General features: G+C 36.8%; 61 protein-coding genes, 1 tRNA gene and 1 other RNA gene. 28 read left to right on the forward strand and 35 right to left on the reverse strand.

Going from position 1 to position 55,522, the window contains the following annotated elements:
- Positions 1-259 precede the first annotated feature (259 nt).
- The 3 genes from IGQ45_01615 to IGQ45_01625 all read right to left on the reverse strand — a co-directional run bounded on the left by IGQ45_01615 (position 260) and on the right by IGQ45_01625 (position 3,248).
- Positions 260-1,381 carry a 5-(carboxyamino)imidazole ribonucleotide synthase gene (locus IGQ45_01615; protein ID MBF2055923.1) on the reverse strand — a complete coding sequence of 374 codons (1,122 nt, stop codon included), beginning with the start codon at positions 1,379-1,381 and terminating at the stop codon, positions 260-262.
- A 117-nt stretch (positions 1,382-1,498) separates the two neighbouring features.
- Positions 1,499-2,248 (reverse strand): ABC transporter ATP-binding protein, encoded by a 750-nt coding sequence (locus tag IGQ45_01620; protein ID MBF2055924.1) that lies wholly within the window; start codon positions 2,246-2,248, stop codon positions 1,499-1,501.
- A 175-nt stretch (positions 2,249-2,423) separates the two neighbouring features.
- Complete coding sequence (locus tag IGQ45_01625; protein ID MBF2055925.1) at positions 2,424-3,248, reverse strand: inositol monophosphatase; 825 nt, start codon at positions 3,246-3,248, stop codon at positions 2,424-2,426.
- A 111-nt stretch (positions 3,249-3,359) separates the two neighbouring features.
- On the opposite strand from IGQ45_01625, the gene IGQ45_01630 reads away from it, so the two are divergent.
- The 6 genes from IGQ45_01630 (at position 3,360) to IGQ45_01655 (ending at position 8,243) form a co-directional block, all read left to right on the forward strand.
- Entirely contained in the window at positions 3,360-3,497 is a 138-nt protein-coding gene (locus IGQ45_01630) for a hypothetical protein (protein MBF2055926.1), read from the forward strand.
- A gap of 70 nt (positions 3,498-3,567) precedes the next feature.
- Positions 3,568-3,959: a transfer-messenger RNA gene (ssrA, locus tag IGQ45_01635) on the forward strand.
- A gap of 661 nt (positions 3,960-4,620) precedes the next feature.
- Complete coding sequence (locus IGQ45_01640; protein MBF2055927.1) at positions 4,621-5,511, forward strand: phosphatidate cytidylyltransferase; 891 nt, start codon at positions 4,621-4,623, stop codon at positions 5,509-5,511.
- A 133-nt stretch (positions 5,512-5,644) separates the two neighbouring features.
- Positions 5,645-6,577 (forward strand): cysteine synthase A, encoded by a 933-nt coding sequence (gene cysK / locus IGQ45_01645; GenBank protein MBF2055928.1) that lies wholly within the window; start codon positions 5,645-5,647, stop codon positions 6,575-6,577.
- A 189-nt stretch (positions 6,578-6,766) separates the two neighbouring features.
- Positions 6,767-7,540, forward strand: coding sequence for an MBL fold metallo-hydrolase (locus tag IGQ45_01650; protein ID MBF2055929.1), 774 nt, complete (start codon positions 6,767-6,769; stop codon positions 7,538-7,540).
- A gap of 10 nt (positions 7,541-7,550) precedes the next feature.
- On the forward strand, positions 7,551-8,243 hold the full coding sequence (locus tag IGQ45_01655; protein MBF2055930.1) for a hypothetical protein: 693 nt from the start codon (positions 7,551-7,553) through the stop codon (positions 8,241-8,243).
- Between the two features lie 69 nt (positions 8,244-8,312).
- Here IGQ45_01655 and IGQ45_01660 read toward each other — a convergent pair whose 3' ends face one another.
- The 4 genes from IGQ45_01660 to IGQ45_01675 all read right to left on the reverse strand — a co-directional run bounded on the left by IGQ45_01660 (position 8,313) and on the right by IGQ45_01675 (position 11,690).
- Positions 8,313-9,014: a hypothetical protein gene (locus tag IGQ45_01660; protein ID MBF2055931.1), complete on the reverse strand. Its 702-nt coding sequence runs from the start codon at positions 9,012-9,014 to the stop codon at positions 8,313-8,315.
- 193 nt (positions 9,015-9,207) lie between these two features.
- On the reverse strand, positions 9,208-10,434 hold the full coding sequence (locus IGQ45_01665; GenBank protein MBF2055932.1) for a bifunctional sterol desaturase/short chain dehydrogenase: 1,227 nt from the start codon (positions 10,432-10,434) through the stop codon (positions 9,208-9,210).
- Between the two features lie 114 nt (positions 10,435-10,548).
- Positions 10,549-11,268 (reverse strand): uroporphyrinogen-III C-methyltransferase, encoded by a 720-nt coding sequence (cobA, locus tag IGQ45_01670; GenBank protein ID MBF2055933.1) that lies wholly within the window; start codon positions 11,266-11,268, stop codon positions 10,549-10,551.
- An 89-nt stretch (positions 11,269-11,357) separates the two neighbouring features.
- Complete coding sequence (locus tag IGQ45_01675; GenBank protein MBF2055934.1) at positions 11,358-11,690, reverse strand: hypothetical protein; 333 nt, start codon at positions 11,688-11,690, stop codon at positions 11,358-11,360.
- Between the two features lie 58 nt (positions 11,691-11,748).
- Here IGQ45_01675 and IGQ45_01680 point away from each other — a divergent pair, with 58 nt between their 5' ends.
- The gene (locus tag IGQ45_01680) at positions 11,749-12,321 is read left to right on the forward strand and encodes a leucyl/phenylalanyl-tRNA--protein transferase (GenBank protein ID MBF2055935.1); all 573 of its coding nucleotides are present in this window, start codon (positions 11,749-11,751) and stop codon (positions 12,319-12,321) included.
- A gap of 307 nt (positions 12,322-12,628) precedes the next feature.
- Here the strand turns inward: IGQ45_01680 and IGQ45_01685 are convergent, their stop codons facing one another.
- Positions 12,629-13,012, reverse strand: a complete 384-nt coding sequence (locus IGQ45_01685; GenBank protein ID MBF2055936.1) for a DUF2358 domain-containing protein — start codon at positions 13,010-13,012, stop codon at positions 12,629-12,631.
- A 1-nt stretch (position 13,013) separates the two neighbouring features.
- Positions 13,014-14,525, reverse strand: coding sequence for a serine/threonine protein kinase (locus IGQ45_01690; GenBank protein ID MBF2055937.1), 1,512 nt, complete (start codon positions 14,523-14,525; stop codon positions 13,014-13,016).
- 412 nt (positions 14,526-14,937) lie between these two features.
- On the opposite strand from IGQ45_01690, the gene gcvH reads away from it, so the two are divergent.
- Together gcvH and amt are read left to right on the forward strand one after the other, a co-directional pair.
- Positions 14,938-15,336: a glycine cleavage system protein GcvH gene (gene gcvH / locus IGQ45_01695; protein MBF2055938.1), complete on the forward strand. Its 399-nt coding sequence runs from the start codon at positions 14,938-14,940 to the stop codon at positions 15,334-15,336.
- Positions 15,337-15,586: 250 nt separating this feature from the next.
- Entirely contained in the window at positions 15,587-17,113 is a 1,527-nt protein-coding gene (gene amt / locus IGQ45_01700) for an ammonium transporter (GenBank protein MBF2055939.1), read from the forward strand.
- 61 nt (positions 17,114-17,174) lie between these two features.
- Here the strand turns inward: amt and recR are convergent, their stop codons facing one another.
- Positions 17,175-17,771 (reverse strand): recombination protein RecR, encoded by a 597-nt coding sequence (recR, locus tag IGQ45_01705; GenBank protein ID MBF2055940.1) that lies wholly within the window; start codon positions 17,769-17,771, stop codon positions 17,175-17,177.
- Positions 17,772-18,008: 237 nt separating this feature from the next.
- Here recR and IGQ45_01710 point away from each other — a divergent pair, with 237 nt between their 5' ends.
- Positions 18,009-18,353 (forward strand): YbaB/EbfC family nucleoid-associated protein, encoded by a 345-nt coding sequence (locus IGQ45_01710; GenBank protein ID MBF2055941.1) that lies wholly within the window; start codon positions 18,009-18,011, stop codon positions 18,351-18,353.
- 149 nt (positions 18,354-18,502) lie between these two features.
- On the opposite strand, the gene mazG is transcribed toward IGQ45_01710, so the two are convergent.
- Entirely contained in the window at positions 18,503-19,309 is an 807-nt protein-coding gene (mazG, locus tag IGQ45_01715) for a nucleoside triphosphate pyrophosphohydrolase (GenBank protein ID MBF2055942.1), read from the reverse strand.
- A gap of 382 nt (positions 19,310-19,691) precedes the next feature.
- Between mazG and IGQ45_01720 the strand changes: the two genes are divergently transcribed.
- Positions 19,692-21,083, forward strand: coding sequence for a phosphoglucosamine mutase (locus IGQ45_01720; GenBank protein ID MBF2055943.1), 1,392 nt, complete (start codon positions 19,692-19,694; stop codon positions 21,081-21,083).
- Between the two features lie 187 nt (positions 21,084-21,270).
- On the forward strand, positions 21,271-22,986 hold the full coding sequence (locus IGQ45_01725; protein ID MBF2055944.1) for a hypothetical protein: 1,716 nt from the start codon (positions 21,271-21,273) through the stop codon (positions 22,984-22,986).
- A 111-nt stretch (positions 22,987-23,097) separates the two neighbouring features.
- Here the strand turns inward: IGQ45_01725 and patD are convergent, their stop codons facing one another.
- Positions 23,098-23,475, reverse strand: a complete 378-nt coding sequence (patD, locus tag IGQ45_01730) for a heterocyst frequency control protein PatD (GenBank protein MBF2055945.1) — start codon at positions 23,473-23,475, stop codon at positions 23,098-23,100.
- Positions 23,476-23,811: 336 nt separating this feature from the next.
- Here patD and IGQ45_01735 point away from each other — a divergent pair, with 336 nt between their 5' ends.
- The 5 genes from IGQ45_01735 to IGQ45_01755 all read left to right on the forward strand — a co-directional run bounded on the left by IGQ45_01735 (position 23,812) and on the right by IGQ45_01755 (position 27,688).
- Positions 23,812-26,052 carry a bifunctional (p)ppGpp synthetase/guanosine-3',5'-bis(diphosphate) 3'-pyrophosphohydrolase gene (locus IGQ45_01735; GenBank protein MBF2055946.1) on the forward strand — a complete coding sequence of 747 codons (2,241 nt, stop codon included), beginning with the start codon at positions 23,812-23,814 and terminating at the stop codon, positions 26,050-26,052.
- A gap of 340 nt (positions 26,053-26,392) precedes the next feature.
- Complete coding sequence (locus tag IGQ45_01740) at positions 26,393-26,731, forward strand: nucleotidyltransferase domain-containing protein (protein MBF2055947.1); 339 nt, start codon at positions 26,393-26,395, stop codon at positions 26,729-26,731.
- The gene (locus IGQ45_01745; GenBank protein ID MBF2055948.1) at positions 26,728-27,114 is read left to right on the forward strand and encodes a HEPN domain-containing protein; all 387 of its coding nucleotides are present in this window, start codon (positions 26,728-26,730) and stop codon (positions 27,112-27,114) included. The genes IGQ45_01740 and IGQ45_01745 overlap by 4 nt, the downstream gene beginning before the upstream one ends.
- A gap of 110 nt (positions 27,115-27,224) precedes the next feature.
- Positions 27,225-27,467, forward strand: coding sequence for a DUF1902 domain-containing protein (locus IGQ45_01750; GenBank protein ID MBF2055949.1), 243 nt, complete (start codon positions 27,225-27,227; stop codon positions 27,465-27,467).
- Entirely contained in the window at positions 27,467-27,688 is a 222-nt protein-coding gene (locus IGQ45_01755; GenBank protein MBF2055950.1) for a type II toxin-antitoxin system HicA family toxin, read from the forward strand. The genes IGQ45_01750 and IGQ45_01755 overlap by 1 nt, the downstream gene beginning before the upstream one ends.
- Before the next feature lie 77 nt (positions 27,689-27,765).
- On the opposite strand, the gene IGQ45_01760 is transcribed toward IGQ45_01755, so the two are convergent.
- The 8 genes from IGQ45_01760 to IGQ45_01795 form a co-directional block, all read right to left on the reverse strand.
- Positions 27,766-28,191 (reverse strand): PIN domain-containing protein, encoded by a 426-nt coding sequence (locus IGQ45_01760; protein ID MBF2055951.1) that lies wholly within the window; start codon positions 28,189-28,191, stop codon positions 27,766-27,768.
- On the reverse strand, positions 28,178-28,375 hold the full coding sequence (locus IGQ45_01765) for a hypothetical protein (protein ID MBF2055952.1): 198 nt from the start codon (positions 28,373-28,375) through the stop codon (positions 28,178-28,180). Before IGQ45_01765 ends, IGQ45_01760 begins: the two co-directional genes overlap by 14 nt.
- A gap of 224 nt (positions 28,376-28,599) precedes the next feature.
- Entirely contained in the window at positions 28,600-28,881 is a 282-nt protein-coding gene (locus IGQ45_01770) for a nucleotidyltransferase family protein (protein ID MBF2055953.1), read from the reverse strand.
- Positions 28,882-28,981: 100 nt separating this feature from the next.
- Positions 28,982-30,523: a hypothetical protein gene (locus tag IGQ45_01775; protein ID MBF2055954.1), complete on the reverse strand. Its 1,542-nt coding sequence runs from the start codon at positions 30,521-30,523 to the stop codon at positions 28,982-28,984.
- Between the two features lie 155 nt (positions 30,524-30,678).
- Positions 30,679-31,455, reverse strand: coding sequence for a protein phosphatase 2C domain-containing protein (locus tag IGQ45_01780; GenBank protein ID MBF2055955.1), 777 nt, complete (start codon positions 31,453-31,455; stop codon positions 30,679-30,681).
- A 226-nt stretch (positions 31,456-31,681) separates the two neighbouring features.
- Complete coding sequence (locus IGQ45_01785) at positions 31,682-32,344, reverse strand: VWA domain-containing protein (protein ID MBF2055956.1); 663 nt, start codon at positions 32,342-32,344, stop codon at positions 31,682-31,684.
- A gap of 84 nt (positions 32,345-32,428) precedes the next feature.
- The gene (locus IGQ45_01790; GenBank protein ID MBF2055957.1) at positions 32,429-32,974 is read right to left on the reverse strand and encodes a hypothetical protein; all 546 of its coding nucleotides are present in this window, start codon (positions 32,972-32,974) and stop codon (positions 32,429-32,431) included.
- A 61-nt stretch (positions 32,975-33,035) separates the two neighbouring features.
- A complete protein-coding gene (locus tag IGQ45_01795; GenBank protein MBF2055958.1) occupies positions 33,036-33,299 on the reverse strand; it encodes a hypothetical protein in 264 nt (87 codons plus the stop codon).
- A gap of 334 nt (positions 33,300-33,633) precedes the next feature.
- Here IGQ45_01795 and rnc point away from each other — a divergent pair, with 334 nt between their 5' ends.
- Entirely contained in the window at positions 33,634-34,365 is a 732-nt protein-coding gene (gene rnc, locus IGQ45_01800; GenBank protein MBF2055959.1) for a ribonuclease III, read from the forward strand.
- Positions 34,366-34,400: 35 nt separating this feature from the next.
- On the opposite strand, the gene hemJ is transcribed toward rnc, so the two are convergent.
- Entirely contained in the window at positions 34,401-34,961 is a 561-nt protein-coding gene (hemJ, locus tag IGQ45_01805; protein ID MBF2055960.1) for a protoporphyrinogen oxidase HemJ, read from the reverse strand.
- Positions 34,962-35,109: 148 nt separating this feature from the next.
- On the opposite strand from hemJ, the gene IGQ45_01810 reads away from it, so the two are divergent.
- Complete coding sequence (locus IGQ45_01810) at positions 35,110-35,958, forward strand: hypothetical protein (protein MBF2055961.1); 849 nt, start codon at positions 35,110-35,112, stop codon at positions 35,956-35,958.
- On the opposite strand, the gene IGQ45_01815 is transcribed toward IGQ45_01810, so the two are convergent.
- Positions 35,942-36,355, reverse strand: coding sequence for a hypothetical protein (locus IGQ45_01815; GenBank protein MBF2055962.1), 414 nt, complete (start codon positions 36,353-36,355; stop codon positions 35,942-35,944). The two genes, IGQ45_01810 and IGQ45_01815, sit on opposite strands and share 17 nt — an antisense overlap.
- Positions 36,356-36,446: 91 nt before the next feature.
- Here IGQ45_01815 and IGQ45_01820 point away from each other — a divergent pair, with 91 nt between their 5' ends.
- Positions 36,447-37,142, forward strand: coding sequence for a DUF3318 domain-containing protein (locus tag IGQ45_01820; protein ID MBF2055963.1), 696 nt, complete (start codon positions 36,447-36,449; stop codon positions 37,140-37,142).
- A gap of 292 nt (positions 37,143-37,434) precedes the next feature.
- On the opposite strand, the gene coaBC is transcribed toward IGQ45_01820, so the two are convergent.
- From coaBC to IGQ45_01835, 3 genes are all read right to left on the reverse strand, one after another.
- Positions 37,435-38,652 carry a bifunctional phosphopantothenoylcysteine decarboxylase/phosphopantothenate--cysteine ligase CoaBC gene (coaBC, locus tag IGQ45_01825; protein MBF2055964.1) on the reverse strand — a complete coding sequence of 406 codons (1,218 nt, stop codon included), beginning with the start codon at positions 38,650-38,652 and terminating at the stop codon, positions 37,435-37,437.
- Positions 38,639-38,863: a DUF2555 domain-containing protein gene (locus IGQ45_01830; GenBank protein MBF2055965.1), complete on the reverse strand. Its 225-nt coding sequence runs from the start codon at positions 38,861-38,863 to the stop codon at positions 38,639-38,641. Before IGQ45_01830 ends, coaBC begins: the two co-directional genes overlap by 14 nt.
- A 167-nt stretch (positions 38,864-39,030) precedes the next feature.
- A complete protein-coding gene (locus IGQ45_01835; protein ID MBF2055966.1) occupies positions 39,031-39,897 on the reverse strand; it encodes a hypothetical protein in 867 nt (288 codons plus the stop codon).
- Positions 39,898-40,259: 362 nt separating this feature from the next.
- Here IGQ45_01835 and IGQ45_01840 point away from each other — a divergent pair, with 362 nt between their 5' ends.
- Entirely contained in the window at positions 40,260-41,753 is a 1,494-nt protein-coding gene (locus tag IGQ45_01840) for a serine/threonine protein kinase (GenBank protein ID MBF2055967.1), read from the forward strand.
- Between the two features lie 291 nt (positions 41,754-42,044).
- On the opposite strand, the gene accC is transcribed toward IGQ45_01840, so the two are convergent.
- From accC to IGQ45_01860, 4 genes are all read right to left on the reverse strand, one after another.
- On the reverse strand, positions 42,045-43,391 hold the full coding sequence (accC, locus tag IGQ45_01845) for an acetyl-CoA carboxylase biotin carboxylase subunit (GenBank protein MBF2055968.1): 1,347 nt from the start codon (positions 43,389-43,391) through the stop codon (positions 42,045-42,047).
- A gap of 181 nt (positions 43,392-43,572) precedes the next feature.
- Positions 43,573-44,169 (reverse strand): colanic acid biosynthesis acetyltransferase WcaF, encoded by a 597-nt coding sequence (gene wcaF, locus IGQ45_01850; protein ID MBF2055969.1) that lies wholly within the window; start codon positions 44,167-44,169, stop codon positions 43,573-43,575.
- Between the two features lie 319 nt (positions 44,170-44,488).
- Positions 44,489-44,605 (reverse strand): cytochrome b6-f complex subunit PetG, encoded by a 117-nt coding sequence (petG, locus tag IGQ45_01855; protein MBF2055970.1) that lies wholly within the window; start codon positions 44,603-44,605, stop codon positions 44,489-44,491.
- A gap of 336 nt (positions 44,606-44,941) precedes the next feature.
- Complete coding sequence (locus IGQ45_01860; GenBank protein MBF2055971.1) at positions 44,942-45,844, reverse strand: ParA family protein; 903 nt, start codon at positions 45,842-45,844, stop codon at positions 44,942-44,944.
- Positions 45,845-46,457: 613 nt separating this feature from the next.
- On the opposite strand from IGQ45_01860, the gene IGQ45_01865 reads away from it, so the two are divergent.
- Entirely contained in the window at positions 46,458-47,444 is a 987-nt protein-coding gene (locus IGQ45_01865) for an RNA polymerase sigma factor, RpoD/SigA family (GenBank protein MBF2055972.1), read from the forward strand.
- 183 nt (positions 47,445-47,627) lie between these two features.
- Here the strand turns inward: IGQ45_01865 and nrtS are convergent, their stop codons facing one another.
- The 3 genes from nrtS to IGQ45_01880 all read right to left on the reverse strand — a co-directional run bounded on the left by nrtS (position 47,628) and on the right by IGQ45_01880 (position 49,643).
- Positions 47,628-47,897 (reverse strand): nitrate/nitrite transporter NrtS, encoded by a 270-nt coding sequence (nrtS, locus tag IGQ45_01870; protein ID MBF2055973.1) that lies wholly within the window; start codon positions 47,895-47,897, stop codon positions 47,628-47,630.
- A gap of 98 nt (positions 47,898-47,995) precedes the next feature.
- Positions 47,996-48,709: a DUF2993 domain-containing protein gene (locus IGQ45_01875; protein MBF2055974.1), complete on the reverse strand. Its 714-nt coding sequence runs from the start codon at positions 48,707-48,709 to the stop codon at positions 47,996-47,998.
- 82 nt (positions 48,710-48,791) lie between these two features.
- The gene (locus tag IGQ45_01880; GenBank protein MBF2055975.1) at positions 48,792-49,643 is read right to left on the reverse strand and encodes a fructosamine kinase family protein; all 852 of its coding nucleotides are present in this window, start codon (positions 49,641-49,643) and stop codon (positions 48,792-48,794) included.
- Positions 49,644-49,769: 126 nt separating this feature from the next.
- Between IGQ45_01880 and IGQ45_01885 the strand changes: the two genes are divergently transcribed.
- From IGQ45_01885 to IGQ45_01895, 3 genes are all read left to right on the forward strand, one after another.
- On the forward strand, positions 49,770-50,207 hold the full coding sequence (locus tag IGQ45_01885; GenBank protein MBF2055976.1) for a DUF3038 domain-containing protein: 438 nt from the start codon (positions 49,770-49,772) through the stop codon (positions 50,205-50,207).
- Between the two features lie 99 nt (positions 50,208-50,306).
- The gene (locus IGQ45_01890) at positions 50,307-51,122 is read left to right on the forward strand and encodes a transporter substrate-binding domain-containing protein (GenBank protein ID MBF2055977.1); all 816 of its coding nucleotides are present in this window, start codon (positions 50,307-50,309) and stop codon (positions 51,120-51,122) included.
- Between the two features lie 236 nt (positions 51,123-51,358).
- Positions 51,359-52,252, forward strand: a complete 894-nt coding sequence (locus tag IGQ45_01895) for an NAD(P)-dependent oxidoreductase (GenBank protein MBF2055978.1) — start codon at positions 51,359-51,361, stop codon at positions 52,250-52,252.
- Positions 52,253-52,430: 178 nt separating this feature from the next.
- Here IGQ45_01895 and IGQ45_01900 read toward each other — a convergent pair whose 3' ends face one another.
- Positions 52,431-52,682, reverse strand: a complete 252-nt coding sequence (locus IGQ45_01900; protein MBF2055979.1) for a DUF3134 domain-containing protein — start codon at positions 52,680-52,682, stop codon at positions 52,431-52,433.
- 369 nt (positions 52,683-53,051) lie between these two features.
- Here IGQ45_01900 and IGQ45_01905 point away from each other — a divergent pair, with 369 nt between their 5' ends.
- The 3 genes from IGQ45_01905 (at position 53,052) to IGQ45_01915 (ending at position 53,992) form a co-directional block, all read left to right on the forward strand.
- Positions 53,052-53,492 (forward strand): 30S ribosomal protein S6, encoded by a 441-nt coding sequence (locus tag IGQ45_01905; GenBank protein MBF2055980.1) that lies wholly within the window; start codon positions 53,052-53,054, stop codon positions 53,490-53,492.
- A gap of 17 nt (positions 53,493-53,509) precedes the next feature.
- Complete coding sequence (locus IGQ45_01910; protein MBF2055981.1) at positions 53,510-53,866, forward strand: DUF1818 family protein; 357 nt, start codon at positions 53,510-53,512, stop codon at positions 53,864-53,866.
- A 52-nt stretch (positions 53,867-53,918) separates the two neighbouring features.
- Positions 53,919-53,992, forward strand: a tRNA-Pro gene (locus tag IGQ45_01915).
- Between the two features lie 137 nt (positions 53,993-54,129).
- Here the strand turns inward: IGQ45_01915 and IGQ45_01920 are convergent.
- Positions 54,130-54,531 carry a hypothetical protein gene (locus IGQ45_01920; GenBank protein ID MBF2055982.1) on the reverse strand — a complete coding sequence of 134 codons (402 nt, stop codon included), beginning with the start codon at positions 54,529-54,531 and terminating at the stop codon, positions 54,130-54,132.
- 225 nt (positions 54,532-54,756) lie between these two features.
- Positions 54,757-55,356, reverse strand: a complete 600-nt coding sequence (locus IGQ45_01925; GenBank protein MBF2055983.1) for a hypothetical protein — start codon at positions 55,354-55,356, stop codon at positions 54,757-54,759.
- Positions 55,357-55,522: the final 166 nt, after the last annotated feature.

Here is a 55,522-nt window from a genome sequence, read left to right on the forward strand (position 1 = left end):
AAGTTTATGAGAGATTGTCACTTATTTTAAAAAGGTCATCGCCTTTAATATTACAGTTGTTTCAACCTATCAGAAAATTGCACATCATCCCGCAATGATGCAACGCCGTTTTTTTTATAATACCACCTGATAATTAGCCTTTGATCAAAAAGTGTTGTTGTGAGGGCAAATTGACAATGGATAATTGATAATTTAGGATTTACGCACTGATTATTAAATATTAAAACTTCATAATTCATAATTCATAATTCATAATTCATTAATTCCAGATTGCTTCAATCTGTTTAATAATATCTTTTGCTTCATCTTCAATATTTTCACTATGTAAAATAATAGTAATATGACCTAATTTTCTTCCTAACCTAGTTCCTTTTTTATTATACCAATGAATAAAACTATGGGGAATTTTTGACAGTTGATTTAACTTTAATTCATAATCAGTATCAGGGTTATTATGACCTAATAAATTAACCATCAGCGCCCCTCGCCCCAGTAAATTTAACTTGGTAAAAGGCTTCCCCGTAACCGCTTGTAACTGTAAAGCAAATTGAGAAGTAATACAACCATCAAGGGTATAATGTCCAGAATTATGGGTGCGGGGTGCTGTTTCATTAACTAAAATATTACCTTCTTTAGTTAAAAATAATTCAATACCCATTACGCCAACATAATCCAGCGCCCTCAACAAAGTTTGAGCAATATTTTCTACGGTTTTTTGTTGAGATAAACTAAGTTTAGTAGGGGCGATTACCCAATGACAAATTTGATTTTTTTGGTAAGTTTCCACCACAGGATAAATCACAATTTCCCCCGTCACACTACGCGCGGCTATCACCGCCAATTCCCTCTCGAAAGGGATAAATTCTTCAATTAATACATCTGTATGGTGTAACTGAGCCAAAGCAGAATTTAACTCAGTGTTATTTCTAACAACTATTGTACCTTGCCCATCGTAACCATGACGACGAGCCTTCAGCACCACAGGAAAACCAAACTCTTGACAGTCACCAGCGCCCTTCAAAGCCTTAAATTTTGGCACGGGTAAGCCCAAATCAGCTAAAAAAGTACGTTGATCATATTTATCCAACAAAGGCGCTAAACTCTGTAAAGAAGGACGAAAACAAACCCCCTCATCTGCTAATTTCTGCAATCCCTCCAAATCCACAAATTCATTTTCAAAGGTAATGACATCACAATATTGAGCTAATTCTTTTGTACCAGAAAGAGAGGTGACGGGCGCTGGGATTATTTTATCAGCAAGACTTACGGCAGAATCATGCTCATCTGGAGTTTGTACCATTAATTTTACACCGATGGTGGGCGCTTCTTTTGCCATCATCCAAGCCAGTTGCCCACCGCCAATTACACCTACTGTCGTCATTTTCACTGTGCCACTATAAATACGCCTAACTATTGTAAAACCTTGTTAACAAAAAAGAGCAAAAGGTGAGAAGATATGCTCTCTTTGTATATACACAATTAAATTTATCTTTGCCCTTTAACCGTTTGAAACTCCTACAGCCTTGAGATAAAGTTCGATGGCTTCATTGGTTTCTCCAAGAAAATTAACCGTACCATTTTCGAGCCAAATAGTCTTAGTACATAATGCCTGTACATATTCTAAACTATGGGATACAAATAAAATTGTACTGTTATCCTGCCATAATCCATCAATGCGCTGACGAGATTTTTGGGTAAATCGAGCATCTCCTACGGATAATACCTCATCTAAGATTAAAATATCTGGTTGTACATCAGTGGCAATGGCAAAACCGAGGCGCGCTTTCATTCCTGATGACAAACCTTTGACCGGAATATGAGCGTATTCATTTAATTCAGCAAATTCTAAGATAGCAGAAGTGCGCTGTTTCATCTCCTGACGACCATAACCCAATAATACCCCGTATAAAATAATGTTATCCTCTACGGTCATATCTTGATTAAAACCCGCTCCCAACTCGATGAGGGGCGCTATATTACCATCAACTCTAACTTTTCCTTGAGTGGGGTTAAGAATACCACAGATTACTTTTAAAAGTGTCGATTTTCCAGCACCATTAGCACCAATAATGCCAACTTTTTCACCTTTTTCAATGGTTAAGTTAATGTTATTAAGAACTTTTTTTTTATTTGGTTTAACGTATTTTCCTTCTAAAAAAGCAAAGATGGTTTTTTTAAGATCATAATTAAATTCTTCTTGAGTGCGTCGCCATAAGGAAACCTGATCTAAAGTAATAATTTCAGACATAGTGACGGTAACAGGTTATTGTGAGTTTTAATCACTCATTATCTTATAAGGGCGAAGGGCAAAGGGCAAGGGGCAAAAGGGAGAAAAAATGCAGGAAACAATTACTTCTGCCTTCCACATTTTGTATTCTTACCACTATCCATTACCTTCACCCAAAATATCTTTTCAGTAATCCCTAAACGGAAAAAGAAAATGCTGGAGAATGAGGTGTTTTGGCTAAAGCATCTTGTAATTGCTGATGAATTTTACCATTAGTTGCTAGGATACGACCACTGTTAAGATCAAAAATACTACCATCATAAGCAGTGATATTTCCTCCAGCTTCTCGCAGAATAACCACCCCGGCGAGTAAATCCCAAGGGCTTAAACCTCTTTCCCAATAACCATCCAAGCGCCCTCCAGCCAAGTCACAGAGATCGAGGGAAGCACTACCAGCGCGCCTCACCCCTTGCGTCAAATGGGTAAGATAACAAAATTCAGCATAATTATTATCAGTAGTTTCGCGCCTATCATAAGCGAAACCCGTTACTAAAAGGCTGTTTTTTAACTCCGTAGTATCAGAAACTTGGATGGGGATATTATTCAAAGTAGCGCCCATACCCACACCGGCGCACCACAACTCATCACGCATGGGATTATAAACCGCCCCTACCGAAGGAATACCATCAATGATCAAACCTACTGAAACCCCTGCTTGGGGATAGCCATGGGCGTAGTTAGTCGTACCATCTAAAGGATCAATTACCCACTGAAAACCGTTATTAGAGGCACTCAGCCCCGACTCTTCTGCTAGGATACCATGGTCTGGACAATGACGTTTAATCGTGGCAATTACTTCTTTTTCCGAATTGCGATCAACTTCCGTGACTAAATCCCCAGCGTGCCCCTTCTCGGTAATAGATAACTGTTTACCCCAATAATGTTGTAAAACAGCACCCCCGGCGCGCGCCGCCATTTGAGCAATATCCAGATAAACAGGGATGAAGGAATTAGATGACATTTTTTTTGGTGAATTAGTTATCACTTTTAAAAATAACAGTTATGGTTAAGAATAGATCAAGAAACTTTAAATTTTCGCTAACATTAATATTTAGCCATAGATGATGAAGAAATGAGCATTTTAAAGCATGGATGCTATCATCATTATGAATCCATAGCGCCCACCAACGTTTATGATAACGGTTTGATTTGGGGCGATTATTTTTTCATTGATGCTTTACAGACTTACCAGAGATTAAGTCAAAAATAGTGTTTTACCAATTTTGTCTGAAAATTAATTGTCATTTTTAAAAATAACAGTTACGATAAGAATATATCAAGGGGCTGTAACGGTTTCGACAGGTTAGTGAAAGCTGACCCGTGATACAGGTCGAGAGTGAATCTCCTCTCGTAAATAAAAGATTCAAAAAAAATAGTAAATGCGAACAACATCGTTCCTTTTGCTCGTAAAGCCGCTCCTGTAGCTGCCTAAGACCAAAAAACTTGGTTCGAGCGCTTATAGTGTGACTCCGTTAAACATTATAGGCAACCCTTAACGGATGCCCTCTCATACTGTTTTCAGTCAGTTAAAGAGTTAAGATAATACTGGAAAATCCTGCTATCAGGGATAATTGATAGTTCCCGCCTGATGGACTAGAAAGGCTAAACCTGTGAATGAGCGATAGGTAAATAACTAATTTGGACAGCAGTTCGACTCTGCTCAGTTCCATATAAGAAGGGGGGCGCTAGATATGGCGCCTTTTTTCTTGTGTAAAATATAGCAAAAGTATTTTAGCTTGTATTGGATTGAGCTTGTAGAAGAATACAAGATTACATCTGATACGTTTATGCAGAATAAAACGGCATATACCGTAATAAACTGCAATAGCATTTGAGTAAAATACTCAAAAGGAGGTATCCCTCAAAGCCTTAAAAAATATTTTTAAGACACTTATGTTATCTGATTTAACAGACTGCTTCACCCACGGAAGCGTTAATAGTATTACTATCCTATTTTTGTAAGGTACTTCCCCAAAAGGGGCAACCAAAATCTCCCTTTATCGTACATCAAATATTACTTTTCTGAAACCGAAATCGAATACTTTCACAAACTTTTTATTTATTTGTCCTTTTATGTCATTTTAGATCCGTTTATATAGAAAATCTAAGATTTAGTAAATCTCTTACACGAAGATACTAAAACCTACCTCGTAATTGTCAATTATCCATTATCAATTTGCCATCTCAGGTTAATTAGCATAAGTCTTTTTCTTGATAAGTTACTAATTATCTTAATTTTTTTTACTTCAAATTTGCTCTTGAATTTATGTGGTTAAGCTAGAATAAAAGATTGAGACTTCAACACATTAATATTTAAGTATTCACCACCCATAATGCCCTATACCAGAACCATTAGTACCATTGTTGCCATTGCCCTTGCCCTGATTATGATTGTGGTAGGAGGATGGTACTTTGCCATCGCTTTTGGTGTTTTAGTTTTTTTGGCTCAATCAGAGTATTTTCGCTTGGTAAAAGCCAAAGGTATTGAACCGGCTATCAAAACTACCATGATAGTATCGCAGTTGTTGTTAATTTGTGCCACGTTAACTCCTCGTTTTACCGATGCCATGTTTGCTTTAGGAGGGGCGCTGATTTGTTTTTATTTACTTTTTCAGCCTAAGTTAGCCACTATTGCTGATATTTCTACCTCTATTTTGGGCTTATTTTATGCTGGTTATTTACCTAGTTATTGGATTCGTTTACGGGTGAGTTTGGATAAGGAAAATTATTCTCATATTATTCCCAATATCCATAATCTACCTTTAGATGGTTATTTTCCTCTTCATCCGTTGGATTTTAATACTTTTCCTGATGCTTTAAAAATAACTTTTGTGGCCATGGCTTGTATTTGGGCGGCGGATATTGGTGCTTATTTGATTGGTAAAAATTTTGGGAAAACTAAGTTATCGGAAATTAGCCCGAAAAAAACTGTTGAAGGTTCTTTATCTGGTGTTGCTGGTAGTATTATCATTGGTTTACTTGGTGCTTGGTTGTTACAGTGGCATTGGTGGGGAGTGACAGGCGCCCTCCTCGGCTTTCTAATCGGTGTCGTGAGTTTATTAGGTGATTTGATGGAATCGATGATGAAACGAGATGCTGGAGTTAAGGATTCCGGCGCCCTCATCCCCGGTCATGGTGGTATCTTAGATCGTACTGATAGTTATATTTTTACAGCGCCCGTCGTCTATTATTTTATTACTCTGTTTTTGCCTTTATTTACTTAGAGAAGGGGAGAAGGGGAGAAGGGGCAGAAAGGGAGAAAGGGAGGCAAAAAATGATAATTTATAGTTCATAATTCATAATTCATAATTCATAATTCATAATTCATAATTCATAATTCATAATTCATAATTCATAATGAAAGTCGCACAAAATATCACCGAATTAATCGGTAAAACTCCCCTCGTCAAGTTAAATCGCATTCCTCAAAGTGAAGGTTGTCAGGCAGAAATTTTAATTAAATTAGAAGGCATGAATCCTTCTGCTTCGGTGAAAGATAGAATCGGTGTCAACATGATTAACTCTGCTGAAAAAGCCGGATTAATTAGCCCCGATAAAACTATTTTAGTTGAACCGACTTCTGGTAATACAGGCATCGCTTTAGCTATGGCAGCAGCAGCTAAAGGTTACAAGTTAATTTTAACCATGCCTGAGACTATGAGCTCGGAGAGGCGCGCTATGTTAAGAGCTTTTGGGGCAAAATTAGAGTTAACGCCGGGTAGCGAAGGGATGCGCGGTTGCATCGAAAGGGCGCAGGAAATCGTGGAAACCATCCCCCATGCTTATATGTTACAACAATTTAACAATCCTGCTAATCCAGAAATTCACCGCTTAACCACGGCTGAGGAAATTTGGGCGGATACTGATGGCAAAATAGATTTTTTGGTGGCGGGTGTTGGCACGGGTGGCACAATTACGGGCATAAGTGAAGTAATTAAGAGTAAAAAGACGAATTTTAAAGCTATTGCGGTTGAGCCTGTCAATAGTGCGGTATTATCAGGAAATAAGCCCGGTTCTCATAAAATACAGGGTATCGGAGCTGGTTTCATTCCTGAAGTGTTACGGGTTGATTTAATCGATGAAATTATTACTGTTACTGACGATGAGGCTATCGGTTACGGGCGCCGTTTAGCACGGGAAGAAGGGATTTTAGCGGGAATTTCTACGGGAGCAGCTTTGGCGGGGGCGCTGAAATTAGGCAAAAGACTAGAAAATAAGGGTAAATTAATTGTTATGATACAACCTAGCTTTGGTGAGCGCTATTTAAGCACTCCATTATTTCAAGATTAATAAAAAGGGCAAAGGTAGTTTTTTTACTATCTTGGCTAAAGTCTTTAATTTATAATCATTTCACCTGAAACCTGACACCCGAAGCCTGACACCTCTTTGCTTTTGTCGGGTATAATCCCAAAAGGGAACATTTACCTTTAATTCAACGACCACAACTCTAAATTTTCTTTTTATCATATATTTACTGTCATGATTAATCGCCGTCATTGGATTCGCTTAACGGGATATGGAGTTTTAACCAGTCTTCTTGCTACTCGATATACTCCCGTTGTTGCTCAAAATAATACAGGAGTAATGATAAAATGGTTAGGTCATAGTTGTTTTCTGTTTACGGGAGATAACTTGAAGGTTTTGAGTAATCCTTTTCAACCTCTCGGTTGCACGGCAAGTTATCCAGCGCCCCTCGCCGTAGCTGATGCAGTGATGATTAGTAGTCGATTACTGGATGAGGGCGCTGTGACGGATTTACCTAATAACCCTCAGTTAATGATCGAATCTGGTACTTATGAAGTAAAAAATACTCGCTTTCAAGGCATTAAAACTTTTCATGATCGAGAAAGAGGCAGAAGATTTGGGGAAAATTTAGTGTGGCGTTGGAATCAAGGTGGGGTAAATATTGTACATCTTGGCGGTATTGCTTCCCCTATTGATATTGAACAAAGAATCTTGATTGGCACTCCTGATCTTGTTTTTATCCCTGTGGGGGGGGGCGCTAAAAATTATAATCCCCAAGAAGCTATGGATGCCATTCGGGTATTAAATCCTAAAATGATTATCCCCACTCAATATTTAACACCCCAAGCTGATCCTAGTAGTTGTGAACTAGCACCTGTAACCGATTTTGTTAAACTAGCTCAAGCACAGGGCATGAATATTCGCATCTTGTCCACAAATCAAATTACTGTTAAGCCCCAAGATTTGCAACAACAAGGTACATTAGTAAGAGTGTTCTCTTTTAAGTAATTTTACTTCTATGTCCATAAATAATTCTCTAGTTTTAGTTAGTAAATTAGTATTATTTGAGCAAGGAAAATATGTCGTCAAAGTGACGGCAAAGCAAAATCAACAGATTTTGGGTACAGCTATGGGGGCTGGTGATACGGTGGAGGGCGCTGAAGACAAGGCACGAGAAAGGGTGTTAAAATTTATTAATGCTTCCTCTATTACCCTTCATCAAGCATCCTCTGCTACTATTACAACAAATCCAGCGCCCATCACCCCGACCATACAACCTGTAAAAAAAGTCGAATCGAAATCAGTTAATTTACCCCTCACCAAAGTAGAAAATACAACTAATTTTCCCTTAGAAAATTATTTAAAAAAAGAAAATCAAAGTATTGAAGAAGAAAATAATTATGTGCCAGAAATAATCGAAAATAAAGAAGAAGAAATTACCATTAGCCCAGAAGAAGATCAAATCAACTTAGAATTACCCCTAAATTTAGAAAAATCAGCACCCGACAACTATCAAAACCCTTCTTTTGACTTAAACGAAACCGTTGATTTTACCCAAGTTATTGATCAAACTACCATAGAATTAAAGCGCTTAGGGTGGACTCAAGAACAGGGAAAAAAATATCTATTGGAAACCTATGGCAAAAAATCCCGCCATCTCCTTGATGATAATGAGTTGATCGAGTTTTTAAATTATTTACAAAGTATATGAGTAGGTAATCAAAATTAATTATATTTTTATAGTCGTAAAATTTATTAAATGGCGGTGAAGGGCGCTGGATTATTGCACTCCCACAGCGCGCCCCCCCGAACCAAAAACCAGTAGACTATTCTGTCCAAAAGGCTCCCAACCCACCTGAAAACCTCGTTTAATCGCTTCTTCTCTAGCTGCGCGAAAAGTCGAAAAACTATCAGGACGCACGATGAAAGCAATATAATCAGTATGGGGGTCTAACGCTTCTAAAAAACCAATAAAACGAGAATTTTCCTCCTGTAATTGCTTATTACCTTCTCCCACCGCTTGGCTATTTGGTTCATACCGAATCGAACCATCATTGATAAAAGTAACCACATATTCACCATTATCAAAATAAAAATTACCCAATTCTCGACTAATTGTATTGGTACAATTTCTATATCTCGTTACCTGAGCCAAATAATAATCATATAAATATTGACTCATGCGTTCTGGTATTTCAGGTAACTCACAGTCGGGTAAACGGTCAAATAATTCACTAATTTTACGCTCAATTTCAGGATTACTGACATAAAAAACCTGTTGCCCTCTTAATTCAAAAAATTTTCCCTCTTTTTCCGTTTCCGCACGCAGAGGAGTTTTGATAATTCTCTCCACATCAACACTTAAAAGACTAACAAATAAGCTAATAAACATTAAAACGCCAACCGTATTAGTTAAAACATCTAAAAAAGAATCTAAATTTTGGCTAGGTTGATTTACTTTTCTCTTTCTTCTATGGCGCATAATACGGCTCTATTACTTTGAGTATGATAAATTATCGATGGGTATAGGGCAAAGGTTTTAAAAGGGCAAAGTTAAAGGGGCAAAGGGCAAAGGTTAAAAAAGGGCAAAGGTTTAAAGGCTTAACTCTTTAATTTATAAGCATTTCTCCTGACACCTGACACCTCCCCTCACTAAAATACTTTTTCAGCACCACCTATTTAGTAAATAATTTAAAATAAATTGTATTACTAATTTCCTTGATAGGAAAAGCAAAATAAGTTAAAGGATTTATGGTAACAATAATATTCCTAAAATCCCTTTGAGCAAGGTTAACAATTTGTTGTGCTACCCAATCTGCTGACATCACGCCAATAGGGTTAAGATTACTTTTGAAAGGTCCTAAAATTAACTTACGAATTACACAAGGCGCATTAATGCGTTTGAGAGTAACAATTTCTCCCATGGTGCGCTTACTAAGCTCATATAATGGACTAAATGCTGGATTTACCTCCGCTTCAGAGGTATTCACCCAAATTTCTTTAATGGCTTTATCACGGTTGGTTTTAACGGTTTGCAAAAACAATTCCATCAAACGCCATCCCGAAAAAGCATTTATTTCATAGGATGATTGCACCGCAATAGCGCCCTTCGCCCCATGCACATTAATACCGTGATTAATAATCAAAATATCGATGTTAGCCAGTAAATCGCCCAACTTGTCTTCTTCTCCCACTTGCCAAGCAACGGTTTTAATGGGAATTTCTTCACCATTAACCTGAATACTTAAATCTTGATTTTTAGAAGTTAGGGCAGTTATTTTAGCTCCTTTTTGATGTAATTTAGCCATCAGCGCCCTTCCCAATGTACCACTAGCGCCCGTCACCGCAATTTTTTTCCCTTTCAAAGATAAAGCAGTACCCATGATCTTATCAACTAAAGTTAAAGCGCCACAAAAATAAGCATCTTGATTTTCAAAATGATGGCGCCAATGATAAGTACGATTAACGAATAAACTAGCCGGTAAACTGGTAAAATCCCCTTGACGGTGGGTTAAATCGGTAATTTCATCAGCATAAGGCAAACCAAAACCCCTCGCCACTGCTGCGAAAACATAACCTAATGTATAAATTGAGCTAATCCAAGCCAACCATTGATAACCAGAAGGCAAAAAATTATTGATGATGACAATTTGAGCAAAAACAATGCTAAAAACCAACATTACCAAGGATTCAGGTAAATCATTGTACCAATTTGCCTGACGGTAAATTGTCTCACTTTTTACGGACAAATCAGGTCGAAAAATGCGATGATGCCAACCATGGAGACGATATAAAGGTTGCCAAACATGGGAAAGCGCATGGTATAAATCCCGTACTATTTCCACCCCAATTAATGATAACAGGACGACAAATCCTCCCGTTAACAAAAAATGATTAATCATGAAGAGTTATTACATTGGACTTAAAATCGGTGAACTCTTTTAGTTTAACTGATTTTGTGCTTCACTGAACAGCAAAGGGAAGAAAAAATTTAGAATTTAGAATTTAGAAAACAATTAATTCTGCATTCTACATTCTTCATTCTGCATTCTTGCCATATCACCAATGACAATTACGGAAGGGGAAAGCTGAATATTAGCGGTTTCATTGATTACATTGCCCAGATTACTATACCAAATTTGCTGATTACTTCTTCCAGCATTTTTAATGATTGTAATGGGTTGAGTTGAAGGGCGCTGGTTTTCGAGCAATTTCTCAATAATTATCGGTAAGTTTTTTCCCCCCATTAAAATAATTAGGGTATCCAGTTTACTAAGTATATGCCAATCTAAATTGTCGGCATCATGACCACTGATAACGGTAAAATTTTTACTAAGATTTTTTTCCGTTAGGGTTATCCCCGCCAAAAGTGGCGCCCCCAAAACTGACGAGATACCCGGTATTAATTCCACAGAAGCATTAATACGGTGAAGGGCGCTGATTTCTGGATTAATACGCCCAAATATGGCAGGATCACCGCTTTTAAGACGAATTACAATATCATATTTAAGGGCGTATTCTGTCAAAATTTTGTTAATACGGCTTTGGGGTGTGCTAAATTTCCCCCCTCTTTTTCCCACAGGGATTTTGATAGCGGTGGAGGGCGCTAGACTCAAGATACTTTCATCTACTAAGGCATCATAGATAATTACTTCCGCTTTTTGAATCAAACGGTAGGCTTTAACCGTTAGGTAATCAATGCCACCAATTCCAGCGCCCGTCAAATATACAGTCATAATTAGGTTTTAGTAATTTAACATACAGGGAGGAAAGGGAGAAAGGGAGAAGGGGAGATTATAATTCATAATTCATAATTCATAATTCATTATCGGTTTCCGCAACAAGTGTCAATGCCGAAACTTTTGAGAATTAAATCACTAACAGCATTAGCGATGGCAAATTCACTATAAAAACTTTTTTGAAAATCAAACGACTGCATTTCCGTGACAATGGCAATCACTAAACTACCCAAATCATTTTCTCCCTCAAGACGCTGACGATTAAAAATTTCTGAGGCACGAATAGCAATAATTTCGTTAATGGCTTCAGGTAAAAATTCCTCATTTAACCAATGATGCAAATTCTGTTTAAGCCATGTTTTTTCTGCGTCAGCGTCTTCTACGGGGGGTAAAACAATAGGAAGAATGGGTTGAGACATGATTAAATATTATATGTAAACTATTGCCTATTGAAAATTATAAGGATTTTCCGCCATTATGATAGATATTCCCGCCATTATTCAGGGATACGCCCACGGTAATTTTTTGATGGCTGATGACTATAATAATTTGGGGTGGTACTCTAGTAATGAACGCACTCTAATCCCCCTAGATGAGCGTTTCCGCTATCCAAAGTCTCTACAACGAGTTTTGAATCAAAATCTCTTTTCTATAGCCATTAGTCGTGATTTTCTGGGAGTATGTTATGGTTGCGCTAATCGAGAACAAACTTGGATTTCCCCAGAGTTAATCGAAATTTACTGGCAGTTGCATCAGGCGGGATGGGCGCATAGTTTCGAGACTTGGCAAGGGGATAAGTTAGCTGGTGGTATTCTCGGTATCGTCATTCGTGGTGCTTTTATTGGGGAATCGATGTTTTTTAATATCCCTAATGCTTCTAAGGTGGCAATGGTAAGACTGGTACAACACTTACGGGAGCGTCAATTCGTGGTTTTTGATGCCCAAATGCAAAACCCTCATCTGGAGCGATTTGGTTCTTATATTGTTGATAATCGTAACTATATGAAGCTATTGGCAAGGGCGCTGGATACCCCCTCTCAGTTTCTTTGATTACGGCGGAGGGCGCACTCCACCCTACAATTAAATTAATGTCAGTGCCAATGATTTATGTTTGATAATATTTGTAAATTTTTAGCGGAAAATGACGATTAATTAAGGTAGTTATTTTTTGCAAGACGAGCAAAACTATAAAAAATTATAGTCTAGTATTGCTTCATTTTCTTATGGAGTAAATGCCCTACATTATCGATCAATATCTGAGTTTTGGTATAAAGATAATTCCTAAAAAATCTAAGAATGAACAGTCTATTAAATTAACTAAAAATTAATGCAAACGTCATATTTATAAATAGAAAGATTATTTGTGAAATTTAAAATGTTGTAAAATCATATCCAAAAATGATTTATCCCAATAATCATAATGAGCAATAATTAAATTATTTTCTACTTTTAAAACACTTCTACCCGATACAGAAATAAAGGGTTGCCAAGGTAATGGACTATTCCAAGACATGGTCCAAAGAGTATTAATTTCCTGTTCATTTTCATTGATTTCGTGTAATTCAAGGTGAAGATTAGCAAACCATTTCCTCAAAAAACCAATCATTTCTTGATATTTTTTTAAGCCTGTAAAATCATAAACTGGGTCTTTGAAATGGACATTTTCAGCATAGATATTATAAGTTTGATTCTCAGGAAAATTCTGATAATCTTTTTTGATTATTTCCATTAAGTTATTCATTTTATCCATAAATTTCCATAGTTTGAGATTTTTCTAATTGTAATAAAATTTTGGGCTTCATCATTTCAAAATCCTGTTGTAATTTTCTTTTACTGATTTGAGATTGACGACTATCTTGAACATTTAACATTTTTCCTACCGATAACCACTGTTTGATATTCGTGCGCTGTTTGAGCATTACTTTACAGGGGATGAAGTGATGACATTTACCATTTTGCTCAAGAGGGAAAAATAAAATATAATATCTTTTAACTTCACTTAATAAACTGGCAATTTGTTCTCCCATGTTGGTTTTCAAATCAAGGTAGCAAGGCAACCAGCGCGCGCCACACTCAGCATTATATAACACTGTAATCCATAAAATCATGGGATGAGGATAACTTTGAAAAATAAACTGATTGTAACGAATATCATTTTTTCTTTTTTCAATATCTTCTCTTTCTAGCATCGTGCAAAGAGTAGCAATTTTTTCATCTTCATAGCTACTGAGGCGAGGAAAAACAATTTTTTTTTCTGGTTTATCTTTAGGCCATCTCATATTTAATAAGAAAGTATCTAAATCAATTTTTAGGTCTTCATTGGCAAAATAATAATTATTACTACTACTAATAGTCTGTACTAAATTAATTTTTAAAATATTTCTAGCAATATTATCTAATTTTTGAGCAATTTCTCCAGTATTTCTCGGTCTTTTTGAGGGAGATTTTTCTAAACACTGCATGATTAAATCATTTAATTCATCAGGAAGATTTAACTCATAAGGTAAAGGTTGAGGAGGTATTTCTACATGAGCTTTAAACCATTCTCCAACGGAATTATGTTCTGTTGTCCAAGGTAATTTTTGCGTTAACATTTCATATAAAATAACTCCTAAGCTGTATATATCAGATCGGTTATCAAGTTCATGTCCTTGTAGTTGTTCTGGAGAACAATAACGAGGTGTGCCAACAAATTCTTCGGAATAATCATTTTCACTTTGTGCTATTTTTGCAATACCAAAATCAAGCACTTTAATCTGCTCTTTTCCGTCTTGATTTTCAATCACAAATATATTAGTAGGCTTTAAATCACGATGAATAATAGGACAGATTTCTCCTCGAAAAAAGATACCATTATGAGCAGTTTCCATGGCGCTGCAAATTTGTCGGGCAAATTCAAAAAATGTTGGTAAACTAACAGTGTGAATGTCAATAACTTCGCTTAAATTTTCCCCTTGTAATAGTTCCATCACATAAAAAGGAACTTTATTTTCGTCCACCCCATAATCCATAACTTTGACAATATTTTCGCATCTTTCCGCAAGAAGGGCGCTGACGGTAGCTTCTCTTTGGAAACGCTCGATCATTTTCATATCGTCAAGAGATCGAGTTAAAATTTTCACAGCTACTTGATTTTTAGGGGAGGCTTTATCCAGCGCCCGATAAACTTTACCCATCGCCCCAGTGCCGACTACTTCTAATAATTGGTAGCGTTGCACCAACAATTTTTCGGCGGATAAGTCGCTACTACTCATATTTTTACCCTTTGGTTATCTATTTCCGATGTTCTTTATTATACAAGGTGCTTTCTAGCATAAACCATTGAGGATTGCCATAGACTAAAATAAGGTAATAAAGAGTAGCGGTGAACTACTGTTCAAATTATCTTTTTACGAAGGTTGTCTTTTTCCCTAATTTCTAAAATTAGTCTGTGCCAATTTAGAAAGTGTCACAGGTAAATAGTGAAGGGCGCTGGATTTAGTATTAAATGTTATTTGAGTGAGGAGTGAAATAAGAAAGCCTTCGGAGTCGAAACAAGGAAAGACGCCCGAAGGTTTTTTTTTGGATTTGTAAGAATAATACTTTTTTAGCAATCCCTAATTAATTGAAGATCGACAAAGAATGATGAATAATAAATAATGATTCTTTGAATATGAGTAATAGATAATGACCTTAGAATATCCTGACGATTTACAATATCTCGATACCCATGAATATGTGCGCCTCGAAGAAGACGACATGGCAACCATCGGTTTAAGTGCCTTTGCCCTTGAAGAATTAGGAGATGTGGTATTTTTAGAACTGGCGGAAGCCGGTGATACCATCAGTGCTGGAGATCAAATTGGTACGATTGAATCAGTAAAAGCCGTTTCGGAAATCTATTCTCCCGTTACTGGTACAGTAATTGATCGTAATGAAATGTTGATCGAGCAACCAGAAGCTATCGTAGATGATCCTTATGGAGAAGGTTGGTTATTAAAAGTGCGTCTTGATGATCCTAACGAAGAATTAGAAGATACTCTTAGCGCCCTCCAATATCGCTCTTTAGTTGAACCAGAAAGCTAATAATTAATCACCATCACCAAAAATTATTGTTAATTATTTCTTAACTAATTACTCAAATTGTATTTACTTATACAGAAAAGACATGGTGAAAAGTATGAATATTTATCAGTCATAAACATGACCTGTAAAATTCAAAAATCACATCATCGACTTGTATTAATTTCATCAGTAATTGATGTAAAAAAAATAGTATGAGGAACGTGGTGAGGAGTGATCCTTCTTAGTCAAAGGAATTAACAATCTAAAAACGATGGTGATAATGTCAAAAAAAATACAATCAAAAACGTCTCGGTCCAAAAATCAGGACAGTGTTATATTAAATGCTATTAATTGGTTTCGTAACCTTTTTTCCCCTTATTGGTTAGCTTGTATCCCTCTTAGCGCCCTGATCGTGGTAGTTTGGAATGCGGCGGCGGGCGCTCAGGGTTTTAGTCAACCAGAAGATGTTGCTCAATTAAAAATAGTAGTTGATTCCATTTTTCTTTTAATAACTGGAATTCTCGTGGTTTTCATGAATGCTGGTTTTGCGATGTTAGAAGCTGGTTTTTGCCGTCAAAAGAATGCTGTCAATGTCTTGGCGAAAAACTTAATCGTTTTTGCTATTGCTTCTTTAGTTTATTGGGCTATTGGTTACGCCTTAATGTATGGCAATGGTAATGGTTTTATCGGCTTCAGTGGATTTTTCTTTGGTGGTAGCAGTTTACCTTACAGTGATGCCGAACATTTTGAGATAGTTCGACAAATGGTTGATGGTCAAGAGGTAGAAATTAAAACCTTAACAAAAGTGCCTGAATCCATTTCCTTCTTCTTCCAAATGGCATTTGCTGCTACTGCCGCTACCATCGTATCTGGTGCTGTAGCTGAAAGAATCCGTTTTGATGCGTTTTTAGTTTTCAGCGTTTTATTAGTTGGTATCGCTTACCCTATTACTGGTCATTGGATTTGGGATGGTGGTTGGTTAGCTAGTATGGGATTCCGTGACTTTGCTGGTTCTACTGCTGTTCACTCCGTTGGTGGTTGGGCAGCGTTGATGGGTGCAGCTATTCTCGGTCCTCGTCAAGGGAAATACTCTAGTGACGGCAAAGCTAACGCTATTCCCGGTCATAATATGAGTATTGCGACTTTGGGTTGTTTAATTCTTTGGATTGGCTGGTTTGGTTTTAACCCCGGTTCAGAATTAGCAGCTACTGCCAATGTTCCTTACATTGCTTTAACTACTAACTTAGCTGCCGCTGCTGGTGGTTGTACCGCTACTGCTACTTCATGGATTAAAGATGGTAAACCAGACCTTTCTATGATTATTAACGGTGTCTTAGCTGGATTAGTTGGTATTACGGCGGGGTGCGGTGATGTTACCTATTTTGGTGCCGTAATTATTGGTGCTATTGCTGGAGTTTTAGTGGTATTTTCCGTTGGTTTCTTTGACCAAGTTCTGAAAATTGACGATCCGGTGGGCGCTACTTCTGTTCACTTAGTTTGTGGTATTTGGGGAACTTTAGCAGTTGGTATCTTTAGCACTAATGGTCATAGTTTCTTTACTCAGTTAATTGGTGTTTTGACGGTAGGCGGTTTTACAGTGGTTGTCAGTACCATCTTCTGGTATGCCATTAAAGCAACTATCGGTATCAGAGTTCATGAAGAAGAAGAAATTAAAGGTTTGGATATTTCTGAACATGGTATGGAGGCTTACAGTGGCTTTGTCAAAGAAGCTGACGTTCTCAGTGGTGGTTTTGCCAGTTCTATGAGTGGGGAAGTTTCTTCTGGTATGGAAAGTTAATTTTCCCAAAACCTTTGTAATTTCTAAGTTTAAGTCTTCTCCCATAAAGAGAAGACTTTTTTTATTGATCTAATTCTCGGCGCCCGGATAGCGCCCGTGCCAAGGTAACTTCATCTGCATACTCCAAATCACCGCCCATGGGTAATCCGAAGGCAATTCTAGTTACTTTGGTAAAAGATTTTAATAGTTGTCCTACATATAAAGTAGTGGTTTCCCCTTCTACACTAGGATTAATAGCTAAAATAACTTCCTGAGTTTTTTCTCTATTTACTCTTTCCACTAAGGCTTTAATATTTAATTGTTCTGGTCCAATGCCATCAAGGGGCGAAATAACCCCTCCCAATACATGGTACTTGCCTTGATATTCTCTAGTTTTTTCTAAGGCAATGACATCTTTAGAGTCTGTGACGACACAAATGGCGGTGTTATCCCGTTGTGGATTACTGCATATATTACAAATTGGTTCTGCTGATAAATGGAAACAGCGCTGACAAAAGCCTACTTTTTGCTTGGCTTCTAATATTGCCTGAGCCAAATTTTCTGCATCTTGGGGAGGGCGCTTGAGGATATGTAAAGCCAATCTCTGTGCGCTTTTTGGACCTACCCCCGGTAGTTTTTGCAGTTGTTCAATTAATCGAGCTAGAGGCGGAGTATAAATAGCTTTTACCTAATCAAATTTTCAACCAAGTGATCATATCATTATTGTGAGTCTTGGTCAAAGAGCAAGGAGCAAAGGGCAAACAGGAGAAAAAATTTAGAATTTAGAATTTAGAAAACAATTACTTCTACATTCTTCCCACTATCCATTGTCAATTTTGTGCTATATTGATTTTGGTTAATGACCCACCTAACTGAAAGATATTCGGAAATAAATAGCAAAGTAAAAATATATATCATGAACAAAGGAAAAGGATTTGGCTTGGGTTTAGGTAAGATGAAGGAACTTGCAGAAGCCTTCAAAAAAGCTCAAGAAGTACAAGAGGGAGCGAAAAAACTCCAACAAGAGTTGGAAACTATGGAAATTGAGGGCAAAAGTGAAGACGGTTTAGTTACAGTAGTAATGAGCGGTAATCAAGAGCCTTTAAGAGTTATCATCAGTGATGAAGCGATGGGGAAAGGCTCAGAAGCTCTTTCTGCTAGTGTCACCAGCGCCCTCCAACAAACTTATCAAATCTCCACCGATACCATGCGCCAAAAAATGGAAGATTTAACCGGCGGTTTAGGTTTACCCGGAATGTAAGGGAGAAGACAAGGGGAAGCAGAGGAGAAAGGGGAAGAAAATTTAGAATGTAGAATTTAGAATTTAGAAAATAAAGTTAATTCAATATTTTTTAGTAATATTTTATTTATAATGAGTTGTTTAGCATTCTACATTCTGCATTCCTTCAATTATCCATTGTCCATTATCCATTGTTTTGCTTTCTGCCATAATGCTTCTAATTCCATAATGTTATGTTCGGATAACGGGCGCTGGGCATATTTTTCCATCACGGCTAAACGCTTAATAAAGCGATGGTTTGTGCCTTGTAGCGCCCTTGTGGCATCCAAATCATACCATCGAGCTAAATTAATTAGAGTGAAAAAAAGATCGCCTAATTCTTCTTCTGCATGGTTTTGATTATTTTCCTCAATGGCTTCTTGAAATTCTCCCAACTCTTCATGGAATTTCTCCCAAACGCCCTCGATATTTTCCCACTCAAATCCAGCTCGCGCCGATTTTTTACTGATTTTTTGACCTGCCATCAAGGGTGGTAAACTACGATGATATTGTGTTAGTTGATCACTTAAAAAGGCTGATTCTTGACGGGAAGCCTTTTCTTGAGCTTTAATTTTTTCCCAGTTTTCATGGATTTGAGTATCATCGGTTATTTTCACATTGCCAAATACATGGGGATGACGACGAATTAATTTCTCGGTGATATTTTGCGCCACATCTTCGAGGCTGAAATGTCCTTCATCTTGGGCAATTTGTGCTTGTAAAACAACTTGTAGCAGTAAATCTCCTAATTCATCGGCGATTTGTAGTTGATTTTGACTGCGAATAGCATCAACTACTTCATAGCTTTCCTCAATAATATAAGGTATCAAAGATGTTTGAGTTTGAGCTAAATCCCATGGGCAACCGGTGGAGGGCGCTCTTAATTTTGCCACCACTTCTATTAATTCTTGAATTGCTTTTAAGGTTTTGTTTTCCATTAAGTTATCGTGCAAAATTAATTGTATATAGGCAAGGGGCTAACAAGGGGCGCACATCCCCTTCCCTTCCTCTGTTATCATAACTTTGAGAAAAATAAAAATCGCAATTAATTTTGCTTACCGACTCACCTGTGGCAGTTTTTATTTCTTTCAACCCGACTTTAGATTATCACAAAAATTCCCTTTGCGTCTTCGTGCCTTTGCGAGAAACACCTCTCCAGAAATACAAGCAAGATGCCTGTTTCACTGTGCAAAAATTCTAATTGTTGGAGATGTCTAATCAAGATTTGTGTAATGGTTAATGGTTTAAATTCGAGTTTTTGCTATAAGCTATGTAGTTAAGTTATAGAAAATATTGAGATTGTGTGAGGAAGTATTAAAAATGGTTTTATCTATAGATGCACCGAAACAAAAACTACCGAGTAAACTATTTGGCACTGATGGCATTCGGGGCAAAGTGGGAGATTTATTAACCCCCGATTTAGCTTTAAATTTAGGTATCGCTGCCGGAATGGTGTGGCAAGGAATGAATAAAATTAATCATAGGGTGGTGATTATTGGGCAAGATTCCCGCAATTCTAGCGATATGTTGTCTATGGCTATGGCTTCGGGTTTAACTGCTACGGGTTTGGAAGTGTGGAATATCGGTTTATGTCCTACCCCTTGCGTATCCTATTTAGCTAGGACTACGGGCGCTATGGGCGGTATCATGATTTCAGCTAGTCATAATCCACCAGAGGATAATGGTATCAAGTTTTTTGGTCAAGATGGCACGAAATTAAATCCCCACATTGCCCAAGAAATTGAAACTATTCTGAGACAATTATCGGGAAGTTATCATGGCACAAAATATGGGAAAAGTTATCATCGTCATCAGTTAACGGATAACTACACTCGTTTTTTACAAAATTCTTTACCTCAAAATCTCAATTTTCGGGGTTTGCGCATTGTGTTGGATTTGGCTTGGGGTGCGGCGGTAGAAATAGCGCCCTCCATCTTTGAAGCCATGGGCGCTGATGTGATTACATTGCATCATCAAGCGGATGGAGATCGTATTAATGTTAATTGTGGTTCGACTCATTTAGAACAGTTACAACAGGCTGTGAAGCATTATCAAGCGGATATGGGTTTTGCTTTTGATGGAGATGCGGATCGGGTGATGGCCATAGACGGTGAAGGGCGCAAGGTTTGTGGGGATTATATTCTCTATCTTTGGGGGCAATATTTACAGGAACATGGTCAATTACCTGATAATTTGTTGGTAGGCACGGTAATGGCTAATTTAGGTTTTGAGGTGGCATGGCAAAATCTTGGCGGTAAGTTATTGCGCACTGCGGTGGGAGATCAACAGGTTCAAGCGAGAATGTGGGAGACGGGCGCTATGCTAGGAGGTGAACAATCTGGGCATATTCTTTGTCACCATCATCATTTTTCAGGGGATGGCATTCAAACGGCTTTACATTTAACGGCTTTAGCCCAAGAAAAACAGGTTAGCTTAACTGATTTAGTGGCAAATAGTTTTACTCCTTATCCTCAAGTGTTAAAAAATGTCAGAGTTGAAGACAGAGAAAAGCGTTTAAATTGGCAAAATTGCGATGCTTTGGTTAATGCCATTGCCGAAGCAGAAAGGGCGATGGGCGCTGAAGGTCGTGTTTTGGTGCGCGCTTCTGGCACTGAACCTTTAATTCGTGTTATGGTTGAGGCACAAAATGAACAATTAGTCAATCATTGGACTGATAATTTGATAGCTGTGGTTACTCAAAACTTTGCATAGTTAAACAATTGCTCAAAAGGGCAAAGGTTAAATAAATATTGAGTATTTAAACTTATTTTTTCCTCAGCTTCCCCTTCTACCTCAGCTTCCCCTTCTACCTCTGCTTCCCCTTCTACCTCTGCTTCCCTTTCTACCTCTGCTTCCCTTTCTTCCTCTGCTTCCCTTTCTTCTTTCTTGTATAAAAAATATGACTAGCATAAGCGCCCGTCGCCGTCAACAAAAAACTGTCAATAACGAAGTAAAATCTCTCAGTGTCAAAGACAAACTAGCGCTGAGAAAACAACAACGCAAAGCTCGACAAAAATTGTTTTTGTCATGGGCGCTATCTCTATCCTTGGGAATATTAGTAACTTTGTTCGCTCTTTTCCTGACGGAAGTTAAATTGGCGGTGGGCGCTGGTGTTGCCACTATCTGTTTAATCTTGTCTTATTTTTATCCCCGTTCCGCATTGTGGGTATTTTTAATTTATATGCCTTTCGGAGGCACGATTACCTATTGGTTAGCCGATGGAAAGCTAATATTTCAAATTGCTAAAGATGTTTTTTATATCCCCGCCCTATTAGCTTTGTTGGTGGATTGTCAACGGCGCAATAAGCCGATTTTTGTAGCTAAACAGTTATTACCTACTTTTAGTTTTTTGGTGGCAATTTGTGTAATGATTCTGTTTGCCATTAACGCTAGATTAGAATTATTTGCGCCCACCTGCACATTTTTAAGTGAAACTGCCTCCACGGGTATTTGTCGTGATGGTCAAACCTTTCTACAGGGTATTTTAGGCTTAAAAGTTTTTCTCGGTTATATTCCTCTCATTTTCTGTGCTTACTATCTCATTGAAGATAAAAAAACTCTATTAACTTTAGGTCGAGTTCTCGCTATTTTAGCTATTATTTGTTGTACTTTAGCTTTTATTCAATATACTTTTCTTAAAACCGGGCGCTGTCAGGCTACCAGTGCATTGACGGAGGGCGCTGGGCTATTTCAAGCCAGTTTGGACGCTAAATGCTTTGTGGGTGGTTCTCTCCTTTATACTCCAGAACAAAATCAAATTCGTTTACCCGGTACGTTTGTTTCACCTTGGCATTGGGGTTGGTTTCTCATTGCCAACAGTGCGATTTGTTTTACTGTTGCCTTTTTTGAAGTATCTTTCTTTTGGCAGTTAATTGGTTTCGGTGGCTTGGGTTTAATTTTCATCAATGCCGTTATTTCAGGGCAACGGGCTGCTTTAATTGGCGTTCCAGCTTTCACTTTAGTAATGTTAGTGTTAACAGGTCAAATTGTGCGGTTGAAGCGTTTTCTTCCCATTGCTTTAGGTATGGCGTTAGTTTTAGTTATTTTTGCTTCTCGTAATCCCGATTTTATTCAGCAGCGTATAGATAGCACCATCGGGCGCTGGAAGACAGCGCCCCCCCAAGAGTTTATTATCCGTCAATGGAATTGGGCTGCTCAAAATGGCGTTTCCTATGGAGGAATACTATTGGGTAAAGGCTTGGGAAGTGCAACCAATTCAGGAAGAGCTTTTGGTTCAACGGCATTTTTAGAAACCTATCACCCCAAAGTGTTATATGAGGTGGGTTATTTGGGTTTAATTGCTTTCCTAGTTTTTATTACCCATTTACTCCTTTATACCTTCAAAATTTATCGATCTTTACGAGACCCTGTTTTAAAAAGTTTTGCGGGCGCTTTCTGGATATTTATGTTAGTAATTGGTTATTTTCCCTATTGGTATCCTCTTGATACTGATCCCGTTGCTATTTATTATTGGCTATTTGCCGGAGTATTAATTAAGTTACAAGCCATTGATAAGGAAGAAAGAACTAAAGAAATTGAACAAATAACTATTAGTAAACCGATTAAGCGTAAAAAGGGCAGACTAATTTCCAAAAGAACAAGTTTTAATAACTGATCTGTGGGAGCGATGACCCAGTTTTCCGATGATTAGAGAGTTTATCCAGCAATATCTCTCTTTTTCGATCTACTGAATTTGCCCTCAGGATTTCAATAATGAGTGCAAAACCTACTTAAAAGCGCCCTTCACCGTAGATAATAAGTTTATACTAAGTTGTAGTGTTCCTTGCCAATGTTGAGTAATGGTGGAGGCTTTCATTGATTTAGTCTGGGGTTGTTTGGCGGTGGCAAAAAATAATAAATCTGTGTGCAAAAGACGGAGATAACGATGGGTTTCCGTTTGCCATGATTGCCACAATCTTTGGTTTTCACTGTCTAAATCATCGAAAGATAAAGGTAGAATTTTTTTTTGTAAAAACTGCTGAATCTTTTGCCATTCTTCACTAAGATGATAAGCCTGTTGATTTTGGCTTTGCCACTCATCTCCAAATTTTTTTAGTAACAATATCCAGTCTTGCACAAGTTCAAAATGTAATTTTGATAACATTTTTATTCTATTACGTTACAATAATAAGAATTAAGAATTTTTGACTATACTTAGATCAACGAGTAATCATACTTAGATTAGACTTAGTGAAATTACTCTGATATAGCAATTTGTATTTACGGTAATATTTTACCTTAATTTTACCTTTCCTTGTTTAATTTAGAGAGGTAATATATTCCTGATATTTCTCTATTACAATCTTGATAATTTTGAGTAAATACTAACTTTTTTAGTAATTTATTTAATAACCTAAAAACTTCAACTAAGCAATATTATAATTTGAATAAGTAATTAAAACTAATAAAAAAATAACCGTTGTTATCACTAATAAAACCTATGACTATTACCATTCCTAACCACGAAAAGCAAAAAAAAATTCACCTTCCTGAATGGCTAAATCGAAGTATCATTGGAGACCAAAACGATCCCGATAATAACTTAATTTGTCGAGCTTTTGAGTATGCTTATAATCTTCATGACGGGCAGTATCGCAAGTCAGGTGAGGCTTATATCATACACCCTATCGCTGTGGCAGAGTTATTACGAGATTTAGGGGGAGATGCAGAAATGATCGCAGCTGGTTTTCTCCATGATGTAGTAGAAGATAATGAAGATGTCAAACCTGAGCATATCGAGGAGTTATTTGGCAGTAATGTTAGGCAATTAGTGGAAGCCGTTACAAAATTATCAAAATTTAATTTTTCTAACAAAACCGAAAGACAAGCCGAGAATTTTCGGCGAATGTTTTTGGCAATGGCTCAAGATATTCGAGTCATTGTGGTAAAATTGGCGGATAGATTACATAATATGCGCACCCTTGATTTTTTGCCCCCTGATAAGCAAAAAGCCATCGCCAGAGAAACTAAGGAAATTTTTGCGCCCCTCGCCAATCGATTAGGAATGTGGCAATTTAAATGGGAATTGGAAGATTTAAGTTTTAAGTATTTACACCCGGAAGATTATCAAGAAATCCGTAATTTAATTGCTGAAAGAAGAAGCGACAGAGAAGCAAGAATATCTCAGGTAATGGAGAAGGTAAATGAAGGTTTACAACAATACAACGTAACACCTCTGGAAGTCAAAGGGCGCCCGAAGCACCTCTACGGCATCTATGAGAAGATGCAAAGACAAAATAAAGAATTTGACCAAATTTTTGATATTGCCGCGCTAAGAATAATCGTGAACACAAAGCAGGAATGTTATCAAGCCTTAGCAGTAGTGCATGACGCTTTTCGACCGATTCCGGGTAGGTTTAAAGATTATATCGGTTTACCCAAAGCCAATTTATATCAATCCTTACATACAGCAGTAGTCAGTTTGAACGGGCGCCCGTTAGAAATCCAAATTCGCACCCTGGAAATGCACCACATCGCCGAATATGGTATCGCTGCGCATTGGAAATATAAAGAAGCAGGAAATTCTAAAAATACTTTCTTATCCAATGATGAACAAAAATTCACTTGGTTAAGACAATTATTAGACTGGCAAAAGGATTTAAAAGACGCAGAAGAATATGTAGATAACCTCAAAGAAAATTTATTTGATGATGATATTTATGTTTTTACCCCTCAAGGAAAACTAATTTCCTTACATCAAGGTTCAACTGCCGTTGATTTTGCCTATCGTATTCATACAGAAGTAGGTAATCATTTGAAGGGTGTGACTATTAACGGGCGCTGGTCAGCATTAGACCAAGTATTGAAAAATGGTGATATTGTAGAGATACTCACCGCTAATAATGCTCATCCTAGCCTAGATTGGTTAAACTTTGTTAAAACTCCCAGCGCCCGTAACCGCATCCGACAATGGTATAAATTATCTCATCGGGATGAAAATATTGCTAGAGGCAGGGAATTATTAGAAAAAGAATTAGGAAAACATGGTTTAGAGTCTCTGCTAAAATCCGATACCATGTTCAAAGTTGCTCAAAAATGTAACTTTCATAAAGTGGATGATATGCTAGTGGCATTAGGTTACGGTGAAATTACCTCCACTCACGTCATCAACCGTTTACGAGAAGAAAATAAACAACAACAACCCCCAGAAAATAAACCCACTACCCTACAAGAAGAAACTCAGTTAACCAATACTCATTTCAAACCATTTAAAGAAAGTGATAGTAGTAAATATCCCATCGCTGGAATTGAAGGATTAGAGTTTCATCTCGCTGGTTGCTGTCGCCCTTTACCCGGCGAAAATATCATCGGAGTTGTCACCCATTTGCGCGGTATTTCCATTCATCATCATGATTGCCCCAACCTTCGTAACCTCAAAGGAGACCGTTTTATCCCTGTAAGATGGAACAATAATGAAAAATCAAGCCACAATGTTGCCTATCCTGTAGATATGATTGTTGAAACTATCGATAGAGTGGGAATTTTTCGAGATGTTTTAGGCAGACTTAGCGATTATCATGTTAACGTTAGTAACGCATGGGTGAAAACTAATCCGGGTAAACCAGCCTTCATTCATCTTACCATCGATGTGAGAGACTCTGAACAGTTAGGCAGTGTGATGCAAAAAATCCGTAATATTAGCGATGTTTTGAATATTCGCCGTATTAGTGACGTTAATTAATTAGGTTTTTTGCATTAGACCTTTCCAATAATTATTTTAGTAATCAATATGAGTATTGTTTTTAAAAATTACTAATAATTTATTAATGATCCCTGTCGATAAACTAAAATTTCTGGAGATGTCTATAAACATATTTTATGTTAATTTTCTTCTCATAGAATCAGCGCCCTCCGCCATATCTTACTCCCTTCTCCTGTGGTGAAGGGCGCTGGGAGTGAAGGTAGTATCATTTAATATCGTCTTGCTTAAATATATTCAAGGGATTGATTTTAATTCATCATACGGTGAGGAATAATGGTGGAGGGCGCTTGAATATTTATAAATAATAAGATTAATAACAATGGAAAAAAAAATCTTAAACAATAAAAAAATAAGCATAATAACAGAAAGATTAAAAAAAGAACTTGAACTTATTTATAGTAATAAATTGAGTAGGTTAATTTTATTCGGTTCACAAGCAAGAGGGGATGCAAATATTGATTCTGATATTGATATATTGGTGGTATTAAAAGGAGAAGTTAAACAAGTTAATGAGATTATGAAAAATAGCTATCTAATTAGCAATTTATGTTTAGAATATGATGCTTTAATTAATTGCTTTTATATTTCAGAGGAAGCCATGAATAGTCAAAATAAATCTTTAATTCAAAATATTAATAAAGACGGTATATTAATATGATTGAAGAAGTCAAAAATCTTTTAATTAAAGCTGAACAAAGTTTAGAAGCATCGAAACTACTATTAGATGCAAATTATCCTGACTTTGCAGTTACGAGGGCTTATTACACAATGTTTTATGTTGCTTCTGCTTTTTTACTAGCAGAAAAAAATATGACGTTTTCTAAGCATTCCGCTGTTATTTCTGCCTTTGGACGAGAATTTGCTAAAACAGGTTTAATTCCTCGAAAATATCACCAATTTCTCAAACAAGCTCAAGATTTAAGACATTTGGGAGATTATGGAGATGTTAATGTTATTCAACAACCAGAAGCCATAATACAAATACAAAACGCTGAAGATTTTTTATCATTTACAATTAACTATTTTCTTAGTAAAAGTTAGTGATAAAGCGCCCTCCACCTCAAACCGTGCGCCCTTCACCACAACCCAGCCTTCTGTTGAATATGTTACGATAATTGGGGTATTCGGCATAAACGCAAATGAGAATATAGATGAAAAAACTAATCAAACTAACCATTGAAAAATTAGTGGAAAAAGAAGAAGAATACTTCATTGCCACCAGTGAAGATTTACAAGGATTAGTCGCAGAAGGAAAAACTATACCAGAAGTCATTGAAATTGCACAGGATGTGGCGAAAATTCTCTGGGAATTAGAAAAAGAAAATAACTATATTCAGTCAAATATTTCAGATTTTCCCTCTACGTTTGAATATCCTTTAATTTTGGAGGTTTGATGGGTAGATTATCTGGTTTCTCTTACTTACAAGTAGCTAAAAAAATGAAAAAACTAGGATTTCAGTTTTATAGAAGCGCAAAAGGAGATCATGAAATCTGGTTTAATGCAGACACAAAACAAAAAACGGTTATTCCTCATCATCGAGAATTAAAAGAAGGTACTTTAAGAAACATATTAAAACAGGCAAGTATTGATATTGATCAATTTCTTAATAGTTAACCCATAGAGTATTAATAATATGTTTTTTTGAGAAAACCCAGCGCCCTCCACCATAAACCACTCTCGGTGGTTTAATTTTAATTAAAAGGATTAATAATTGTTAGTTTTTTCTCTATCGTTAATTTGTGTTGCATATCTTCTGAATAGAAAATATTTACATCAGCAAATAAAGCGGATGCAATAATTAAACTATCCCAAAATGAAAAGCAATATTTCCCTCTGACATTAGAAGCTAATTCATAGATATTTTGATTAAACTGTATAATTTGATAACGATTATAAAAAGAGTTAATTAAATTTAAGATACTACTTTCATCTAGTTTGTGTTTTTTAAATAGATTAAATGATACTTCATTAACCACTTGTGTACTAATTACTATTTCCTTTTCTTGGATAAGTTGTTTCGCTAAAATTCTTTTATTTTCTTCTTTATCATTGGTAGAAAAAGCATAAAGCCAAATATTAGAATCAACAAAACAAAGAGATGTGTTATTCTCTGTCATAAATTTGATCTCGTGTCATAAATTGTAAATTATCTACTGCTAAAGGATTCTCTAATAAATGATTAATCATATCAAATTTTAATTTCTTTTCATCTGATTTATTTTTAGCTTTTAATGCTGATATAATTTCCTCAATATATTTAATTTGTTCAGGTTTTAACTCAGATATATTAATAGTTTTCATCGTCGTTAACTTTTTAGATAATTTGTACTTTAAATTATAAATCAATTTCTCATTGTTAAAACCCAGCGCCCTCCGCCATATTTTACTCCCCTCTCCTGTGGGAGAGGGGTTGGGGGTGAGGGTATCGCCGTGTAATGAATTTCACGGCTACCGTGATGCCGTTTAATAAATTAAACTCTTGAGGAAAAGCACCTCTTCACTGTTTTACTTTTTAGTTAAATTTTTTATAAAAAAATTGCTTCTTTTAATACTTGATTTTTGATTATTTCATGAAGATTATGAGGTTTTACTATATCAACTTTTATTCCTAAATAATCCTCTAATTCTTGCTTTAAGGCAATGGTATTTAAAAGGCTTTTTCCTTTGATTATATCCATTAATAAGTCTAAATCACTATTTTTTGTTGCTTCTTTTCTTGCATAAGAGCCAAATATTCTCACATTATAACCTTCATATTTAGCACAAATTTTTAATATTGTTTGTTTTTTCTCACTATCTAATATCATTGTTTTTAATATTTGTTAGTTGCTGCAATCTATCTTATTTTAATTCATTACACGGTTGGTAAGGTTGTGTTTTCAATATTTTTTGAAAATGATCAATCTGTTACAAATCATATAATATAAATAATAAAATAATAGAAGGAATTAACCAAATAAAAAATTCAATTATTTTGAATCTTAATTTTTTATCTCTAAAGAGAATATAACGATAAATATAATTAAGTAAATATGGTAGTATTATTACGCAAAAAATATCAAAGAATGATGTTGAATTATAATAATCTGATTCCTTTAAAAATAAATTATCATCAGCAGCTAAAAAAATTAACCCAATCATGTGAAAATTAAACAAAGGTAAATTAGCAATTATTGGAAAAATAACAAGCACTTCATTAATATTGAAAAAAGTAATAAAAATTACCCACCATATCATCATCCAAGCAAAACAATAGAACATTTCCTTTCGGAAAATATTAAATTTTTTCAACCTAAAATTATCAGTATTTACAATTATCTTTTGGATAATATTAATATCTTTATCTCTCAAAATTTCCTTCTGCTGAAAAATGCTCGAATTTGCCTGAATTCTTGTTAAAACCCTTTGTTTCGCAGTGGACTTTATTCCCGATGGTAACTCAAATATATCAATGCCTAAACTATTTTTACGCGCGCACCAAGAACAAATCTGATCCTGCGCATAATGAATATGACTATCCACTTGACTACAAATCTTTAAATCATTCACCGCCTGACTAAGCGCATAATACCAATCTTGCGCGCTTGGACGTGCCGAAGGATTACCATGTCCATCATTAAAACACCTCAGAAAACAGTTTCTCAGCAAAGGATGAATTATACTTAAAGGCATAGTATTTGGGCTATGGCTTAAAAAATTTTGGTTTCCTTCCAACCAAATACCCCGTTTAATTAATTCGTTCATATCTGGTTTATCTCCCGATTGCCAAATACCTGAACCAAAAGGATGATAACTAAACAATAATTGATAGATTAACACCCCTAAACGGAAGTTATCATGGGCGTAATTTTGTTCTGCTTGATGGAAGTCTTCACCGATTAACTCTGGGGGTGTATAGCCTTCTGTGCCTACCACACAGCGATAAATTTCTCCAGTTTGAGGATTTTTGACTTGAAAGGAATCCACATCAATAAAAGTGGGTAAGGCTTGGCTATTAACGAGGATATTTTGCGGTTTGATGTCACCGATAACATAACCTTCTTGATGAATTACCGCCACGATGGAGGAGATATTGAGGGCGAGATAATGGAGAAAGTGCCAATCAATTTCTAATTTTTTGAGTTTGCGCCGTTTGGGGTTATAAATATCAATCAATTCCACTGTATCTTTAATGTGATACATCAAAAAACCGACTAATTGTCCTTTATTGTCTTTAATCAGTGATTGGGGAAAGGTAAAGGAGTGATGATTTTTAGCTTGATTAGGGTCTTGTGGTTGATGGGCGATCATTACCCCTAATTTAACAAATTTTTCGGCGCTGGGCTGGTGATAAAGTTTGGCTAACATTCCATTCCAGTTAGTTGTCCAAACTTCACCTTCTCCGCTATGGGCGATTTGCTGTATTAAGTTGATGGTTTGATTGGTAGTGGCGCAAAATAATACTTTCATCTTTTTCTGGTGTGTTGTAAAAAATTGATGCCCCCTAAACCCCTCCTAACCTCCCCTTACAAAGGGGAGGAATAAGAAAAGAATTGTTTGTTTCTTCCTGTTTACCCTCACCCCCAACCCCTCTCCCACAGGAGAGGGGAGAAAAAAGGGGAGAATTATTCTTCTTCAAGAAGTGCAAGTAATAAGGTTTTGTCATCGGTGGTGCGCGCGTTTAAGCGCTCGGAGTTGAGAAAGTCTTGAATATAATTATCTTGATCTGTTTCTGTGGTTTCTCGCAAATATTCTTCTAAGGGATTAAAGAAAGGGAGAAAGGGTTGTTTATTTTTGTATTGAATGGCGACTTTTTCTAAGCCATCGGTCGATGCACAGAGAAAATATGGTTTAGTTTCTAATATTTTAACCTGCATTTCTGCCACAGCATTACTTGAGGTTACAAAAGTAGTTTCGTTAATATATTCCCCTTTATCGGCATCAAAGATAAGATTAAGATCACCGTCTGAGGTTTTGTAAACCATAAAACCATCACCGATTTGCATAGCGAGAAGCCATTGGGGAGTGGCTACAAATACCATCAATGTACAAGCTAAATCTTGATCACTACAGTTTAAATCTTCTGCTTTTTTGTCAATATTAATCAATATTTCATTTAATAAGTTGATAAAATGATCTTTGGCTTGTGGTAGTTTTGGTGGGTGAGAATTACCATTTAAGCCTTTTTGCTGACATAGTTTACGAAAGTAAGATAAAGCAGTTTCTACGGCAACTCCAGCGCCCTCCGCCGAGTGAAGAGCGCTACCTGCGCCATCCGCCACCGCACCGACTATGACATCAGAAGTTAATAATGCAAAATTACTATAATCTTGACAAGGTTGCTGGGTGTGGTGATGGGCGCTACCGATGGCACAATGGGCAATAGCTTTCCATTTTTTCATAGAGATTTTTTATCGTGATGTAAAATTTAATCCAATAGCCCCTCTCCTGTGGGAGAGGGGTTGGGGTGAGGGTAATTTCTCCTGTGGGAGAGGGGTTGGGGTGAGGGTAATTTCTCCTGTGGGAGAGGGGTTGGGGTGAGGGTAATTTCTCCTGTGGGAGAGGGGTTGTGGGGTGAGGGTAAAAAAATAGCCCCTCTCCTGTGGGAGAGGGGTTGGGGTGAGGGCATTAAGTAGAAACACTCCCCCAACCAACGGGAGGTAATGACACAGCCTCGCCAATTTTACCAGTGGAAACGCGCTTCATGGAACTACTCAACCACACAAATAATTCTCTAAAGTCTAACCCATTAAGCAAGATCGGAGGGCGCTGTGGTACAGCAATTTGTTTTAAAATATTCATATTAGCGCCCTCCACCGCCACCGCAAAAAATGAACAACGTCTTTGAGATTCTGCTTCATGGAGTCTCTTAACCACAAATTGCCAATCATCCGTAGGCGCACCATCGGTAATCAGAAAAATCCAAGGACGATAATAAGCGATACCATTATCCTTGTAAGTTACTTTCCTTTCCTCTAATAAATCTAAGGCTTTATCGATGGCTTCTCCCATGGGAGTGCGCTCACCAGCTTCTAAAACGGGCGGAATAAATTCATCAATGGTAGTAAAATCTTGGATTTTTTGCACACCATTACAGCCAAAAGTAATGATAGCTAATTCAATGCTGAGGGTTGCCTGAGTGTCTTTTAAAACGTCCTGTTTAAAAGTGTTAATACCCCTATTTAACTCTTGTATCGGTTGCCCAGACATCGATCCTGACGTGTCTAAGAGCAGAATTACGGGGCAACGGTTTTCGGGGTTATCGGCAAATTCTGGTAATCCTATGGGCATAGCTCAAAATAGTAAAAATTTATGCTCTATTTTAGCATTGAGTATTAGAGCTTTTTTATATTTATTACTTGATTGGAGGGCGCTTTATAAAGTCGCTGTAGGGAAAAGAAAGCGCGCTAATGCTAACAATAAAGCTATGACAATTCCACCGCCAATAGCGCGCGCAATAAATTCTAAATTTGATAGTCTTTTATCTAATCCTTCAAACTTATCTTTAAGACTGGTTTCTGCATTATCAAATTGAGTACCTACATTATCAAATTTAGTGTCCACATTGGCAAATTTGGTGTCCACATTGGCAAATTTAGTATTCATTTTTTCTTCTAAACTGGCAAAACGAGTATTAATATTTTCTTCTAAACTGGCAAAGCGATTATTAATACTTGCCTCCATACTGACAAAGCGATTATTAATACTTGCTTCCAAACTGCCAAAGCGATTATTAACACTTGTTTCTAAATTGTTTAATCTTTCATCGAGTTTAGCAACATCTATTTTTACTTGATTAATTTCATGAGATAAATAATCAATTTTATCTTCTACTTTATCAATTTTGTTTTCTAATTTATCCATCTTAGACTCTAAACGAGTCAAAAAATCAGCGATATTAACTTCAATAGTTTGATTCATATATAATTAACTCCCAATTTTTATTTTTATCATATCATTTTGGCATGAGGTGAAGGGCGCTTTATAACGTTGCTGTAGGGAAAAGGAAGCGCGCTAATGCTAACAATAAAGCTACCACAATTCCACCGCCAATAGTACGCGCAATAAATTCTAAATTAGATAGTCTTTTATCTACACCATTAATTTTTTCATCAAGTTTACCAACATCTACTTTTACTTGGTTAACTTCATTGGATAAATGGTCTATTTTATCGTCTAATTTATCAATTTTGGACTCCATACGAGCCAAAATATCAGCGATATTAACTTCAATAATTTGATTCATAATTTATTTCTGCTCATTTTCACTTTCATTAAATCATTTTAACATCAAGCATAAGGAGTCGGGCATTCGTAGGGGTTGAATAAGATTCAACCCTTGCAGACTTCAGCCATTAAAATCGCCACTGTTGCAGATGTTTAATAGACATCTCTAAAAAATATTATTTTTTCACCGTATTTCCGACTTCTAACCCGAATCTAGTCGAAATCTCATATTTAATTTTTTATGGGCAAAATGTCAATGTTGACTATAAAAATAAGGTAGAATAGTGCTATGATAAAAGATTAGTTAATTCTAATTATAGCCACCCATAACCCAATTCGTTTTCAATACCTTGATGATTATCGCCGATTCTCGCCGTAAAATAGAATTACAGAAATTGTTGCTAAAACTGGGTTTAAACAATGATTCTGCCGTTGATTGGACTCTGCTGGATATTGCTTTGACTCATCCTAGTTTTTCACCCGTTAACAATTATGAACATTTAGAGTTTATCGGTGATGCGGTGATTCGTTTAGCTGCTGCAGAGTTACTAAAGGAAACCTATCCTCATTTACCCGTGGGAGATTATGCGGCCATTCGTTCGGTAATAGTGAGTGATCGTTTTTTGGCGGAAATTGCCCAGCAGTATGGTTTAGAGTTATATTTGTTAATATCTCCCAATGTTAAGGGAGATCGTTTAGGGCGTATTTCTCGTTTAGCAGATGCGTTTGAGGCAATTTTGGGAGCGCTTTATCAAAGTACCAAAAATATGGATTTAGTGCGCCCTTGGCTTGATCCTATCTTACTAGAAAAAGCGAGACAAGTTCATGCTGACCCCGCTCGTCAAAATTATAAGGATGCTTTGCAAGAGTGGACTCAACGCCTTTACAAATCTTTACCTACTTACATCGTAGAAGAAAATAAACTGGCGAGGGGCGCTGATGATGAGCGCTTTATTGCTCAAGTATGGCTCAAAGATCAGTTATTGGGCGAGGGAAAAGGTTCAACGAAAAAAGCCTCTCACCAAGCGGCGGCGAAACAGGCTTTTTATGCCTTTGTTAATCAGGAAAAGATTTCTTCGGTTTAACAATAATTTGGTGGGCAATGCTCACCCTACTTATACTATGAATCAGCGCCCTCCACCGCCTCATTTTCACGGCGTTTTTTCGCATAAAGTTGAATGCTAACAGCCATCAAAATAACAGCGCCCACCACCAACCAAGTGGTAATATCGAGGGGTAAACTATCTTTAAAAGTAGCTAACAAGACAATAACTAAAAGTAAGACGGTGGGCGCTTCATTAAAAGCTCGAAATTGTTGCCCAGTCCAATTATTTTCACCCTTAGCTAATTTATCCATGATTCTGCCACACCAAAAATGGTAAATCAACAATAAACCCACAAACAAAAATTTAATATGTAGCCATCCAGATTTCAAAATTTCAGGCTCAGTAGTAATCAAACCCACCGCCATAGCTACCGTCAAAATCATACCCGGAGTAGTGATGATATTATAGAGACGTTTCTCCATAATTTCATACTGCTTTTTTAAGATACTCTGTGCTGGTTCACTTTGTTGTTGCGCTTCCGCATGATAAACAAACAATCTTACCATGTAAAATAATCCAGCAAACCACACTACAATACCAATTAGATGAAATGCTTTATACCAATAATAAGCCATTTTTTAACATAAATTTATTTTTTATCTCATCTATTTTACCTAAAATTAATTATCCATTGTCAATTGTCCATTATCCATTATTCACTACCTACAAAGGTTATAATAAATTTTTGAATTGTAATTTTGCCCTAAAATATCAGTTATTGTCATGAATCAACCGCCCAATCCTAACCCTAAACTCGACTGGTATGGTATTGCCTGTAAAATACGGGCAAAATATGAAGCGCAACAACAAAAATTGACAGATTTAGAGCAATCTTTGGTAGGTTATCAAAAGGAATTAGTCAAAAAAGATACTCAAATTCAAGAACAAAAAAATATTATCATTAGCAAACAAAGTAGTTTAAAAAATGCTCAAATTAAATTAAATCAACAGAAAAGTGTTTACGAAAAACAACAACTTTTATTAGAAAAACTAACCCTTGAACTGCAAGAATCTCAACATCAAAGGGCAAAATTAGAAAGGGAATGTTCTTCGTTACAGGATCGCTTTTGTCAAAAAGAATATGAGTTAAAAGAAAAAGATCAAGAAAATAAACAATTACAAGTTAGACTGCAACGGCAACAGCGTTCAACCTTAGAATATAAAAGCACTTTAGATAAAGTTTTAGAAAACAAAAACTCTGAGAAGTTACCCTTACCATCTTCATCACCGCAAATCGAATCTTGGGGAAAATCATCTTTAAATGAGGTACAAAGTAAGAAAAATGACGATTTAGCGAATAAAGATAGTGATACTTTTGAAGCTAAAAAAGAAATTTTAAACCCAACAAAAATAGAAAATGAAAACTTAGTTAATAAACAAGAAAAAACTATTTATGAGCCTCAACTAAAACCTAATATCTCTCCTTCTTTAGAAGATTTAGCTATCAAAAAACCTTCAGAAAATAGCAGTCAAGAAGCAGTAAAAAAGGATGTAGAATTATCATCAGAAAAAAACCCGAAAGGAGATAAAAAGAAAAAAGGATTAATTCAGCTACCTAATTTTTTGAAATGATAATTTTTTGTAAGGCTTGATACCATTGATCGGCTAAACTAATTTGGGTAAAAGGTATAGTTACTACTTGATCATTTTGACAGATAAATTGTAAACTAGCTTCTCCTTGAGATGGTAACTGATCTGGTGAAGTAACTTGGTTTTTCACTAAAATATTAATGGTGATAACATCATCTAGGGAAAAGTTACTTTCATTGATAACTCCTTTCGGAGTTGGTTTTCCCCAAGTGAGGATGTTGCCTTTTCTGCCCAAAACGGCGTAAATGTCATATTTAGATGTGTCAAAGTTTTCTGCCCATAGTTTATAGTTTTCTAATTTTTGATATTCATTTTTGCCACTGTAGACTAACCAAAAGAAGAGAATTAGTAAGGGAAGCCAAATTAAACCACGTTCCATGTTATTATATGCAACTAAAATCAAAATTAGACTACCATAGAACAAGATCGAATTGATCAAAGCTATAGATAATTTAAGTACATAAAACTATATGACATCTTATACAACTTCTTCAGCGCGCGCCGAAATGAATGAATTAAGAAGACTGAAAACCCTTTTACCCCCTGAGTTGCAAAGCTGGGTAATGGTGGAATCTTCTACGGAAGTAAACCCTCCTTTAATTCGCAGTGAGGAGTTAGGTAAAGATGAGGTGGAGATTCAAATTGATTTGGCTAAGTGGGAAAATTTAGCTATCGACCAACGTAATTTGATGTTTTGGCATGAAGTAGCAAGGATTCAGAATGATACTATCCCCAAAGAAGGTTGGGAAATGGCAGCGTTGGCTATTGGTTTGGGGGGCGCTGTGGGTGAGTTGTGGGTGCAAGATGGTTTATTATTGCTTTTAGCTTTGTCTCTTTGTAGTATTTCTGGTTATCGTCTTTGGCAGAAAAATAATGGTGAAAAGAATTTGAAAGAAGCCATGGAAGCTGACGAAAAAGCCATTATTCTTGCTACCCGTTTTGGTTACACCCTCAAAAATGCTTATCAGAGTTTAGGTAGCGCCCTCAAAACTTTAATTGAACAAACGCCGAAACGGAATCAACGGAAGAAGTATGAGGAAAGATTACAGGCTCTGCGCCGTAGCGCTTCTAAAGCTAAACAAAAAGAACAGGATGGGGGGGGAAATCAACCTTTACAAACTCCTCCTCCTCGCTCTCGTAGCAGTGCTAGAATGCGCAATATTTAAGGGACAATTGACAATGGATAATTGATATAGTCGTTTTATATCAAGTCTGTTTGATCAGCCGAAGGCTGCCGCTGCGCGATCACTTACAAGTTAGTAAGATCAATATCTTAGTTCAATTTATTGAACGAAAAACTATTAGTTCCGTGTAATTCATTACACGGTGGGTAAATTACGAAGATATAGTCTTTATGACTCCTCCTTACTCCTGTCAAATAAATTCGGAGAATCACTGACAACAAAACTTTGTGCCTTTGCGCATCGAGGCGAGACATTTAATCAGAGATGATATTATTCAACCGATTATTTGATTAATAATTTCATGGGCTAGTTTCAATTTGCTACCGTAGGGAAAAGCCACTTTTATGCCATTTTTACTGATGAAAATTCCTTCATTGGTATCCACACCAAAACCACGATTAACTTGATCAACGGCATTGGCAACAATGGCATCTAAACCCTTACGCTGTAACTTTTCCAGCGCCCTCCCCTCTATATCTCCCGTTTGGGCGGCAAAGCCAATAATTTTTTGATGCGATTGTTTGCTAGAGGCTAACTGCGCCACAATATCGGTGACGGGCGCTAATTCCAAATGAGAAGATAAAGAATCTTTGCTAATTTTTTCCGAAAAATACTGTTTTGGTTTTACATCAGCCACCGCTGCCGCCATAATTAACCAATCAGCGCCCTTAAACTGTGCAGAAAGTGCCATTTCCATTTCTTCCGCCGTCACCACGGGCATAAAATTAACGGGGGGAAGTAAATTAACCAAATTTTCTGCAATGTTTGCCCCCACGAGGGTAACATTTGCACCTCGATAATGACAGGCACAAGCTAAAGCAATGCCCATTTTTCCTGTGCTAGGATTACCAATAAATCTCACCGGGTCTAAAAATTCCCTTGTACCACCGGCACTAATTAACACTTTTCTACCCACTAAATCACGCTTTCCTGCGGTTATGATAGTTGACTGTAAAGCTGTCAAAATTTCCTCTACTTCTGCCATTCTTCCAGTGCCCTGACGATCACAAGCTAGTAAGCCTGTATTAGTATGTAAAGGAATAAAACGAGGATGATTGCCTAGCCGTTGCCAATTTTCCTGCACCGTAGGCTGTTGCCACATTTCTGTATTCATAGCTGGAGCAACTAAAATAGGACACAAAGAAGCTAAAACCGTATTAGTGAGTAAATTATCCGCCATACCATAAACTAATTTAGCTAGAGTGTTGGCGGTGAGGGGCGCTATTACCATCAAATCTGCCCATTCCCCCAATTGAATATGTAAAGGTTTTGGTTGAGGGCGCCAAAACTCATCATCGGTATAAGCCTGATGACGAGATAAAGTTGCCACCGTTAAAGGGGTAATAAACTTTTCAGCGCCCTTCGTTAAGATCACCCGTACTAAAGCTTCTCGCTGAAATAGCTGAGAAATTAAACCACAAACCTTATAACTAGCGATTCCTCCCCCAATACCCACCAGAATTTTTTTGCCCTGCCAATCATGATTCGTCATAAGCCTGAATATCCAACAGGTGAATATAAGGCTCGACTAATTCTTCACGGTGAAAAGCAATAGCCCTTAATTTATGCCAATCTTGTAAACCAGCGAAGGCGCTATCATAGTCATCTGATTCTAAACGAGAGGCAATTTCTGCCACTTCTTCGGCAGTAATGTTGGCAAAGTCTTCTTCTCGGTAAGTTGCCTTATAGTTCAATGTGGTCATAACCGAACCTCCTTTAATACTGCTTAATTATCCTCAATACCATATTATCATTGAATGGACAATGGATAATGGAAGGAATGTAGAAGTAATTGTTTTCTAAATTCTAAATTTTTTCTTCCCTTTGCCCTTTTGTCTCAACCAAAAATTTTATAATCAAACAACCTTGATTAGCGCACGGGGGTGATAATGGGGTTTAATCCAGCGCCCTTCAACGGTTGAGCAGCATTATCGGCATTTTGACGATTGCTAAATACTCCTATCTGCCACAGGGTTTGACCTTGATGAGTGGTGCGAAAAGCATTAGGATAAAGAGATTTTAAACGGGTTTCTTCACTACTATTTTTTACCCCCACTAACACTCGAAAAGAACCACTCAAATTATTATTGCTAACTCGACTTTGGCGATGTTGTTCGATAACTTCTGGCGATACGGTAATAGTATCAAATACTAAAATTTCTTTTAAATCACGCCGTTGATTGGTATTGCGAGGGGCGCTGGAATTTGGTCGAGGAATTGCATTACTGGGTGCGGTTTGAGGCACATTCACCGTGGGAGTTGCCACCGTAGGATTATCAGAGGGAGTGTAATCGTAGGGGGAAGCATCGGCTGAAGGAGTTATTTGAGGCAAAACCGAGGCTGGTTGAGTATTGGTAATGGTGGCGCGTGAGGGAGTTTGATTTGATGGTGATACGCTGGGAGGGGCGCTGTAAGGTTCACTCAAACGAGGGGGAGATGGTAAATTTTGTTGAGAATTAACCATCTTTCCTGTGATTGGGGCGACGGGCGCTGGTCTTGAATTACCTTCTATTACTAAAGTATCTCTACTGGGAAGTTTTTGCGGTAAAGGAGGCACAAAATCAGGGCTAAGATTAAAAGAATCATCATCGGTAGGAGTTTGATTGTAAGGGGAAATATCGATGACTTGAAGATTTTGTGCTGATAGTGGTTGATAATTTACGCCGATAAAACCCATCATGGTTAAACAGGGAAGGGATAAAGTTAGTTTGCTGATGGTGAGTTGTCTTAATCTCATGATTTTATCGGTAAATAATGAACAATAAATGATTGATAATTTTAATCTGTTGTTCCCTTGATGTGATGGGACATTATTTTCACTCAATTAATGGTATCAAAAAAAAAAGAAAATGGCTCTATGACTTTGAGTACGATAAATTATTTGTTGGTTTTAGGTGTCAGGTGTCGGGTGTTAGGTGTTAGGTTAAAAAATTGACAAAAAACTTATGTTTATTGAACTTTCCCTAATTAAGTTTGTTATTTGTCAACATAGCAAATATGTTAAGCTAATATCAAAGCTAATTAGCTTAATTTAATCACTTTTTGATTTGTTTGTTTTGAGTGATTAAAAACCCTATTCCTAACATCGCAATACTTGTTATGTTTAAACCTATTTCTGACCTAGTAAAATCTCTCAACAAAGACTCAGGAGAGTTATTGGCAAATCGCTATAAGATAGGCAGTATGGTAGGGAGGGGCGCTATGGGTCAAGTATATAAAGCAGAAGACCAAAATTTCAATGGCACTATAGTAGCAGTTAAATTTCTCTCTCAAGCCCTCTTAGATGATAAAATGCGCGAACGTTTCCAGCGAGAGGCAAGAATCAGCGCCCTCCTCGGTGAGCAAAGTCCCCACATTGTGAGAGTAAAAGATTATGGTTTAGATCAAAGTCAAGTACCTTTCTATGTCATGGAATATTTGGAAGGATATGATTTAGACCAATTAATCAAAAATAAACCTCTTTCCTTAGCTAAATTTTTATCTTTAACACGACAAATTTGTTTAGGTTTGGAGTGCGCTCATAATGGCATTTTAGTCAATAATGAATTAGCGCCCATCATCCATCGAGACATCAAACCAAGTAATATTTTCCTCGCCAAAGACCCTCAAATAACTCATTTTGTCAAAATACTTGATTTTGGTATCGCTCAAATTCACAACCCAGAAGAAACACAAAGTCAAAAAAGTTTTATGGGCACACCGCAATATTGTTCTCCTGAACAAATGGCAGAAGATGAGTTAAAACCCACTTCCGATATTTATAGTTTAGGGGTGTTGATGTATGAAATGTTGACCCAAACAACTCCCATCGAATCGGAAGCCCATAACTTTCAAGCATGGTATCGGGCGCATAACGAATTTACCCCCAAAAAGTTACCCAGTTACTTAGAATTACCTCAAGATTTATCCACGATGATTATGGCTTGTTTGGAAAAAAAGCCTCAAAATAGACCTCAAAATATTGGAGAAATATTACGTCTAATTACTGCCTTAGACAGAGAGTTTAATCAATCAAAAAATACACAAACAAATAAAATATTATCTCCTTTAGAAACTATTTATAATCAGAGTAAATGGCCCGATGATAAACCACAGAAAAAAATTGTTTTTCCTACCATTACCGAAGCACAAGAGGGAAATTTTGCTAGTCTTTGGACAATGTTAGAAACCCAAGAAGTTAATATATTTCAAGAAAAATCAACCTTTTGTTTTACTCATTTTATGTGTCAGGAAAATCCTCATCCGATGATTCTATGGGTTAATCTACTGTATAATCGTCAATATGAACCAAAATGGTTGCCTTGTTATTTAGATATAAAAACTGATTTAGGTTATCAAATTGCTACTACTTTAGTTAATCAAAAAAGATACGATATTCTATTATTTGAGTTAGGAAGAATCAATCGATATAAAGAAAAATTACCGATAAAAATTAGTGCAGAAAAGTTAAAACAATTACAAGGGTTTTTGTTAAAAACTTCTTCTTGGCAAGGGAAAAAACAACCCGATGCCAGTAAAATTCTTTTGAAAAAGCAATTTGAATCAGTTAAAACTACTATTCTTTCTGCGGTGTCTCGTCGTAAGTTCCATTAGTTGACACTCCCACAATTAGGATTTTTGCACGAGAACTTTTCTTTGCAATTGACCCACCGTGTAATGAATTACACGGAACCAACAGTATCTCGTTCAATGAATTGAACTAAGATTATTTTTAATTGATTTATAAGTGATCGCGCAGCGGCAGCCTTCGGCTGATCAAACGAACTTGATATAACTGTTGATTTGGAAGAAGGAAATACAGTATTTAAGGATTTCACCTGACACCTGAAGCCTGACACCTGAAGCCTGACACCTCTCCTCACCAAAATACTTTTTCAGCAGACCCTAATTAAGGAAATTTCGCTCCACAAAGTTAGTATAAACATTCCCCGCCAAAAACTCAGGATGATCTAAAATCTGACGATGAAAATCAATGGTGGTAGGTACACCAGTAATAGCGCACTCCCTCAGCGCCCGTTTCATACGTTTAATAGCTGTTTCTCTGTCTTTACCCCAAACAATCAATTTGCCGATGAGAGAGTCATAATAAGGGGGGATTTCGTAGTCAGGATAAACAAATGAATCCATGCGCACTCCCGGACCGCCGGGGGGTAAATAAGCGATAATTTTGCCCGGATGAGGTCGAAAATCATGGTTTGGATCTTCGGCATTAATACGACATTCAATAGCATGACCTCTTAATTCTACGTCTTGTTGACGAAAAGATAAACGTTCTCCTTGCGCAATGGTGATTTGTTCTCGAATTAAGTCTAATCCCGTAATCATTTCCGTGACGGGATGCTCTACTTGGATACGGGTATTCATTTCCATGAAGTAGAAGTTATTGTATTTATCCACCAAAAATTCTACCGTACCAGCGCCCACATAATTGATTGATTTAGCCGCTTTCACTGCAGCATTACCCATTTTTTGTCTTAATTTGGGATTGAGAACGGCGGAGGGCGCTTCCTCCAATAATTTCTGATGTCTGCGCTGAATCGAACAATCCCTTTCCCCTAGATGAACCACATTACCATAACTATCCGCCAGAATTTGAAACTCAATATGGCGCGGTAACTCGATAAATTTCTCTAAATAAACTCCCCCGTTACCAAAAGCAGCCTCTGCTTCCCCTTGCGCGGCATTAAATAACCTGACTAAATCAGCTTCTTGTTTCACGAGGCGCATTCCTCTACCCCCTCCCCCAGCCGTGGCTTTGATAATGACGGGGTAGCCAATTTCTGCCGCTACTCTGAGGGCTTCCTGTGCATCGGTTAGTAAGCCTTTACTACCGGGAATGGTGGGAACTCCGGCTTGTTGCATGGTTTTTTTTGCGGTGGATTTGTCTCCCATGGCAATAATGGATTCAGGACGAGGACCAATAAAATGGAGTTGGTGATCTGCACAAATTTGGGCAAAACGAGCATTTTCAGCGAGGAAACCATAGCCGGGATGGATAGCTTCAGCGCCCCTCGTCAAGGCAGCAGAAATAATGTTGGGGATATTGAGATAACTTTTATTACTAGACGGTGGCCCGATACATACGCTTTCATCTGCTAATTTAACATGGAGAGAATGGCGGTCGATGGTGGAATGTACTGCCACGGTAGCTATGCCCATTTCTTCACAACTGTGAATAATTCGTAAGGCGATTTCGCCTCGATTAGCAATGAGGATTTTTGAAAACGACATTTATATCAGGGTCTTTAATCTAATAACCTTTGTATCTTACGACTTTTTGGCAATTCTGCAAAGGCTGTTTTCACTCATGAGAAGAGGAAGTAAGAATTAAGAATTATGAATTATGAATTATGAATTATGAATTTCCTTTGCCCCTTGCCCCTTGCCCTTTGCCCTTTTAACCCATTATCAATTAATTTAAAGACCTTTTCTGTCTGACTTGACAAGGGCTACCCCACGCTATGACTTCATGGGGAATATTTTTTAATACCGTACTTCTTGCCCCAATTACAGTATTAGCACCAATTTTGACACCCGGGGCGATAAAACAATCACTGGCTACCCAGACACCGTTACCAATGGCGATGGGCGCTGTGGTTAAACTAAAGTGAATATCGTTAATGTCATGGCTTCCTGTGCAGAGATAGCTATTTTGAGAAATAACGCTATGACAACCGATTTTGATTTCATTTAAGCTATACAAATAGACGTTATCGCCAATCCAACTGTAATCGCCTATTTCGACTTTCCACGGGAAAAGGATACGGGCGCTGGGGCGTATCACTACTCCTTGCCCAATTTTTGCTCCAAATAATTTTAATAATCCTCTTCTAATGCCATAAAAGTTATGGGGAGTAAGGGGAAACACAATACCTTCAATTAACCACCATAAAAATATAAACCACTGAGGGCGCCCACGGTCAAAATTTGGCTGTCGATATTGGCTCAAATTAATATATGGTTTGGCATCTAAAATTGGTTCGGCAGAATCGCTCAGATTTTCAGACATGGTAATTAAAGTTTGATGACAAAGTGTAGTCGTGAGGGAAAAGGGCAAAGTGAAAAGGGCAAGAGGCAAAGGGAAGAAAAAATTTAGAATTTAGAATTTAGAAAACAATTAGGGTCTGCTGAATAAATCAAAACCCTTATTAAACAAAGGTTTAAAGTCTATTCTACATAACAAAAAGTGTCATAAATTGACTTTTTTCTCTAAAAATACTGTACTTTTTCTATCCCAACCAAAAATTCTACATTCTTCATTCTTCATTCCTTCCATTATCCATTGTCAATTGTCAACTTGCCTTCACCGTTACCCCATGAAAAAACATTTATTCTACACCAATTTCATTGGTACGTTTGTATTGACGATACGCCGCCACAAATAATCCCATCAGGGTGACAGGAATTAAACCTAAAACAATACCGAGTAATAAAGGCTCAATCATTTTGTTATTAATTATTTAATAGTTGATTATCTTTGTTAGGTTAACATCTTACCAGATTTGTTCACGCTACTGAGAACGAGGACACAAAATCTCTCAATGAAAGGGAGTTTTTTGCAAAGTCTGCATCAAAATTGATTTATAAGGTGTCAGGTATCAGGTCGCAGGTATTAGGTTAAATTCAAACTGTTGATTTATAGTAATTATATTTTTAAAAGACTCAAAGTCATACTGACTTTGTTAAAATTCTCTATCAATTGTCCATTATCAATTGTCAATTATCCATTACTCTCACGACACTAAGTTTTTATCAACAAAATATAGAAAAGATTGCTATTTTTAGTTTTTATTAATTTTTGTCAAAAAGTCTTCTGTTAACTTAACAAAGGCTTTCGAGGCTGAGGTGGAGGGCGCTGATAACACGACAGGGGTAAACATATCTACGGCTTTAGCGACATTAACATCCATGGGAATGTCGGTGGCAAAAATTTTATTTTGAGTAAAATCTTGTTCAACTCTCTTTTTAACTTGGGAGTAATAACGATCTGATCTACCGAATAGTCCTGTTTCTGATAAAACAAAAACAATACCTAATAATTCTAAACTGAGAGGGTCTCTTTCTTCATGACTTTTTTTCAAGTTCTTAATACGGCGCTCTAATAGCTGAATCCCAACGAGAGAGAGTGGTTCGGGGCGCGCTGGTAACAAGTAAAAATCGCTGGCGGCAAGGGCGCTACGGGTTAAAAGATTATAACCGGGGGCACAATCCATAATGATAAAGTCATATTCTTCTACGACTGGGTGAATAATCGTATCAATTAAAACCCGTTCAAAATTATTCCAAACTCGCTCGAAGTGATCAGTTTTTCCTGCCTCTACTGCTTCTTTATGTAGCATTTCCGATACCAAGAACTCGTCATATAGTTCAATGTCACCCGGTAATAATTCTAGGGTATCAACTTCACACACTGATTTAGTGATAATATCCTGAACGGTTAATTTGGCATAGGGATTCGGCTGAATTACCCCATCTATTAGGTAACTGAGGGTTTTTCTTTTTTTGCGTAGCTGTCCAAATTCTTGGGGAGGTAATAAGCTGAGAGTGGCGCTGATTTGTGAATCTAGGTCTAAAACAAGAACTTTTTTCTTAAAATTATTGGCTAAACAAGTGGCGAGGTTAACCGTTAAAGTTGTTTTACCTACTCCCCCTTTCATATTTACTGTGCTGATAATGTAACCCATAAAACTCAGAGAAATACTATTGCTAACTAATCTTATGACATAACAGTTCATCTTCTGCACTTTCTGAGAAAATCTATAATCTATTGAAAGGTTGCTGAAAAGTATTGTGGGTCTTGCTAAGGAAACGGAAGACAAAGGGAGATGATTAATTATCCATTATCTCCACGATTCCACTTCTCCATCAAACCCTAATTATTTTTTCAGCGCCCTCCCCGTTTATTTTCATCAAAATATGGGCATCATGATAAGTAAAAAAATAATCAAATCTTAAAAAAACATTAAGAAAAATAAAGAACCGAATTTATAGCGTTCGGTAATTACTGAAAAGATAGCCTTTTATACTAACTCAAAATGAGTCATCATATATAATAACAGTTAAGAAATCGTCATATTTTGAGGCGGACTCCATTGTAAACGACAGAAAGGACGTTAATTTATAAAAAAACTAACAAATGTGAACTTTTTTTAATCAGTTGCCGTCTATAAAGTCAGTAAAATAAAGAGGATAGCCAAAAGAGAAGTCCCAAAGACTTCTGACCGATATAAGAATTGTTATCCAGTAACAATCTTATCACAAAAAAAACGCGCTTGAAGTTAGGAGAAGATTAGCCCTATGCCCACCGCAAAAGTTAATGCAATGGACAAGAAAAAAGTTAACACCGTTGATATGGTGCGGACTTATTTACAAGAAATTGGCAAAGTACCCCTTTTAAGTCATGAGCAGGAAATTGTCTTCGGCAAACAGGTGCAGATGATGATGTCTTTGTATGGTGAGAAAGAAAGTCTTGCTGAAAAGTTAGATAGAGAGCCGACTTGGGAGGAGTGGGCAGAGGTTGTCAATCAAACTCCTGCGGACTTGAAAAAGTTAATTTATCAGGGTAAACGCGCCAAACAAAAAATGATTGAGGCGAATTTGCGTCTGGTGGTTGCCATCGCTAAAAAGTATCAAAAGCGCAATATGGAATTTTTGGATTTGATCCAAGAAGGTAGTCTTGGTTTGGAAAGAGGGGTAGAAAAATTTGATCCTACTAAGGGTTTTAAGTTTTCTACTTACGCTTATTGGTGGATTCGTCAAGCCATTACCCGTGCGATTGCCCAACAAGCGAGAACTATTCGCCTACCTATTCATATTACTGAAAAATTAAATAAAATTAAGAAAACTCAACGGGAGTTATCTCAAAAGTTGGGTAGAAGCCCCAATCAAGCTGAAATAGCAAGGGCGCTGGATTTAGAACCTGCTCAAATTCGTGAGTATTTCAGTATTGCCCGTCAACCTATTTCCCTTGATGTAAAAGTGGGGGATAATCAGGATACAGAATTATCTGAGTTGTTGGAAGATGAGGGTTTATCTCCTGATAAATATATTACTCAGGAATCTATGCGCCATGATCTACACCGTTTGTTGGATGAGTTAACACCCCAACAGCAGGAAGTGGTAAAACTTCGTTTCGGTTTAGATGATGGCAGGGAGCTATCTCTTGCTAAAATTGGTCAGAGAATGAGTATTAGTAGAGAAAGGGTAAGACAGTTAGAGCAACAAGCATTGGCTCACTTGCGCAAAAAGCGCGGTAGTGTGAAGGAATATATCGTTACTGCTTAGTTTTATCTATTCTTCCATATCAGCCCTTCTCCTTTGGGAGCAGGGCGTTTTCATTCTCAAAAATGTTAGTTTCTCAAACTAGCCAATAATCTGAAATTCAGAGGTTTTTAACTACTAATAAATCAATTAATAGTAAAAAATCCTCCTGTCTCCCTGTCAACCTGTCTTCTTGTCAAAAACAAATCAATTTTGATCCTGACTTTGAAAACGCCCTGCTTTGGGAGGGGGTTTTTGTTTGCTTGACCACTGCCCGTGAATGCTCACAAAATAGGGTATTATGTAGCTAAGGAGGGCGCTAGTCCATCTTTCTTGGTTCATTTCTCCTTTGATTAATGCTGTGCCATGGTTAATCATAAATAAAGTTGTACCCACGAATAAAGCGACAGGAATGGCTTTTTTGGCGCACTGAGGGTTAATTAAATCTTTGCCATAGCTGATTATTTGTTGTTTCATATCAAATTAAGGTGGTGCTGACAATTTAGTTTAATTGACTAGAATCGGGCTAGAAGACCGAAATACGGGGAAAAGCAAAACGCTGTGATCTTTATAAACTAGCTGACTACTTTAATTTTTCCACTGCATAATAGATGATTTTTGTCAATTATTAATTTTTCTAATTCCACATCATTGCCTAGATTAATTACAAAATTACTGATGGTTTTATTATTAATTTCCTCAATACCTTCAATATATAAGGAATCAAATAATAACTTTTGGCTGTTATCAATCATTAATTTAGTTTTGATGGTTATTGATTTTTCCTGAGAGGAAGTCTTAATTATGTTACCATTTAAAGTAATGAAATTATGTTCTAGGTTAATATAATTCCACTTAATATTATGATTAAATATTTCTGTTTCTATGATAGCTTCATGTTGTAATAATAATTTAACAAAATCTGTTAAACCTTGTGTTAGAAGATTTGATTTTAAAGATTCCTGTAGGTCTTTTTCATTAAGATTGATTTCTCCTACAATATAAATAGGATGTAATAATTTTAAAGGTTTTCCTCGCAATATACTTCCTAAATTAACTTCAATATTTATAGTATTTAATAGGGCTTGATTAACACAAATTCCTTTATAAATTACTTGTTTGGCTTCAATGGTTACGCTTTTAATTTTTCCTTTTAGTATATCTCGATCTTTTGCTTCAATGTGGATGGAAAAATCTTCTAAAGAATCTAATTGAGACCTTACCCATAGTTTAATGGCTGGGGAAAGAAAACGGGCAATGAGATCGGATTTTTTTTGATGATTACTCATTAAAATAATGATAAAGTTCCTTAATAAATGTAATGGTTTGCCCTCACCCCAACCCCTCTCCCACAGGAGAGGGGCATATTTTTTAAATAATCTGATTAATCATAGCTTGTGCTTGGGCGCTGTAAGTTGAGCCAAAAAGGTTAAAGTGATTGAGGATGTGATAGAGATTATAAATGATTTTGCGCTGTTGATAACCTTGATTTAACGCCCATTGTTGATTATACCCTTGATAAAAAGCCGGGGGAAAACCGCCAAATAATTCTGTCATGGCTATATCTGCTTCTCTGTCTCCATAATAAAAGGCAGGATCGTAAATTAATGGTTCATTTGTACTTAAAAATCCAGCATTTCCTCCCCATAAATCCCCATGTAGTGGGGAAGGTTGGGGTTGATGGGTTGAGAGTTGATTATATACAGCGTTGATAATTTTTTCAGTATTACCAAAACCGGCGCCCTTCACCCTAGCGAGTTTTAATTGATAACCAATTCTTTTTTCGGCAAAAAATTCCGCCCAATTATGATGATAATCGTTAATTTGGGGAGTAGTGCCGATGGTGTTATTTTCCCCCCAGCCAAATTCAGCGCCCTCCACCCGATGCAAAAGTGCTAAATTTTGCCCCATTTTCTGCCACCCTTGACTATTACCTTTAGTCATATCCAACCATTGCAAAATAAGATAACTATGTTTATCGGTAGCACCCCAACAAATGGGTTGTGGTACTTTTATAGTATCGGTGTGATATATTTCTTGTAAAGCAAAGGCTTCCACCCTAAACATATCAACGGCGGAAGGCTGATTTAGTTTGACAAAATAGCTGTTATTCTTGCCCTGTAAACGGTAGGCTTGATTGATACAACCACCACCAACGCTGATGGTTTTTACTAATTCAAAATCAGTATAACGGTGAAGGGCGCTGATAATTTCTGTCCACATGATGAAAAACAAGTTTTAAAAACACATTTATTATAATTCGTAAGGCAAGGGGTTTAAATTCTTGTTGAGAGAAAAGGTAAAATAGTCAAAACTATAATTACCTTCAAAATACTATTTTAAAATCAAATGATGAATGAAAATCCAGCGCCCTCTACCCCATCTCCATTAGAGTATAATTTATCATTAATTTATCTAGGTATATTATCACTAGAAATAGAGACAAGATTAAATGTAATTCCTCAGAATAAAACTGACTTAAATTTTGTCGTTGATAATGTGATTAAACTTTTAAAAAAAAATCAAGAATTACTTTATAGAGTAGTTTCTTTGTGGGAACAAATCGAAACTTTGCAGTCAGATCAAGAATATTATGGCACTATAAAAGATTATATAGAAAACTTTAAAGAATCAGTGGAAAATTACGAAAAATTTAAACTAAATTTACCCTCTGATAAAATCAAAGACATTGCACTTAATACTTTAACAGAATTACTATTTTATAGCGGTATATCAGGAGAAAAGTTATTAAGGAATAAATTAGAAAATCTATTACCACAAGGATAGATGATAAAATAGTTATCTGTAATAATTGATTTATGATGAATTATTTAAGACTACTATATAAATACCAATACCTAAAATTATTCTTAACATTAAATTATTATGTGGTCTAAACTTTTCTTAGGAGTATTTTTTTCTATCTTCTTCGGTATATTTAATCCGGTGAAGGGCGCTGAAACTATCGAAATGACTTACACGCCCTTGAGTTTTTCCCTTGATATTAGTAGTTTAGAAAATTTTGCCAACACAGGAGAAATTAATGCACAATTAAGACAATATACCAAGTCTTTAGACAAGGAAAGTTTAGCAGTTAATCAACTTAGTAATTTGTCGGCGGAGGATTTAACCGCTAGTTATGGCAAAAATCCCCCTGTGGCAATTATTCCCCCTCGTTTAAATCCTCCTGATAGTCAAAGTCAATCTATTATTGACGATATTAAGTCAAAGGGGGTGTTAAAGGTAGCTTTTCCTCAAAATACCCCTCCTTTTGGTTTTGTGGATGGTGAAGGGCGCTGGGGGGGATATTGTGGCTTTTTAACCAGAGAATTTACTACTTATTTACAAGAGAAATTAAACCTTGATTTTGAGCTTAATATTTCTCATTTTCCTGTTAGTAGTACCAGTAATTTTAATTTAGTTAAAAATAATCAAGTTCATTTTGAATGTGGTACAAATGTGATTGATAGTCAACAAGATAAAGTTGCTTTTTCTGTACCTTTTTTTGTTACGGGTAATAAATTTTTAGTATCTAATACTTCTAACCTTAATCCTAATCAATCTCTCAACAATTATAATATTGCTGTGGTTAAAAATTCTCGTCATAATAATTTTATTAGGGCAAAATATCCCCAAGCAAAAACTACTTTTAAAGATTGTATCTTCGCAATTTACCCACCGTGTAATGAATTACACGGCTAATAGCCCAATCGTTCAATAAATTGAACTAAGATTATCTTTAATTAATTTATAAGTGGTCAAACAGACTTGATATATTGACTTTTTTCTCTAAAAATACCGTATTTTTTCTTCCCTATCAAAAATGCTACATTCTAAATTCTCTCCCCTCACCAAAATACTTTTTCAGCAAACCCTACCTAGCAACTTAAATGCAAACTAACCTATAATCACCATAAAATTATGATAATTAATTGAAGATGAATAAAAATCAAATTGCCTTTTTAGGTTTAGGGGTGATGGGCGCCCCTATGACCATCAATTTAGCTAAAAATGGTTACAATATCAAAGCATGGAATCGCACGGAAAAGCGCCCTTCAACCCAGTTAGTAAAGGAAAAAGGAATCACCGTCACAGCAACCATTGCCGAAGCCGTGGCGGATGCAGAAATAATTTTTACCTGCTTAGGAGACGTGCCGGATGTGGAAGAAGTTATATTTAATAGAGGGGGAATTACGGAAAATGCCCCAGCCAAAAGTTTAATCGTTGATTTTAGCACCATTGGCTCCCAAGGAGCGAAAAATATCGCCCAAGGTTTACAAGAGAAAGGTTTTAGGTTTCTCGATGCGCCCATTTCTGGGGGTGATATTGGCGCACAAAATGGCACTTTAACTGTTATGGTGGGAGGAAAAGAAACAGATTTTCAGCAATGTTTACCCTATTTTCAAGCAGTGGGCAAAAATATCGTTTATTGTGGCGACACAGGAAGCGGACAAGCTGTCAAATTGTGTAATCAAGTGTTAGTATCGTTATATATGGTGGGCATTTGTGAAGCGTTACAACTGGCAAAAACACAAAATATTAACCCCCAGTTGGTGGTGGATGTTTGTGGCACTGGTGCAGCCGCTTCATGGGCGTTAAGTAATCTTGCCCCGAAAATCATTGCCGAAGATTATCAACCCGGTTTTATGATTCAACATATTTTGAAAGATTTACGTCTAGTAGCAGAAATTTCGGGAGATGACGTTTCCTCTTTAGGCACAAAATTAGCCCGTCAATTATTCCAAAAAGCTGGTGAATTAAATGACGGGCAAGGTTTACAAGAAGGCACTCAAGCAATGATGAAGGCTTATTTAACTGACGTTACGCACTGATTCAAATGTTAAGTTAAGGGAGGTTTCAGGTAGCAGGTTTCAGGTTTAAAACCCTTCCCTAAATAGACTCTTGTACAAGAAAAAGATCAATAAACATAAGTTTCTTGTCAATTCTTTAACCTAACACCGCGACACCCGACACCAACAATTAATTCTATTTTTGCGTAACATCAGTTATTTAGATTAAATCTTCATCGTCATCTAAATCATCGTCTAAATCAGCATCAAAGTCATCGTCTTCCCCGTCAATCAATTCTGAAATTTCTTCATCTTCTGAAGCTGGTAAGAGGATGACTTTTTCTTCTTTTTCTTCTCGGTAAATGATTCGATTATTACTTTCTAGCCATTCTAGCAGAGAACCTTCTTGTTTTAATGGGATGACGGGCGCTGGTTCGTAGCGTTTTTCTTGTCGTAGAGCAGGGTTTTTCATAAACGAAAGCCATAATGGTTTTTGATCACAGTCTTATATCTTAGCAAATTTGCTCCTCTCTGCCAAGTTCAAAATATGAATTAGGCTTTGCTGAAAAAGTGGTGTCGTTAAGAGAAGTGGGAAGTGGATAGTGGGCAGTGGATAGTGAGTAATGGGTAATGAGTTAACTAACCCCTAATTCCTAGTTAGGTGGTTTTGATTTATTCAGCAAATAGGACTTATGAATTGATAATTTCCTTTGCCTTTTGCTCAATTATTAATTATCCATCTTCCATAGAAAACTGCTATAATATAGAATTTGGCAGTAATTAACCTTGCTTCTTTAAGTAAAGGAAGCCATTTTTTGTCCACAAGGAGATTTTTAAGAGAATGACTGTAACCTATGAATTAATGTTTATTTTGCGCCCTGATTTAAGTCAAGAGCAAGTAAACCAACAAATGCGCAAATATCGTGATTTACTCAAGCAGTTTGGTGCCGACAAAGTATCCATGGAAGTTTGGGGTAAACGCCGTTTAGCTTATGAAATTAACCGTTTTCAAGATGGTGTTTATATCTTATGTTACTTTACAGGGGATGGTACACAAGTAGCGCCCGTCGAACGAGATATGCGTCTAAGTGAGGAAGTAATTCGTTACTTGACTACTAAACATGAAAAAGGTTTAGAATTTGAGGAAAAAGATGTTCCTGAAGCACCAGAAGCGGTTGCACCTCCGACAGCGCCCGTCACCCCTACTGAAGCACCCGAAAGTAGCGAGGAAACCACCGTAGAGGAAGTAACCGAAGCAGATAGCAATTCCGAAGAAGAATAATTTTCAGGGGGTAGATTTTGCTCAAAAAAGGTCAAGGATGGCGCTTAGGATGGCGAGAAGATGATCGTCTTTACCCGGCTTTGATCGGCTCTGATACATGGGCGCTAGAATTGACTAAAGCAGAAATGACTGATTTTTGTCGTCTTTTACCCCAGCTTTCTGATAGTATGTCAGCCATGACAGAATACCTCATGGCAGAAGAAACTATTTCCTGTGAAGTAGAAACCCCTTTGATGTGGTTAGGTGCTGATGGTTATTGTCATCATTTTTCCGTAAGAATTATTTTGCATACAGGGAGGGGCGCTGAAGGTTATTGGGAAGCAAAAGCTATCCCAGAATTACTCAGCGCCCTTCAATGCTTAAAATCTTACTAACCTTGACAAAAAGTGATTGTAAGTGCTATAATAGTTCACTGTTGTAAAACAACGGGGCGTAGCGCAGCTTGGTAGCGCACCACTTTGGGGTAGTGGGGGTCGTGGGTTCAAATCCCGCCGCTCCGATATAATAAATTAAGTTTTAAACTTGTGGACACCTAGTACATCAAAGATGAATCCTTCTCTTCTGTTACTCTAACTAGGGTCTATTAAATAACAAACCTCATAATTGTCAATTATCCATTGTCAATTGTCAATTTAAGCTACTTACTAGCTTCGGCGGTGGCAGGTTCTTCTTCAAATTGTAATAGTTTACGGTAAAATTGCTGCGAAAAATCAACGTGTCGATTTTTTTTAAAATTTTTAATTAATAAAATTAAGTATTGTACAAATTGAGAATTAGATAAATTAATTTCATAATTCAAATCAGCACTACCATCGAATTGTAAGCGACAACGAGTTAATTCTGATGGTAAACGGGAAACATACCAAATCGCCACAAAAGGAATACTTTGATTCCCCTCAATTACTCTTTCCCCCTCTAAATAGCCTTGTTGATAGAGACTTAGGGCATAAGGTAAAGTTTCATGCTGATCTTTTCCGTAATAAGGCTGATACATTAAAGTATCTCCTTTACTCGCTGGTTGTAGTTTTTCGATGGACATGGTGTCTTAATGGATAATGGATAATTGAATAGGTTAGCTAACTTAATTCTCGGTTATATTCGACTTGTTGTGAGTTAAATATCTGCGTATGTGAAACCCTGATTAAATAAAGGCTAAATTTTGTAAAAAACCTATTCCGCAATAACTTTATCTTACATCGCCAAGAATCGGGCTAGAAGCCCGAAATAGAGTGAAAGGGTTTTAAACTCTCCATGATGGTTCAGTTTAGCTAATTTTTTTGACAGAGGAAGAAAACTTTAATTTTTGAGCAATTAAAACATTATGAACTACCATTAATGCTATAGTCCATAAAGCATTAACAGAGAAAACTTGCCACAATACAGCAAGATTAAAACCGTGTAAACCACCTAAAACAGCGCCCCCCACCCAAATCATGGCTTGATAAGCGATGTAACCAATCATGAGAGAGGCAAATATAGAAATAAGATACTGACGGAAACTACTACTATATCGCTCAAATCGAAATAAACCAAACATAGTGGCTAATAATCCCCCCAATAAAATTACGACTCCCCAGGCAAAGGTACTAAAATCTAAAGGATAATCGCGCATGGTAAAACCAATTACTTGATTGACTAACCACATCAATAAAATTGTGATGATGGCTTTGCTCTTAGAAAGACTGGTGGATGCTAACGCACCAAAACCCACTAGAGGCAAGGCACAAGTAAAAACCACATTACTGAAACTACCCAAAGCAAGAAGACTAAAAAACCATATACTACTGTTGTTAACTGTCTTTTGACAATTTACCCAGTTAATTTTATCAGCATCATCGGGAAATCTGGAAATGGAAAGAGTCATATAAAATACCTCATTGATAATATTTGTGTAAAAATTTCCCTTATTCGGTAGGGAGTTGTGAAAGTTGGGGTAAAGTTGAAAAAAGGATCAGCATCATTGATTATACAATTAATCAGGATAGTAAGACTAGGATAAGCTAAGACGCATTTAACTCCCATTGTTACCT

Source organism: Cyanobacterium sp. T60_A2020_053, assembly GCA_015272165.1.
Classification (GTDB): domain Bacteria; phylum Cyanobacteriota; class Cyanobacteriia; order Cyanobacteriales; family Cyanobacteriaceae; genus Cyanobacterium.

Excerpts from the sequence above, each read along its gene's own strand:
- IGQ45_01615 (MBF2055923.1), bottom strand. The coding sequence starts at position 1,381 with ATGACGACAGTAGGTGTAATTGGCGGTGGGCAACTGGCTTGGATGATG.
- IGQ45_01620 (MBF2055924.1), bottom strand. The coding sequence starts at position 2,248 with ATGTCTGAAATTATTACTTTAGATCAGGTTTCCTTATGGCGACGCACT.
- IGQ45_01625 (MBF2055925.1), bottom strand. The coding sequence starts at position 3,248 with ATGTCATCTAATTCCTTCATCCCTGTTTATCTGGATATTGCTCAAATG.
- IGQ45_01630 (MBF2055926.1), top strand. The coding sequence starts at position 3,360 with ATGAGCATTTTAAAGCATGGATGCTATCATCATTATGAATCCATAGCG.
- IGQ45_01640 (MBF2055927.1), top strand. The coding sequence starts at position 4,621 with ATGCCCTATACCAGAACCATTAGTACCATTGTTGCCATTGCCCTTGCC.
- cysK (MBF2055928.1), top strand. The coding sequence starts at position 5,645 with ATGAAAGTCGCACAAAATATCACCGAATTAATCGGTAAAACTCCCCTC.
- IGQ45_01650 (MBF2055929.1), top strand. The coding sequence starts at position 6,767 with ATGATTAATCGCCGTCATTGGATTCGCTTAACGGGATATGGAGTTTTA.
- IGQ45_01655 (MBF2055930.1), top strand. The coding sequence starts at position 7,551 with ATGTCCATAAATAATTCTCTAGTTTTAGTTAGTAAATTAGTATTATTT.
- IGQ45_01660 (MBF2055931.1), bottom strand. The coding sequence starts at position 9,014 with ATGCGCCATAGAAGAAAGAGAAAAGTAAATCAACCTAGCCAAAATTTA.
- IGQ45_01665 (MBF2055932.1), bottom strand. The coding sequence starts at position 10,434 with ATGATTAATCATTTTTTGTTAACGGGAGGATTTGTCGTCCTGTTATCA.
- cobA (MBF2055933.1), bottom strand. The coding sequence starts at position 11,268 with ATGACTGTATATTTGACGGGCGCTGGAATTGGTGGCATTGATTACCTA.
- IGQ45_01675 (MBF2055934.1), bottom strand. The coding sequence starts at position 11,690 with ATGTCTCAACCCATTCTTCCTATTGTTTTACCCCCCGTAGAAGACGCT.
- IGQ45_01680 (MBF2055935.1), top strand. The coding sequence starts at position 11,749 with ATGATAGATATTCCCGCCATTATTCAGGGATACGCCCACGGTAATTTT.
- IGQ45_01685 (MBF2055936.1), bottom strand. The coding sequence starts at position 13,012 with ATGAATAACTTAATGGAAATAATCAAAAAAGATTATCAGAATTTTCCT.
- IGQ45_01690 (MBF2055937.1), bottom strand. The coding sequence starts at position 14,525 with ATGAGTAGTAGCGACTTATCCGCCGAAAAATTGTTGGTGCAACGCTAC.
- gcvH (MBF2055938.1), top strand. The coding sequence starts at position 14,938 with ATGACCTTAGAATATCCTGACGATTTACAATATCTCGATACCCATGAA.
- amt (MBF2055939.1), top strand. The coding sequence starts at position 15,587 with ATGGTGATAATGTCAAAAAAAATACAATCAAAAACGTCTCGGTCCAAA.
- IGQ45_01710 (MBF2055941.1), top strand. The coding sequence starts at position 18,009 with ATGAACAAAGGAAAAGGATTTGGCTTGGGTTTAGGTAAGATGAAGGAA.
- mazG (MBF2055942.1), bottom strand. The coding sequence starts at position 19,309 with ATGGAAAACAAAACCTTAAAAGCAATTCAAGAATTAATAGAAGTGGTG.
- IGQ45_01720 (MBF2055943.1), top strand. The coding sequence starts at position 19,692 with ATGGTTTTATCTATAGATGCACCGAAACAAAAACTACCGAGTAAACTA.
- IGQ45_01725 (MBF2055944.1), top strand. The coding sequence starts at position 21,271 with ATGACTAGCATAAGCGCCCGTCGCCGTCAACAAAAAACTGTCAATAAC.
- patD (MBF2055945.1), bottom strand. The coding sequence starts at position 23,475 with ATGTTATCAAAATTACATTTTGAACTTGTGCAAGACTGGATATTGTTA.
- IGQ45_01735 (MBF2055946.1), top strand. The coding sequence starts at position 23,812 with ATGACTATTACCATTCCTAACCACGAAAAGCAAAAAAAAATTCACCTT.
- IGQ45_01740 (MBF2055947.1), top strand. The coding sequence starts at position 26,393 with ATGGAAAAAAAAATCTTAAACAATAAAAAAATAAGCATAATAACAGAA.
- IGQ45_01745 (MBF2055948.1), top strand. The coding sequence starts at position 26,728 with ATGATTGAAGAAGTCAAAAATCTTTTAATTAAAGCTGAACAAAGTTTA.
- IGQ45_01750 (MBF2055949.1), top strand. The coding sequence starts at position 27,225 with ATGAAAAAACTAATCAAACTAACCATTGAAAAATTAGTGGAAAAAGAA.
- IGQ45_01755 (MBF2055950.1), top strand. The coding sequence starts at position 27,467 with ATGGGTAGATTATCTGGTTTCTCTTACTTACAAGTAGCTAAAAAAATG.
- IGQ45_01760 (MBF2055951.1), bottom strand. The coding sequence starts at position 28,191 with ATGACAGAGAATAACACATCTCTTTGTTTTGTTGATTCTAATATTTGG.
- IGQ45_01765 (MBF2055952.1), bottom strand. The coding sequence starts at position 28,375 with ATGAAAACTATTAATATATCTGAGTTAAAACCTGAACAAATTAAATAT.
- IGQ45_01770 (MBF2055953.1), bottom strand. The coding sequence starts at position 28,881 with ATGATATTAGATAGTGAGAAAAAACAAACAATATTAAAAATTTGTGCT.
- IGQ45_01775 (MBF2055954.1), bottom strand. The coding sequence starts at position 30,523 with ATGAAAGTATTATTTTGCGCCACTACCAATCAAACCATCAACTTAATA.
- IGQ45_01780 (MBF2055955.1), bottom strand. The coding sequence starts at position 31,455 with ATGAAAAAATGGAAAGCTATTGCCCATTGTGCCATCGGTAGCGCCCAT.
- IGQ45_01785 (MBF2055956.1), bottom strand. The coding sequence starts at position 32,344 with ATGCCCATAGGATTACCAGAATTTGCCGATAACCCCGAAAACCGTTGC.
- IGQ45_01790 (MBF2055957.1), bottom strand. The coding sequence starts at position 32,974 with ATGAATCAAACTATTGAAGTTAATATCGCTGATTTTTTGACTCGTTTA.
- IGQ45_01795 (MBF2055958.1), bottom strand. The coding sequence starts at position 33,299 with ATGAATCAAATTATTGAAGTTAATATCGCTGATATTTTGGCTCGTATG.
- rnc (MBF2055959.1), top strand. The coding sequence starts at position 33,634 with ATGATTATCGCCGATTCTCGCCGTAAAATAGAATTACAGAAATTGTTG.
- hemJ (MBF2055960.1), bottom strand. The coding sequence starts at position 34,961 with ATGGCTTATTATTGGTATAAAGCATTTCATCTAATTGGTATTGTAGTG.
- IGQ45_01810 (MBF2055961.1), top strand. The coding sequence starts at position 35,110 with ATGAATCAACCGCCCAATCCTAACCCTAAACTCGACTGGTATGGTATT.
- IGQ45_01815 (MBF2055962.1), bottom strand. The coding sequence starts at position 36,355 with ATGGAACGTGGTTTAATTTGGCTTCCCTTACTAATTCTCTTCTTTTGG.
- IGQ45_01820 (MBF2055963.1), top strand. The coding sequence starts at position 36,447 with ATGACATCTTATACAACTTCTTCAGCGCGCGCCGAAATGAATGAATTA.
- coaBC (MBF2055964.1), bottom strand. The coding sequence starts at position 38,652 with ATGACGAATCATGATTGGCAGGGCAAAAAAATTCTGGTGGGTATTGGG.
- IGQ45_01830 (MBF2055965.1), bottom strand. The coding sequence starts at position 38,863 with ATGACCACATTGAACTATAAGGCAACTTACCGAGAAGAAGACTTTGCC.
- IGQ45_01835 (MBF2055966.1), bottom strand. The coding sequence starts at position 39,897 with ATGAGATTAAGACAACTCACCATCAGCAAACTAACTTTATCCCTTCCC.
- IGQ45_01840 (MBF2055967.1), top strand. The coding sequence starts at position 40,260 with ATGTTTAAACCTATTTCTGACCTAGTAAAATCTCTCAACAAAGACTCA.
- accC (MBF2055968.1), bottom strand. The coding sequence starts at position 43,391 with ATGTCGTTTTCAAAAATCCTCATTGCTAATCGAGGCGAAATCGCCTTA.
- wcaF (MBF2055969.1), bottom strand. The coding sequence starts at position 44,169 with ATGTCTGAAAATCTGAGCGATTCTGCCGAACCAATTTTAGATGCCAAA.
- petG (MBF2055970.1), bottom strand. The coding sequence starts at position 44,605 with ATGATTGAGCCTTTATTACTCGGTATTGTTTTAGGTTTAATTCCTGTC.
- IGQ45_01860 (MBF2055971.1), bottom strand. The coding sequence starts at position 45,844 with ATGGGTTACATTATCAGCACAGTAAATATGAAAGGGGGAGTAGGTAAA.
- IGQ45_01865 (MBF2055972.1), top strand. The coding sequence starts at position 46,458 with ATGCCCACCGCAAAAGTTAATGCAATGGACAAGAAAAAAGTTAACACC.
- nrtS (MBF2055973.1), bottom strand. The coding sequence starts at position 47,897 with ATGAAACAACAAATAATCAGCTATGGCAAAGATTTAATTAACCCTCAG.
- IGQ45_01875 (MBF2055974.1), bottom strand. The coding sequence starts at position 48,709 with ATGAGTAATCATCAAAAAAAATCCGATCTCATTGCCCGTTTTCTTTCC.
- IGQ45_01880 (MBF2055975.1), bottom strand. The coding sequence starts at position 49,643 with ATGTGGACAGAAATTATCAGCGCCCTTCACCGTTATACTGATTTTGAA.
- IGQ45_01885 (MBF2055976.1), top strand. The coding sequence starts at position 49,770 with ATGATGAATGAAAATCCAGCGCCCTCTACCCCATCTCCATTAGAGTAT.
- IGQ45_01890 (MBF2055977.1), top strand. The coding sequence starts at position 50,307 with ATGTGGTCTAAACTTTTCTTAGGAGTATTTTTTTCTATCTTCTTCGGT.
- IGQ45_01895 (MBF2055978.1), top strand. The coding sequence starts at position 51,359 with ATGAATAAAAATCAAATTGCCTTTTTAGGTTTAGGGGTGATGGGCGCC.
- IGQ45_01900 (MBF2055979.1), bottom strand. The coding sequence starts at position 52,682 with ATGAAAAACCCTGCTCTACGACAAGAAAAACGCTACGAACCAGCGCCC.
- IGQ45_01905 (MBF2055980.1), top strand. The coding sequence starts at position 53,052 with ATGACTGTAACCTATGAATTAATGTTTATTTTGCGCCCTGATTTAAGT.
- IGQ45_01920 (MBF2055982.1), bottom strand. The coding sequence starts at position 54,531 with ATGTCCATCGAAAAACTACAACCAGCGAGTAAAGGAGATACTTTAATG.
- IGQ45_01925 (MBF2055983.1), bottom strand. The coding sequence starts at position 55,356 with ATGACTCTTTCCATTTCCAGATTTCCCGATGATGCTGATAAAATTAAC.